The 55,916-nt window shown below is 72.2% G+C and carries 54 protein-coding genes (1 of these 54 only partly in view); 18 read left to right on the top strand and 36 right to left on the bottom strand.

Translation table 11 applies throughout. The features are described from left to right. The 4 genes from ACN9MM_RS22030 to ACN9MM_RS22015 form a co-directional block, all read right to left on the bottom strand. On the bottom strand, positions 1–275 hold the 5' end (the start) of the coding sequence (locus ACN9MM_RS22030; RefSeq protein WP_426365252.1) for a glycosyl hydrolase family 18 protein. It extends 1,249 nt beyond the left edge of the window; 275 of the gene's 1,524 nt are visible here — the first part of the coding sequence; the start codon lies at positions 273–275; the stop codon falls past the left edge of the window. Between the two features lie 248 nt (positions 276–523). Continuing rightward, complete coding sequence (locus tag ACN9MM_RS22025) at positions 524–1,468, bottom strand: oxidoreductase (protein WP_426365251.1); 945 nt, start codon at positions 1,466–1,468, stop codon at positions 524–526. Further along, positions 1,465–2,094: a TetR/AcrR family transcriptional regulator gene (locus ACN9MM_RS22020; protein WP_426365249.1), complete on the bottom strand. Its 630-nt coding sequence runs from the start codon at positions 2,092–2,094 to the stop codon at positions 1,465–1,467. Before ACN9MM_RS22020 ends, ACN9MM_RS22025 begins: the two co-directional genes overlap by 4 nt. Beyond that, a complete protein-coding gene (locus ACN9MM_RS22015; RefSeq protein WP_426365248.1) occupies positions 2,091–2,534 on the bottom strand; it encodes an ester cyclase in 444 nt (147 codons plus the stop codon). Before ACN9MM_RS22015 ends, ACN9MM_RS22020 begins: the two co-directional genes overlap by 4 nt. A 153-nt stretch (positions 2,535–2,687) precedes the next feature. On the opposite strand from ACN9MM_RS22015, the gene ACN9MM_RS22010 reads away from it, so the two are divergent. Both ACN9MM_RS22010 and ACN9MM_RS22005 read left to right on the top strand, forming a co-directional pair. Next, complete coding sequence (locus ACN9MM_RS22010; RefSeq protein WP_426365247.1) at positions 2,688–3,260, top strand: dihydrofolate reductase family protein; 573 nt, start codon at positions 2,688–2,690, stop codon at positions 3,258–3,260. Positions 3,261–3,330: 70 nt separating this feature from the next. Next, positions 3,331–3,621 carry a hypothetical protein gene (locus ACN9MM_RS22005; RefSeq protein WP_426365245.1) on the top strand — a complete coding sequence of 97 codons (291 nt, stop codon included), beginning with the start codon at positions 3,331–3,333 and terminating at the stop codon, positions 3,619–3,621. A gap of 9 nt (positions 3,622–3,630) precedes the next feature. Here ACN9MM_RS22005 and ACN9MM_RS22000 read toward each other — a convergent pair whose 3' ends face one another. Then, entirely contained in the window at positions 3,631–4,395 is a 765-nt protein-coding gene (locus tag ACN9MM_RS22000; RefSeq protein ID WP_426365243.1) for an MBL fold metallo-hydrolase, read from the bottom strand. After that, positions 4,392–4,973, bottom strand: coding sequence for an NADPH-dependent FMN reductase (locus tag ACN9MM_RS21995; protein WP_426365241.1), 582 nt, complete (start codon positions 4,971–4,973; stop codon positions 4,392–4,394). The genes ACN9MM_RS22000 and ACN9MM_RS21995 overlap by 4 nt, the downstream gene beginning before the upstream one ends. Before the next feature lie 133 nt (positions 4,974–5,106). Between ACN9MM_RS21995 and ACN9MM_RS21990 the strand changes: the two genes are divergently transcribed. The 3 genes from ACN9MM_RS21990 to ACN9MM_RS21980 are packed head-to-tail and all read left to right on the top strand — an operon-like array spanning position 5,107 to position 7,872. Beyond that, the gene (locus ACN9MM_RS21990; protein WP_426365240.1) at positions 5,107–5,985 is read left to right on the top strand and encodes a pirin family protein; all 879 of its coding nucleotides are present in this window, start codon (positions 5,107–5,109) and stop codon (positions 5,983–5,985) included. Then, positions 5,982–7,139, top strand: a complete 1,158-nt coding sequence (locus ACN9MM_RS21985) for an MFS transporter (protein ID WP_426365238.1) — start codon at positions 5,982–5,984, stop codon at positions 7,137–7,139. Before ACN9MM_RS21990 ends, ACN9MM_RS21985 begins: the two co-directional genes overlap by 4 nt. Positions 7,140–7,188: 49 nt before the next feature. Continuing rightward, positions 7,189–7,872, top strand: a complete 684-nt coding sequence (locus tag ACN9MM_RS21980) for a TetR/AcrR family transcriptional regulator (RefSeq protein ID WP_383669284.1) — start codon at positions 7,189–7,191, stop codon at positions 7,870–7,872. On the opposite strand, the gene ACN9MM_RS21975 is transcribed toward ACN9MM_RS21980, so the two are convergent. After that, positions 7,826–9,112: an amino acid permease gene (locus ACN9MM_RS21975; protein ID WP_426368796.1), complete on the bottom strand. Its 1,287-nt coding sequence runs from the start codon at positions 9,110–9,112 to the stop codon at positions 7,826–7,828. The two genes, ACN9MM_RS21980 and ACN9MM_RS21975, sit on opposite strands and share 47 nt — an antisense overlap. A 247-nt stretch (positions 9,113–9,359) precedes the next feature. Between ACN9MM_RS21975 and ACN9MM_RS21970 the strand changes: the two genes are divergently transcribed. Together ACN9MM_RS21970 and ACN9MM_RS21965 are read left to right on the top strand one after the other, a co-directional pair. Next, positions 9,360–9,578, top strand: a complete 219-nt coding sequence (locus ACN9MM_RS21970) for a type II toxin-antitoxin system VapB family antitoxin (protein WP_426365236.1) — start codon at positions 9,360–9,362, stop codon at positions 9,576–9,578. After that, a complete protein-coding gene (locus ACN9MM_RS21965) occupies positions 9,575–9,982 on the top strand; it encodes a PIN domain nuclease (protein WP_426365234.1) in 408 nt (135 codons plus the stop codon). Before ACN9MM_RS21970 ends, ACN9MM_RS21965 begins: the two co-directional genes overlap by 4 nt. A gap of 55 nt (positions 9,983–10,037) precedes the next feature. On the opposite strand, the gene ACN9MM_RS21960 is transcribed toward ACN9MM_RS21965, so the two are convergent. From ACN9MM_RS21960 to ACN9MM_RS21935, 6 genes are all read right to left on the bottom strand, one after another. After that, positions 10,038–10,667 (bottom strand): LysE/ArgO family amino acid transporter, encoded by a 630-nt coding sequence (locus tag ACN9MM_RS21960; RefSeq protein ID WP_426365233.1) that lies wholly within the window; start codon positions 10,665–10,667, stop codon positions 10,038–10,040. Continuing rightward, positions 10,664–10,990, bottom strand: coding sequence for a DUF2087 domain-containing protein (locus ACN9MM_RS21955; RefSeq protein WP_426365231.1), 327 nt, complete (start codon positions 10,988–10,990; stop codon positions 10,664–10,666). Before ACN9MM_RS21955 ends, ACN9MM_RS21960 begins: the two co-directional genes overlap by 4 nt. A 43-nt stretch (positions 10,991–11,033) precedes the next feature. Next, positions 11,034–11,330 carry a hypothetical protein gene (locus tag ACN9MM_RS21950; protein WP_426365230.1) on the bottom strand — a complete coding sequence of 99 codons (297 nt, stop codon included), beginning with the start codon at positions 11,328–11,330 and terminating at the stop codon, positions 11,034–11,036. 187 nt (positions 11,331–11,517) lie between these two features. Then, positions 11,518–12,303 (bottom strand): ABC transporter permease, encoded by a 786-nt coding sequence (locus ACN9MM_RS21945; protein WP_426365228.1) that lies wholly within the window; start codon positions 12,301–12,303, stop codon positions 11,518–11,520. Further along, positions 12,300–13,262, bottom strand: coding sequence for an ATP-binding cassette domain-containing protein (locus tag ACN9MM_RS21940; protein WP_426365226.1), 963 nt, complete (start codon positions 13,260–13,262; stop codon positions 12,300–12,302). Before ACN9MM_RS21940 ends, ACN9MM_RS21945 begins: the two co-directional genes overlap by 4 nt. 42 nt (positions 13,263–13,304) lie before the next feature. Then, complete coding sequence (locus tag ACN9MM_RS21935) at positions 13,305–13,973, bottom strand: DUF4097 family beta strand repeat-containing protein (protein WP_426365224.1); 669 nt, start codon at positions 13,971–13,973, stop codon at positions 13,305–13,307. Positions 13,974–14,223: 250 nt separating this feature from the next. Between ACN9MM_RS21935 and ACN9MM_RS21930 the strand changes: the two genes are divergently transcribed. Next, positions 14,224–14,985, top strand: a complete 762-nt coding sequence (locus tag ACN9MM_RS21930; protein ID WP_426365222.1) for a helix-turn-helix domain-containing protein — start codon at positions 14,224–14,226, stop codon at positions 14,983–14,985. Here the strand turns inward: ACN9MM_RS21930 and ACN9MM_RS21925 are convergent. The 16 genes from ACN9MM_RS21925 to ACN9MM_RS21850 all read right to left on the bottom strand — a co-directional run bounded on the left by ACN9MM_RS21925 (position 14,954) and on the right by ACN9MM_RS21850 (position 35,465). Further along, entirely contained in the window at positions 14,954–18,619 is a 3,666-nt protein-coding gene (locus ACN9MM_RS21925) for an amino acid adenylation domain-containing protein (RefSeq protein ID WP_426365220.1), read from the bottom strand. The two genes, ACN9MM_RS21930 and ACN9MM_RS21925, sit on opposite strands and share 32 nt — an antisense overlap. A 440-nt stretch (positions 18,620–19,059) precedes the next feature. After that, the gene (locus ACN9MM_RS21920) at positions 19,060–19,725 is read right to left on the bottom strand and encodes a maleylpyruvate isomerase family mycothiol-dependent enzyme (protein WP_426365219.1); all 666 of its coding nucleotides are present in this window, start codon (positions 19,723–19,725) and stop codon (positions 19,060–19,062) included. Position 19,726: 1 nt separating this feature from the next. Next, positions 19,727–21,121 carry an adenosylhomocysteinase gene (gene ahcY, locus ACN9MM_RS21915; protein WP_426365217.1) on the bottom strand — a complete coding sequence of 465 codons (1,395 nt, stop codon included), beginning with the start codon at positions 21,119–21,121 and terminating at the stop codon, positions 19,727–19,729. After that, entirely contained in the window at positions 21,114–21,977 is an 864-nt protein-coding gene (metF, locus tag ACN9MM_RS21910; protein ID WP_426365215.1) for a methylenetetrahydrofolate reductase [NAD(P)H], read from the bottom strand. The genes ahcY and metF overlap by 8 nt, the downstream gene beginning before the upstream one ends. Next, entirely contained in the window at positions 21,974–25,429 is a 3,456-nt protein-coding gene (gene metH / locus ACN9MM_RS21905) for a methionine synthase (protein ID WP_426365214.1), read from the bottom strand. The genes metF and metH overlap by 4 nt, the downstream gene beginning before the upstream one ends. After that, positions 25,426–26,409, bottom strand: coding sequence for a carbohydrate kinase family protein (locus ACN9MM_RS21900; protein ID WP_426365212.1), 984 nt, complete (start codon positions 26,407–26,409; stop codon positions 25,426–25,428). The genes metH and ACN9MM_RS21900 overlap by 4 nt, the downstream gene beginning before the upstream one ends. Positions 26,410–26,412: 3 nt before the next feature. After that, positions 26,413–27,621: a methionine adenosyltransferase gene (gene metK / locus ACN9MM_RS21895; RefSeq protein WP_426365211.1), complete on the bottom strand. Its 1,209-nt coding sequence runs from the start codon at positions 27,619–27,621 to the stop codon at positions 26,413–26,415. Continuing rightward, entirely contained in the window at positions 27,618–27,869 is a 252-nt protein-coding gene (locus tag ACN9MM_RS21890; protein ID WP_116159639.1) for a phosphopantetheine-binding protein, read from the bottom strand. Before ACN9MM_RS21890 ends, metK begins: the two co-directional genes overlap by 4 nt. A 14-nt stretch (positions 27,870–27,883) precedes the next feature. Continuing rightward, positions 27,884–28,330 (bottom strand): holo-ACP synthase, encoded by a 447-nt coding sequence (gene acpS, locus ACN9MM_RS21885; protein ID WP_352021520.1) that lies wholly within the window; start codon positions 28,328–28,330, stop codon positions 27,884–27,886. 1 nt (position 28,331) lies between these two features. After that, entirely contained in the window at positions 28,332–29,219 is an 888-nt protein-coding gene (locus ACN9MM_RS21880) for a hypothetical protein (protein ID WP_426365208.1), read from the bottom strand. Positions 29,220–29,264: 45 nt separating this feature from the next. After that, on the bottom strand, positions 29,265–30,155 hold the full coding sequence (locus ACN9MM_RS21875; RefSeq protein ID WP_426365207.1) for a diiron oxygenase: 891 nt from the start codon (positions 30,153–30,155) through the stop codon (positions 29,265–29,267). 27 nt (positions 30,156–30,182) lie between these two features. After that, positions 30,183–31,226: a class I SAM-dependent methyltransferase gene (locus tag ACN9MM_RS21870; RefSeq protein ID WP_426365205.1), complete on the bottom strand. Its 1,044-nt coding sequence runs from the start codon at positions 31,224–31,226 to the stop codon at positions 30,183–30,185. After that, positions 31,223–32,065 (bottom strand): class I SAM-dependent methyltransferase, encoded by an 843-nt coding sequence (locus ACN9MM_RS21865; RefSeq protein WP_426365203.1) that lies wholly within the window; start codon positions 32,063–32,065, stop codon positions 31,223–31,225. The genes ACN9MM_RS21870 and ACN9MM_RS21865 overlap by 4 nt, the downstream gene beginning before the upstream one ends. 73 nt (positions 32,066–32,138) lie before the next feature. Further along, positions 32,139–32,678, bottom strand: coding sequence for a MaoC family dehydratase (locus ACN9MM_RS21860; protein ID WP_382869619.1), 540 nt, complete (start codon positions 32,676–32,678; stop codon positions 32,139–32,141). 99 nt (positions 32,679–32,777) lie between these two features. Further along, entirely contained in the window at positions 32,778–33,947 is a 1,170-nt protein-coding gene (locus tag ACN9MM_RS21855) for a trans-sulfuration enzyme family protein (RefSeq protein WP_426365202.1), read from the bottom strand. An 81-nt stretch (positions 33,948–34,028) separates the two neighbouring features. Continuing rightward, positions 34,029–35,465: an MFS transporter gene (locus tag ACN9MM_RS21850; RefSeq protein WP_426365200.1), complete on the bottom strand. Its 1,437-nt coding sequence runs from the start codon at positions 35,463–35,465 to the stop codon at positions 34,029–34,031. Between the two features lie 232 nt (positions 35,466–35,697). Between ACN9MM_RS21850 and ACN9MM_RS21845 the strand changes: the two genes are divergently transcribed. The 3 genes from ACN9MM_RS21845 (at position 35,698) to cpt (ending at position 38,473) form a co-directional block, all read left to right on the top strand. After that, positions 35,698–36,363, top strand: a complete 666-nt coding sequence (locus ACN9MM_RS21845) for an HD domain-containing protein (protein ID WP_426365198.1) — start codon at positions 35,698–35,700, stop codon at positions 36,361–36,363. A gap of 137 nt (positions 36,364–36,500) precedes the next feature. Continuing rightward, positions 36,501–37,712 (top strand): Cmx/CmrA family chloramphenicol efflux MFS transporter, encoded by a 1,212-nt coding sequence (locus ACN9MM_RS21840; RefSeq protein ID WP_426365197.1) that lies wholly within the window; start codon positions 36,501–36,503, stop codon positions 37,710–37,712. Positions 37,713–37,951: 239 nt separating this feature from the next. After that, positions 37,952–38,473 carry a chloramphenicol phosphotransferase CPT gene (gene cpt, locus ACN9MM_RS21835; protein WP_426368795.1) on the top strand — a complete coding sequence of 174 codons (522 nt, stop codon included), beginning with the start codon at positions 37,952–37,954 and terminating at the stop codon, positions 38,471–38,473. Between the two features lie 34 nt (positions 38,474–38,507). On the opposite strand, the gene ACN9MM_RS21830 is transcribed toward cpt, so the two are convergent. Both ACN9MM_RS21830 and ACN9MM_RS21825 read right to left on the bottom strand, forming a co-directional pair. Next, positions 38,508–38,777 carry a DUF4031 domain-containing protein gene (locus tag ACN9MM_RS21830; protein ID WP_426365195.1) on the bottom strand — a complete coding sequence of 90 codons (270 nt, stop codon included), beginning with the start codon at positions 38,775–38,777 and terminating at the stop codon, positions 38,508–38,510. A gap of 13 nt (positions 38,778–38,790) precedes the next feature. Then, on the bottom strand, positions 38,791–39,147 hold the full coding sequence (locus ACN9MM_RS21825; RefSeq protein ID WP_041130492.1) for a hypothetical protein: 357 nt from the start codon (positions 39,145–39,147) through the stop codon (positions 38,791–38,793). Positions 39,148–39,283: 136 nt separating this feature from the next. Between ACN9MM_RS21825 and ACN9MM_RS21820 the strand changes: the two genes are divergently transcribed. The 3 genes from ACN9MM_RS21820 to ACN9MM_RS21810 are packed head-to-tail and all read left to right on the top strand — an operon-like array spanning position 39,284 to position 42,685. After that, positions 39,284–40,201, top strand: coding sequence for a MurR/RpiR family transcriptional regulator (locus tag ACN9MM_RS21820; RefSeq protein ID WP_426365194.1), 918 nt, complete (start codon positions 39,284–39,286; stop codon positions 40,199–40,201). A gap of 58 nt (positions 40,202–40,259) precedes the next feature. After that, complete coding sequence (gene murQ, locus ACN9MM_RS21815) at positions 40,260–41,180, top strand: N-acetylmuramic acid 6-phosphate etherase (RefSeq protein WP_426365193.1); 921 nt, start codon at positions 40,260–40,262, stop codon at positions 41,178–41,180. 35 nt (positions 41,181–41,215) lie between these two features. Further along, positions 41,216–42,685 carry a PTS transporter subunit EIIC gene (locus ACN9MM_RS21810; protein WP_426365192.1) on the top strand — a complete coding sequence of 490 codons (1,470 nt, stop codon included), beginning with the start codon at positions 41,216–41,218 and terminating at the stop codon, positions 42,683–42,685. Positions 42,686–42,742: 57 nt separating this feature from the next. Here ACN9MM_RS21810 and ACN9MM_RS21805 read toward each other — a convergent pair whose 3' ends face one another. After that, positions 42,743–44,242, bottom strand: a complete 1,500-nt coding sequence (locus ACN9MM_RS21805) for an alpha/beta hydrolase (protein WP_426365190.1) — start codon at positions 44,240–44,242, stop codon at positions 42,743–42,745. Positions 44,243–44,476: 234 nt separating this feature from the next. Between ACN9MM_RS21805 and ACN9MM_RS21800 the strand changes: the two genes are divergently transcribed. Next, positions 44,477–45,208 (top strand): transporter substrate-binding domain-containing protein, encoded by a 732-nt coding sequence (locus ACN9MM_RS21800; protein WP_426365188.1) that lies wholly within the window; start codon positions 44,477–44,479, stop codon positions 45,206–45,208. 96 nt (positions 45,209–45,304) lie between these two features. Here ACN9MM_RS21800 and ACN9MM_RS21795 read toward each other — a convergent pair whose 3' ends face one another. Beyond that, complete coding sequence (locus tag ACN9MM_RS21795) at positions 45,305–48,394, bottom strand: FG-GAP-like repeat-containing protein (protein ID WP_426365187.1); 3,090 nt, start codon at positions 48,392–48,394, stop codon at positions 45,305–45,307. Between the two features lie 364 nt (positions 48,395–48,758). On the opposite strand from ACN9MM_RS21795, the gene ACN9MM_RS21790 reads away from it, so the two are divergent. Beyond that, positions 48,759–49,514 carry a class I SAM-dependent methyltransferase gene (locus ACN9MM_RS21790; RefSeq protein WP_426365185.1) on the top strand — a complete coding sequence of 252 codons (756 nt, stop codon included), beginning with the start codon at positions 48,759–48,761 and terminating at the stop codon, positions 49,512–49,514. A 4-nt stretch (positions 49,515–49,518) separates the two neighbouring features. Here the strand turns inward: ACN9MM_RS21790 and ACN9MM_RS21785 are convergent, their stop codons facing one another. Continuing rightward, a complete protein-coding gene (locus tag ACN9MM_RS21785; RefSeq protein ID WP_365230226.1) occupies positions 49,519–49,989 on the bottom strand; it encodes an SRPBCC domain-containing protein in 471 nt (156 codons plus the stop codon). Positions 49,990–50,141: 152 nt separating this feature from the next. Here ACN9MM_RS21785 and ACN9MM_RS21780 point away from each other — a divergent pair, with 152 nt between their 5' ends. Further along, positions 50,142–51,812, top strand: a complete 1,671-nt coding sequence (locus ACN9MM_RS21780) for a hypothetical protein (protein WP_426365183.1) — start codon at positions 50,142–50,144, stop codon at positions 51,810–51,812. Beyond that, the gene (locus tag ACN9MM_RS21775; protein WP_426365182.1) at positions 51,802–53,466 is read left to right on the top strand and encodes a hypothetical protein; all 1,665 of its coding nucleotides are present in this window, start codon (positions 51,802–51,804) and stop codon (positions 53,464–53,466) included. Before ACN9MM_RS21780 ends, ACN9MM_RS21775 begins: the two co-directional genes overlap by 11 nt. Positions 53,467–53,571: 105 nt before the next feature. Here ACN9MM_RS21775 and groL read toward each other — a convergent pair whose 3' ends face one another. Both groL and ACN9MM_RS21765 read right to left on the bottom strand, forming a co-directional pair. Beyond that, entirely contained in the window at positions 53,572–55,200 is a 1,629-nt protein-coding gene (gene groL, locus ACN9MM_RS21770) for a chaperonin GroEL (RefSeq protein WP_385566840.1), read from the bottom strand. Between the two features lie 308 nt (positions 55,201–55,508). Beyond that, positions 55,509–55,712, bottom strand: coding sequence for a cold-shock protein (locus tag ACN9MM_RS21765; RefSeq protein WP_015035246.1), 204 nt, complete (start codon positions 55,710–55,712; stop codon positions 55,509–55,511). Positions 55,713–55,916: the final 204 nt, after the last annotated feature.

Raw genomic sequence — 55,916 nt, 5'->3', positions numbered from 1 at the left:
ATGGGCAGCCCGGTGTCGCCGTTCCAGTACACGGTGCAGGAGCCCTTGGTGGCGGTCTGGAGGAACGCCATCGTGAGGTGCTTGGCGCCCGACTGCGCGCTGAGGGCGGCCGGGCTCTCCCCGGTCCAGGACTCGAAGTAGGGGGCGAAGACCCGGGCGGGGAGCGGCGTCGCCGCCTGGGCGGGGGCGGTGGCGACGGTGGCGAGGCCGAGGGCGGCCACGGCGGTCACGGCGGCGGTGAGGGCCGAGCGGAGCGAACGTACGCGTCGTCTCATGGCGATCCAATGACTGTGGGGGGGTCCGGGAGTGCGTCAACGTCCTTGTCGCGCACGACTGTTGCCTTACGGAGTAACCCCGCGGCCATGGGCACGTCAATGGCCTGGGCCAAACTTGGACTAGACCAATTTTGCCTTTCGGTGTGTGGCGCATCGAGCTGGTGCGGGCGGACGCTGGGACGATGCCCGGAGGGCGTCGCATTGGTCCAGAGAGCCAGACCGGGCCGGTTCCCTCCGCCCTCCGGGTGTCACCGCGCCGGCTGAGCGGCGAAGTCGTAGCGCACTCCGGTGAGCCGCTCGGACAGGTCCCACAGGCGGCGGGCGGTCCCGGCGTCCAGGGCGGACTCGGCCGGCTCCACGAGGGTGGGGTGCCCCTTGGACTCGTTGCGCCCGTCGGGCCCGATGAACTGACCCCCCGCCGCGCCCGGGGACGTCGCCGCGTACAGCTGGTTGAGCGCCCCCGTCTCCACGTCCTGGGCGACGAGCCGGTTGGTGACCCTGAGGATCGCCTTGAGCAGCCCGGTCGGCCCGGAGGACTGGAGGTTCGTGGCCGAGTAGCCCGGATGGGCCAGGAGACTGCGGACCGGCACGCCGCTCGCCCGAAGCCGCCGGTCCAGTTCCAGGCCGAACAGCACGTTGGCGAACTTGGACTGGGAATAGAACCCGCGCGGCGTGTAGGAGCGCCGGCCGTCGAGGTCGTCGAAGTGGATGGCGCCGGTCTTGTGCAGGGTCGACGTGACCGTCACCACGCGCGCGTCCCGCCCGGCCCGCAGCCGGTCGAGGAGAAGGCCCGTGAGGGCGTAGTGCCCCAGGTGGTTGGTGCCGAACTGGGACTCGAAGCCCTGCTTGGTGAGGGAGCGGGGCGGCATCATGATCCCCGCGTTGTTCACGAGTACGTCCACGGGCGTGTCGAGGGCGCCGGCGAACGCGTGGACCGAATCCAGGTCGGCCAGGTCCAGGGCGCGCAGCTCCACCGCGGATCCGGGGAGCTCGCCGCGGAGCCGGTCCAGCGCGGCCCTGCCCCTGTCCGCGTTCCGCGCGGTGAGGACGACGTGGGCGCCACGGCGGGCGAGTTCGCGCGCGGTGACGTACCCCAGGCCGCTGTTGGCCCCGGTCACCACGGTCGTGCGGCCGGTCTGGTCCGGGATGCCGGCGGCGGTCCACCGGCCGGGAACGGCGGGAGAGGTGGTCATCGGACGTCTCCTTCGGACGGCCCCGGGGCGCGGAGCAGGTCGTCGACGCTCGCCGCGAGGAGCCGGTGCAGGTGGGCGCGGTCGACGGGAAGCTTGCGGATGGCGTGCAGGGCGGCGAGGCCGTGCGCGGTGGCCCAGATGCGGGCGATGCGGTCGTCGTAGGGGTCCGTGACACCGAGAGCGTCCGCGATCACGAGACCGACCGCGTCCCCCTCGGTGACCGTGTCGGCGGCGGGCACGCGGACGCCGCCGAGGCCGTACATGACCTGGTAGACGTCGGGTTCGTCGAGCGCGAAGTCGAGGTAGGCGGCCGCCGCGGCCCGGACCGACGTGCCACTGGAGCGCATCAGACCGGCGAGCCGGACGAAGCCGTCCCTGACGAAGGCCAGCAGGATGTCGTCGCGGCCCTTGAAGTAGCGGTAGGCGTAGTTGGCCGAGTAGCCGATCCGGTCGGCCAGGCGGCGCATGCTCACGGCGTCCCAGCCCTCGGCGCGGGCCAGCTCACGGGCGGCCCGCAGGATCTCGGCCCGGGTCTCGGCCCGTTCCCGCTCCCGGCGCTGCCGGGACTTGGAGGGCTCGGGCTGCGGCTCGGGTCCGCGCTCCGGGTCCTTCCCGGGGGCCGTCATGCCGCACCGTCCTCGTCGGCGGCGGGCGCGCCGGCCATGGCCATCGACGCCGGCAGGCCCAGCTGGGTGAAGAACTCGGCGCTGTTGAGCTCGTCCCAGTGCTCGACGGCCATGCCGCCCTCCACCCGCCAGATGTCCAGCGAGCGCATCTCCACCGGGCGGCCGGTGGGCTCCTCGCCGAGCAGCGACCCGACGTGGGTGGCGCGGTAGGTGAACCTGCCGACCACGCGGTCGCCGGCGGCCACGACGTCCTCAAGGGTCACGCGAGTGTCGGGGAAGGCGGCGAACCAGCGTCGCCAGAAGGCCCTGTTGGCCTCCCGGCCGCCCTCGACGTAGGGGTTGTGGTTGACGTAGCCCTCGGCCACGAAGCCGTCCACGGCGTCGGGGTCGTGACCGTTCATCAGGGCGGCGAAAGCGTGCGCGACGGTCTGCTGGGACATCGGTTCCTCCGGTCGGTCGCTGATCCGGTTACACCGTACACGCCGTGTACGGTGTAACCAATGGTGAATCGGATCTTCCGTACCGATGAGTTCCCGGACGGACCGCGGTCATAGGGGGTGACAGCAAGAACGAGACCCGTGGGAGAACGTGAGATGCGCACCCTGATCAGCACCGCCTTCGTCTCGCTCGACGGCGTCGTCGAGGCGCCCGGCGGCGAGCCCGGCTACCGCAACTCCGGCTGGACGTTCAAGGACGTCCCGTTCCTGCCGGAGGCGTACGAGATCAAGGACCGCGAGCAGAAGGAAGCCGCCGCGATGCTCATGGGCCGGACCAGCTACGAGGCCTTCAGCCCCGTCTGGCCCGGCATGGAGGACTTCGCCGACTACAAGGTGATGCCGAAGTACGTCGTCTCCACCACGCTCACCGAGGACGACCTCGTCGACGACTGGGGCGACACCACGATCCTCCGCTCCCTCGACGAGGTCGCCGCCCTGAAGGAGACCGAGGGCGGCCCGATCATCGTCCACGGCAGCGCCTCCCTCACCCGGGCCCTCTCCGACGCGGGCCTGATCGACCGCTACCACCTGCTCGTCTTCCCCCTCCTGCTCGGCGCCGGAAAGCGCCTCTTCAGCGCCACGGACAAGGACGCGCAGAAGCTGGAGCTCGTCGAGTACGAGGCCTACGCCAACGGCATCCAGAAGCAGGTCTTCGACGTCGTCCGCTGAGGCGGACGCGCGCGGAGCGATCGAGAACGGCAGGAGGCACCGGTCGGGGGTGTGCGCCTACGATCGGTCCATGGCCGACTCTTCGCGTCTTTCGCTCTGGTCCCGGGACTCGTTCCTGTCCATCGGTTCGGTCGGCTCGACGCTGTCGATCGGGTCGGTCGGGTCCTTCCTGTCGGTCGGGTCGGCCGGATCCGCCGCTTCCGCGCTCTCCGTCGGGTCCTGGGCGAGCGTCGGATCCCTGCTGTCGGCCCAGTCGTGCTGGTCGGTGCTGTCGTACCGCTCCCGCCGGGGCGTCCTCGCGGCGGGCGCGGCGCTCGCGGTCGTGGGGGCCGTCGCGATGGCGGCACGACGGGAGCGCTGACGCCCGGGGTCAGAGGGTCTCGGCCACGCCCGGCCGGAGCCACCGCAGCCGCCCCGCCAGGTCCGGGGCCCCGAAGGCCTCCGTGATGCGGGCCGGGTCCTCGGCGAGGTGGTCCCAGGAGTCGTAGTGGAGGGGGATCACCGTGCGGGCGCCGAGGGTGCGGGCGAGGGCCGCGCCCTCCGTCGCGCTCATCGAGAACGCGCGGTCGCCGGTGGACGGGAAGTGCGCGTCACCGAGGTGGAGGAACGCCGTGTCGATGCGGAAGCGGGCGCCGATCTCCCTCAGGGCGTCGTGGCGGACGGTGTCCCCGGAGAGGTGGAGCGTGCCGCCCTCGTACGCGACGACGAAGCCCGTGACGGGGCCGGTGACCTGCTCCGTGCCTTCCGGGCCGTGCCGGGCGGGGGTGGCCGTGACCGTGACGGTGGTCCCGCGCGCGGTGACCGTCCGGCTCTGCCAGGGGACGAGCCCCTCCGCCCGGCCGCCGAGGCGCTCGGCACCTTCCGGGGTGGTCAGGACGAGCCCGGCGCCGGCGAGGACCTCGCGGCCGGTGACGTCGAGGTTGTCGGCGTGCTGGTCGTGCGAGAGCAGGACCAGGTCGACGGGTGGGAGTTCGGCGGCGATCAGCGCGGGTCCGGCGGTGCGGCGCAGCGGGCGGGCGCCGGGGTAGTCGGCGGGGGCCGGGTCGAGGGCGGGGTCGGTGAGGACGGTGAGGCCGCCGATGCGGAGGAGGACCGTCGCCGTACCGATGTACGTGGCGGTGACGGTGGCGCTCACGACCGGGCCGCCCGTGCGGCGTCGGTCTTGTCCCGAAGGGCCGTCAGGAGGCCCTGGAGGAGCTCGACCGTGGTCTCGTCCGTGAGGTTGCCGTCGGCGTCGAAGCGCTCGTGCGAGCGGAAGACGTGGACCTCGGGCTTCACCACGATGTCGCTGTCGGTCCACACGAAGACCTGGCGGAGGGCGAGCTGCGCCCGCACCGTGCCGAAGTTGGTGGGCGCGGCGCCGAGGATCGCGACGGGCTTGCGGTGCAGCGGGAGGCCCTCGGTCCTGGTCCAGTCGGTGGACAGCCAGTCGAGCGCGTTCTTGAGGACGCCGGGGATCGAGTAGTTGAACTCCGGGGTCGCGATGAGCAGTCCGTCCGCCTCCGCGACCCGCCGCCGCAGCTCTCCGACGACGGCCGGCCGCAGTTCGGGGGTGTCGAGGTCCAGGTCGTACGGCGGGATCTCGCGCAGGTCCTCGTAGATCTCGATCTCCAGGCCGCCGGGGTTGAACTTCTGGGCGGCGCGCAGCAGTCGCGTGTTGTGCGAGGTGGCGCGGAGCGAGCCGGAGATGGCGAGGATCGTGGACGCGGTCATGGGAACCCCCCAGTTCGTCGGGTGAGCCGGCGGGCGCCGGACTCGACGACCCGAAGCTAAACCGATCGGTTCAGTCTGTCAACCAAACGGTTCAGTCTTGACAGTGAACTGAATGGTGTAGTTCATTCGGGGCATGGCCACCCACGCGCTCACCACAGAGCGGGCCGTCGCCCGCGTCGCCCGCCCCTTCCACACCTACGAAGGCGCCGGATTCCCCGTGCGCCGCCCCTTCCCCACCGAGGACCTCCCCTTCGTCGACCCGTTCCTGATGATCGATCAGGTCGGTCCGATCGAGCTCGCTCCCGGTGAGGCGAAGGGCGCGCCCCCGCACCCGCACCGCGGCTTCGAGACCATCCAGTACGTCCTCGACGGCGACATCGCGAACGCCGACTCGCGCGGCCACCGCGCCGTCGTCCGCGCCGGCGGCGTCCAGTGGCTCACCGCCGGCTCCGGGATCGTCCACGAGGCCCTGCCCACCCCGGAGTTCCTCGCCTCGGGCGGCCGGCAGCACATGCTCCAGATCTGGCTGAACCTCCCCGCCCACCTCAAGGGCGTCCCCCCGGAGAGCCAGAACGCCGAGGCCGCCGACCTGCCGGTCGCCGTCACCCCGGACGGCGCCGCACTGACCGTCCTCGCCGGGACCACCCACGGCGTGACCGGCCCGTTCGAGACCCGCACGCCGGTCCTCGTCGCCCACGGGCGGCTCGCGCCCGGGACCCGCGCCGCGTTCACCGTCCCGGCCGGGCACAACGCGATGGTGTACGTGATGCGGGGCGAGGCCACGGTGTCCGGCGAGCACCTCCCCGACGGCCACCTCGCGGTCCTCGCCCGGGACGGGGAGCGGTTCGCCGTCGACGCCCCGGACACCGCCGCCGAGGTCCTCGTCCTGACCGGCGAGCCGATCGGCGAACCGGTCGCCCGCAGCGGCCCCTTCGTGATGAACACGGCCGCCGAACTCCGCGAGGCGGAGCGCGACTTCAGGCAGGGCCTGATGGGCCGGATGCCGGCATGACCACGCTGCCGGCACCTCCGGAGGCCCGAAGGACCACCGCCCGGTCCGGGCTCCTGCTCGCCGCGCTCGCCGCGCCCGCCGCCATGGGGGTGTCGGGGCCGAGCCTCGCGCTGCCGGAGGCCGCGCGCGCCCTGGCCGTCACCCCGGCGGCGGCCGCCTGGCTGATGACGGCGTTCGGACTCGGCATGGCGGTCGGCACCCCGCTCCTCTCCGCGACCGCCGGGCGGCGGAACGGCGCCGCCGGGGTCGTGCGGGCCGCCGCCGTCCTCGTGGCCCTCGGCGCGCTCCTCACGCTCCTCGCGCCCGGCCTCCCCCTGGCGATCGCCGGGCGGGCCCTGGAGGCCGCCGGCGCGGCCGGCCTGAACGTCGCCGCCTTCCAGCTCGCCGGCCGGGACCGCTCCGGCCGCACCCCGGGCCTGGTCGCCATCGGCAGCGCCGCCGGCGGCACCGTGGGCCTGTTCGCGGGCGCGGCCGTCGCCGGGGCGCTCGGCTGGCGCGCGGCCCTGGTCCTCCCGCTCCTGAGCCTGCTCACCCTGCGCCCGGTGCTCCACCTGGCGGGCGGGGAGGAGGAAGGGGGCGGTGCGCCGACGCGGGGCGACGACACCCCCCGTACCCCCGCCGTCTCCCTCCCCCTCGACACCCCCCGTACGAGCACACCCCTCCCCCTCGACATCCTTCGCGACCGCCGCTTCCTCGCCGCCGCCGCGCTCATGCTGGCGCTCTCCACCGTCAACTTCGGCCTGATGTACGCCGCTCCGCGCCGCGTCGCCGCGCTCACCGGCTGGGGCCCGGTGCAGACCGGGGCCTTCGCGTCCGTCGCCGCGCTCGCCGGAGCGCTGCTGTCCTGGCAGCTGGTCCGCGCCGCCCCGTCACTGGGCCCCGCCCGCCTCCGGGCCGTCCTCGCGCTCGGCTCGGCCGTGGCCCTCGTGCTCGCGGTCTCCGCGCCCTGGCCCGTGGCCGTCCTGGCCGGCTCGGGGACCAGCGCGCTCGTCACGGCCGGCGGCCAGGGACTGCTCACGGGCGCCGCCACCGGGAGCCTGCCGGCGGCCCGGCAGGGTCTCGCGATCGGCCTGTTCAACCTGGCCTTCCTGATCGGCGTCGCGGCCGGTCCCGCCCTGGCGGCCTTTGCAGACCAAACCGTTCAGTTCATATAGTGCGGTTCCTATAGTGAGAGCCGCAGCCACCACCACCGAAGGACCACCCATGGGAGCCGGAGCCGACGCACAGGACGCCGACGCGATCGACGAGTACGGCATCCCGATCATCCCGGACCCCGCCGACGCCGCCTCGCGCAAGCGCCAGGCGATCATCGACGCGGCCCTCGCGGAGTTCCTCGCAGAGGGGTACTCGGCGGCGTCCATGGACGCGATCACCCGGGGATCCGGCGTCTCGAAGGCGACGATCTACAAGCACTTCGGCAGCAAGGAGCGCCTGTTCCTCGCCGTCATCGGCGGCGTCCTGCCGAAGACGTACGCCGATCTGGAGCCCGCCAACTCCACCATCGCCGACGCCCCCGACCTGCGGGCCGCGCTCGTACGGCTCACCACCGACTGGGCCCGGATCCTGCTGCGCCCCGACATCATGTCGCTGCGCCGCCTGGTCATCGGCGAGATCGACCGGTTCCCGCAGCTCGGACAGCTCTGGTACCGGGTCAGCTACGACATGAACAACGGCCCGCTGATCGAGGCCTTCACCGAGCTGAACGCGCGCGGGACCCTCGACGCGCCCGACCCGGCGCTCGCCGTGCAGCAGCTGGTGGCGGCCACGGTGGGAGTGCCCCAGCTCGTCCGTACCTTCTCCCCCGACGCGGAGATCGCCGACGCGGAGCTGACGCGGGTGATCAGCTCGGGAGTGGATCTGTTCCTGGCCCGGTACGCGCGCTCCTGACGCTCCGGACCCGTGCGACGACCAGCAGGACGAGGGCCCATGCCCCGGTCGTGAGCAGCTGCGTACGGCTGGCCGCGTCCCCCAGCATGAACACCAGCACCCCGCCGATCCCGGCGAGCGCCACGACGGCCCGTCCGGAGGGTCCGCGCAACCGCAGGTGGGAGGCGGCGATCAGCGCCCAGACGATCAGGATCGCGGCGCCGATCGAATTGAGCAGGAACGGGAAGACCGTGCGCGGCCAGACCAGGCTGAGGACGACGGAGACGAACCCGAACGCGGCGGAGGCGAGGACGGCGGCGCCCGGGACGCCCGACCGCCCGAGCCGGCCGAGGGCGCGGGGCGCGTCGCCCCGCCCGACGAGGGCGTACAGCATGCGGGAGGAGCCGTAGATGTTGGCGTTCATCGCGGACAGGAGGGCCACGAGGACGACGGCTTTCATCAGGTCGGCGGCACCGGGCACGCCGATGCGGTCCATGACGGCGGCGTAGGGGCCGTCGGCGACGCCGGGGGCGTTCCACGGGACGAGGGTGACGATGACGGCCATCGAGCCGAGGTAGCAGACCGCGACCCGCCACATCACGGCCCGGACGCCGGCCCGGACGGCGCGGACCGGGTCCGCGCACTCGGCGGCGGCGATCGTCACGGTCTCCAGACCGCCGAAGGCGAAGACGGCGGCGACGACACCGACGGCGACGCCGTGCCAGCCGTGCGGGAGGAAACCGCCGTCGTGCAGGAGGTGCCCGGCCCCGGGCGAGGGCGAGCCGGGCAGCAGCCCGGCGACGACGGCCGCCCCGAGCAGCAGGAACCCGCCGATCGCGGCGATCTTCAGGCCGGCGAACCAGAACTCCAGCTCGCCGAAGTTCCGTACGCCGGCGAGGTTGCTCGCGGTGAACACGGTCATGAAGACCGCGACCCACGCCCAGCCGGGCACGGCGGGCAGCCAGCCGCCGGCGATGTGCGCCGCCGCGACGGCCTCGGCGGCGACGCTCACGACGAGCAGCGCCCAGTACATCCACCCGGCGAGCAGCCCGGCCCACGGCCCGAACGCGGTCCGCGCGTGCTCGGCGAAGGACCCGCTCACCGGCCGCGCGGCCGACATCTCGCCGAGCATCCGCATCACGAGCACCGTGAGGACCCCGGCCAGCGCGTACGCCACGAGGATCCCGGGCCCGGCGGCCGCGATCCCGACCCCCGACCCGACGAACAGCCCGGCCCCGATGGCCCCGCCCAACGCGATCATGGCCAGATGCCGCTGCCGCAGCCCCGCCCCCAGCACCCGCTCCGCCACGATTCCCCCCGAGATTCAGACGACCAGCGCAGGAGCCTGACGCCTGATCACGGACGACGGCAACCCGATCCCGGCGGCTGAGACGTCCCGGGACGCGGAGGAAGGGTGCGGGACGGGGGACGGCGCACCCGAGCCGTGCCGCACCCGCGCGATATATACTCACCCCGTCGACATATACGACCGGCTGCCGGAGGCTCTCGTGTCCAAGACCCTCGTAGACATCGACGACGACATGCTTGCCTTCGCGCAGCAGCAGCTCGGCACCAAGACCAAGCGGGACACCATCAACCGCGCGCTGACCATAGCGGCGTCGATCAGCGCGGACGACCGCGCCCGGGCACTGCGGTGGCTCCAGGAGAACGCGGCGGACTTCCTCGACTTCGACTACCTGGAAGAGCAGGAGCGGTCCGGCCGGTGAACTACCTCGCCGACACGTCGGCCGTGTGGCGACTCCTACGCCGGCAGATCGGCGAACCCTGGCCGACCCGAGTGGCCCACGGCCAGGTGTCCGTCTGTCCGCCCGTCGAAGCGGAACTGATGCGGGCGTTGCGCTCCGACCGCGACAACGAACCGTTCACCACCATGCTGAGCCAGACGTTCACCTGGGTCCCGGCACCCGAAGACCCGTGGCCCAAGGTCATCGCCGTACAGCGCGACCTGCTCGGCATCGGCCACCACCGGGGTCCGTCCCCGATGGACATCCTGATCGCGCTCACGGCCGAGCAGCACCGGATGACCTTGCTGCACGTGGACGACGACTTCGCGGCCATCGCGAAGGTGCGCCCGGGCATCGAGATGCTCCAGCTGCTGCCCGAGATCTGACGGCGGGGCCGGCGGGCGGGTGGGCGGCTCCGGCGTACCGCCTGACGGCCCGCCCTCAACCCCCCACGACGAGCCGCACCGCGAGGACGACGATCAGGGTGCTCGACACCAGCGCCGTACCCAGTCTTCCCCGCGCACCCGTCAGGGTCCGGCCCAGGAGGGTGCCGCCGAGGGCGAGGAGCAGCTGCCAACTGGCCGAGGCCAGCAGGGCCGCGAGGACGAAGGCCGTGCGGTCGGCGGGCGTCGCGGGCGCGGAGGGGCCCGTGGCGAGGACGAGCGCGGCGAAGTAGATCACCGTCATCGGGTTGAGGATCGTGATGCCCAGGAAGGTGAGGTACGCCCGGGCGGGAGTGAGCGCGCCCCCGTCGTCCCGGGAGGCGAGCCCGCCCGTACGGTACGCGGCGAGCGCCGCCCGGCCGGCCCGGACGCCGAGCACCACGAGCACGACGGCGGAGACCCACCGCAGCGGGGTCATCACCGGGGCGAGGACGGGGACGAGCGCGGAACCGCCCGCCACGGCGACCAGGGCGTAGACGCCGTCGGCCGTGGCCACGCCGAGCGCCGCACCGGCACCCGTACGCCATCCGGCCCGGGCCGTGACCGCCACGAGGTAGGCGCCGACCGCGCCGACCGGGATCGCGATGCCGTAGCCGGCCAGCAGGCCGGCCACCACCGCGGCCGTCACGCGACGGCGGGGATCGCGCCTCCGGGGGAGCCGGGCCGCTGCTGTCGGCGGTAGGCCGAGCCGTCCTTCGTACGGGAGAGGAAGCCGCCGATCACGAGGTGGCGGCGCAGCGCCGGAAAGTCCTCGTGCACGGCGCGCAGGGCGTCGTTGACCTCGGACTCCCGGTAGGTCCGGTCCGCGTCGAAGAGGGTCGCGGCGAGGTGCGCGAGGAGCGCCTCGCGGCGGGCGGGCCGGCGCGGGATCACCTTGAGGCGCCCGTCGGCGGAGAACAGGTCCGCGACGGGGCGGGGCTCCGCGGCGGCGCGGGCGGGATGACTGGTCATGCCGAGAGACTGGCGCCCCGCGCGCCCGCCCCGCAAAGGGATTTCACTTGGGCTCGGGCCGCACCATGACGTTCACGGCCTTCTGTACGCGCGGCACGAACTGAAGGGTCCCGGTCCGCTCGAAGTACGGCCGGGCCTTCTCCACGAACGCGAGGAAGTTCTCCTCGGTGTCGAAGAAGTCCGTGATCCGCCACCCACCGGTCCCGTCCGGCCCGGACGCGTGCGCGATGAACCCCTCCGGCGGGAACCAGTCGGCGTCCTGGATCAGCCGCGTGGTCTCCTCGTACTGCTCCTGGGTCCCGCCGGGAATCTCGACGGTGACGACGACGCCCTCGCGCATGGCCCTGCTCCTGTCACGTCCGGGGAGGATTCCCCACCAGCAGACCAGCCCACCCCCTCCCCCGCACGACGACAGGACCCGTTCGGGCGAGGGTGAGGGTGTCCGTGCACGACGAAGGCCCGTCGCGGTCGCGACGGGCCTTTCGTGCGGCCTCTCGTGTGCCGTTCCTCGTGCCGGTCGCTCCGGGTCACTTCGGGTCGCGGTTGAACACCGCCTTGGACCAGAAGTAGCCGAGGGTGGCGAGGGCGAGGCACCAGGCGAGGGCGAGCCAGCCGTTGTGGCCGATCTCGGTGCCCAGGAGCAGGCCGCGGAGGGTTTCGATGGCGGGGGTGAAGGGCTGGTACTGGGCGATGGGCTGGAACCAGCCGGGCATCTGGTCGACGGGGACGAAGGTGCTGGAGATCAGCGGGAGGAAGATCAGCGGCATGGCGTTGTTGCTGGCGGCCTCCGCGTTGGGGCTGACCATGCCCATGCCGACGGCGATCCAGGTCAGGGCGAGGGCGAAGAGGACCAGGAGGCCGAAGGCGGCCAGCCACTCGATCGCGGTGGCGTCGGTGGAGCGGAAGCCGATGGCGACGCCGACCGCGCCGACGAGGACGACGCTGATCACGGACTGGATGACGCTGCCGATGACGTGGCCGGTGATGACGGAGCCGCGGTGGATGGCCATGGTGCGGAAGCGGGCGATGATGCCCTCGGTCATGTCGGTGGAGACCGAGACGGCCGTGCCGATCGTGGTCGAGCCGATGGTCATGAGGAGCAGGCCGGGGACGAGGTAGGCGATGTAGTCGGAGCGGTCGCCGCCGCCGATGCCCGCGCTCATGGTGTCGCCGAAGATGTAGACGAACAGCAGCAGGAGCATGATCGGGGTGAGCAGCAGGTTCAGGGTGAGGGAGGGGTAGCGCCGGGCGTGCAGGAGGTTGCGGCGCAGCATCGTGGACGTGTCACGGGCGGCGAGGGCGAGGGTGCTCATCGGACGGTCTCCTTGGACGGGGCGGGGACGGTGGCGGTGGCGGTGGCGGTCAGGGCGAAGAAGACGTCGTCCAGGTCCGGGGTGTGGACGGTGAGTTCGTCGGCTTCGATGCCGGCCGTGTCCAGCCGGTCGAGGAGGGTGCGCAGTTCGCGCTGGCTGCCGTCGCTGGGGAGTTGGAGGGCGAGGGCCTCGTCGTCCCTGGTGGCCCCGGTGAGTGCGGTGGCGGCGGCGCGGTAGGCGGTGGGGTCGGTGAACCGGAGGCGGATGTGCCCGCCGGGGATCAGGCGCTTGAGTTCCTCCGCCGTTCCTTCCGCGGCGATCCTGCCGTCGTTGAGGACGGCGATGCGGTCGGCGAGCTGGTCGGCTTCCTCCAGGTACTGGGTGGTGAGGAAGACGGTGACGCCGCCGGTGACGAGTTCGCGGATGATCTGCCACATGTTGTGCCGGGAGCGGGGGTCCAGGCCGGTGGTCGGCTCGTCGAGGAAGATGATCCGCGGGCTGCCGACCAGGGTCATGGCGATGTCCAGGCGGCGCTTCATGCCGCCGGAGTAGGTCGAGGCCGGCTTCTTCGCCGCCTCGGTCAGGTCGAAGCGCTCCAGGAGTTCGGCGGTGACCCGGCGGCCCTCCTTCTTCGGCAGGTGGTTCAGGTCCGCCATCAGGAGCATGTTCTCCTCACCCGTGATCAGACCGTCGACGGCCGAGAACTGGCCGGTCACACCGATCGCGGCACGCACGGCCTGCGGGGCGGTGGCCAGTGCGTGGCCCGCCACCGTCACCTGGCCGGCGTCGGCGGTGACGAGGGTGGAGAGGATCTTCACGGCGGTGGTCTTGCCCGCGCCGTTCGGGCCGAGGAGGGCGAAGACCGAGCCTTCGGGGACGGTCAGGTCGATGCCGTCCAGGACGGTCTTGTCGCCGTAGGACTTGCGCAGCCCGTTCGCTGCGATGGCCTGGGTGGTCATGTGAGGTGCTCCTTGAGGGGGCTGCGCGTCGGACGGGGTGGGTTACAGGCTGCGGGCGGTGATGTCGCCGTAGGAGGTGGTGGCGCGGATGCTCAGGGCGGGAGTGCCGTCGTTCTTCAGGGAGTTGGCGACGCGGCCGTAGGCGGTGCCGGCGTCGAGGGTGGCGGAGACGCCGGTGGCGGCGGCGATGGTGATGTCGCCCTTCTGGGTGGTCAGGGCGAGCGTGCCGCGAGTGGCCTCGGCGATGCGGATGTCGCCGCGGGCGGCGGTGATGTCGGCGGAGCCGGTCAGGCGGCCGACCTGGACGTCGCCGTCGGTGGCGGTCAGGGTCAGGTTCGCGGCCTCGTCGATGACGATCTCCCCGTAGGCGCCCTGGAAGGTGACGTCGCCGAGGCGTCCGGCGGTGCGGATCTCGGTGGCGGCGGCCTGGGCCTCGACGCGGGAGCCGGCGGGCAGCTGAACGGTGACCTCGATGGAGCCCAGGTTGTCGCCGAGGAGGTTGTTCTTCGCCTTGGGGACCTCGATGCGCAGGACGCCGTCGGTGTAGGTGACGTCGGTGCGCTGGGCGGTGTTGACGTCGCGGCTCTTGGAGGAGTCGGCGGGCTGGATGTCGACGGTGGTGTCGGTGCGGTCGGTGGCGACGATCCGGATGCGTCCGGCGGGGACGGCGAGGGTGGTGACGATGGCGGCGGCGGTGTCGAACTTCTGCACGGTGCTTCTCCTTGGTGGTGGCGGGCGGTTGTCCGCCGCGCTCTTTCCGATGAGGGAAAAGCTACGTTGCGTTCGAGCTTCCGGCAAGCATGTCATTGCGTGAAATCAGCATCTCCGCAGGTCACTTACGGGATTTCATTGCAATGGTTCTGAATCTAACGCAACAACACCCCTCCGTTGCGTTGCAATGGATTGCCGGTGAACGCTATGCTGAGGGCTCCACGGAGCACGGACCACGAAGGAGACCGCGATGCCGGGAGGCAGACTCACCCAGCCCGAACGCCAGCAGATCGCCACCGGGTTGGCCGACGGCCTCGCGTACGCGGAGATCGCCCGACGCCTCGACCGCCCGACCTCGACCGTCACACGGGAGGTCATGCGCAACGGCGGCCCCACCGGCTACCGCGCCGACCTCGCCCACCGCGCCACCGAGCACCGCGCGCACCGCCGCAAGCCCGCCGCACCCCGGGGAACGGCGGGCGCCCCCCAGGCCCACGGGCGCGACCCCGAGGCCGTGCAGGCCTTCGAGGAGACGTTCACGACCGTCATGATGGCCTCGGGCATGCCCAAGATGATGGCCCGCGTGATGGCCGCCCTCACCCTTGCGGACGCGGGCAGCCTCACCGCGTCCGAACTCGCCGACCGCCTCCAGGTCAGCCCGGCGTCCATCTCCAAGGCGGTCGCGTTCCTCGACAGCCAGGACCTCATCCGCCGGGAACGCGACGACCGCCGCCGCGAGCGCTACACCGTCGACGACGACGTCTGGTACCAGTCGATGATGGCCTCCGCCCGGGCCATCGCGCAGATCGTCGAGACCGCGCGCCAGGGCGTCACCGTCCTCGGCTCCGACACTCCGGCCGGCAACCGCCTGGAGAACGTCGCCCGCTTCCTCGACTTCGTCTCCGAGACGACGTCCCGGGCCGCCGAACAGGCCCGGGACATCCTCCACTCGAAGCCCCCGGCCGCACCGGAGGAGACCCCTACAGACCCAGGCGGTAGCGGATCTTCTTGACGAGCTCCGTCAGGTCCGGCTGCCGGAGGAGGCTGTAGTGGTCCGCGTCGAGCTCCACGACCGTCGGCGGACGGGTGGACCAGCCCGTGGCGTTCTCCAGGAACGAGTAGTCGTCGCCCTCGGCCTTGAAGAGCGTCACCGGGCAGTTCACCTGCCGCCCCGTCAACTCCCGGAAGGTGTACGTGAACTCGAAGGTCTCCTCGACGATTGCGACGATCCGGCCGATCAGGTCCGGGTCCAGAGCCGGGAAGTCCTCCGCGACCCGGGCCACGAAATCCGCCCGGTCCGCGGCCCGCACGCCCGCGTCGATCGCGCCCGCGAACACCGAGTACAGGATCGTCACGAACGCCGGGTTGTCGTACGCCGCCCCGCCGGTCTCCGAGGAGCGGACCCTCGGGGAGCCCGGGGCGATCAGGAAGAGGTTCTCCACCTGCTCCCCCGCCGCCTCCAGGAGGTGCGCCGCCTCGAAGGCGACGCGGGCGCCGAAGGAGTAGCCCCACAGGGTGTACGGGCCGGTGGGCTGGCGGCGACGGATCGCGGCCACGTCGGCGGCGGCCATCTCCCGGATCGTCGCGTACGGCTCCTCGCCCCGGTTGATGCCGTGGGCCTGCACCCCGTAGAAGGGCCGGTCGATGCCGGCCTCCTCGGCCAGGTGACGCAGGTTCATCGTGTACCCGCCGAGCCCCGGCCAGCAGTACACCGGCGACCGCGCGCCGGCCGCGTGGAGCCGTACGAGACGCGAGGAGGGCGTGGCGGCCGCGCCGTCGAGGCGGTGCGCGAGCTTCTCGATCGTCGGACGCTCGAAGAGGATCTGGAGCGGCAGCCCCGCGCCGAACTCCCGGTTGATCCGCGTGACCAGCGCGACCGCGATCAGCGAGTTGCCGCCGGACTCGAAGAAGTCGTCCAGGACGGAGACCGCGCCGGCGTCCTCGTACCTGAGCGCCGCCGCCCAGATCTCCGCGAGCCTGCTCTCCGTACGGGTGCGGGGCATCACGTGCGGTCGGCCGTGCAGGCCCGCGTTGACCACGGCGAGGTCGGCGAGCGCCTTCGTGTCCACCTTGCCGTTCGCCGACAGCGGCAGCCGGTCCAGGACCACCACCCGGTTCGGGATCATGTAGTCCGGCAGATGGTGCACGAGGTCGTCGCGGATCATCTCCGCCGGGCCCTTCATGTGGACCGTGTCCTCGTACATCCCCTCGCTGAGCCGCTGCTCCTCGCTGATCCGGCCGCCGACGAAGAAGTACGAGGGTCCGGTCTCCCGTCCCGCCGCCGTCAGGATCTCGTCCACGCGGCGGGCCGCGGGCAGCGGATGACCCGACTTCGAGCTGTAGCCCGAGGACATGAACCCGAGTCCGTGTCCGCCGAGCTGGAGGCGCTGGAGGACGCGGCCGAGGTCGACGTACGCGCGGTCCGGGTCCGTCGTCCGGCTGACCGCCGTGATGCCGAGCGCGGCCCGCTCGTACACCGCCTGGTTGATCGCGATGACGTGCTTCTTCTCGACGAGCGAGGACGAGACCTCGGTCAGGGTGCCGTCCGCGTAGGCGTACTGGGCCGGGGGGAGGCCCCGGACACGGTCCCCGTGGGCCTGGACGTACACGTCCGCCTCGGGCTCCGTCCGTGACGCGCCGTCGTACGGGACGACCTCCCACGCCCCGTCCCCGCACGCCCTGATGTCCAGGCCGTACCCCGGCAGGACCTCTTCGAAGAGGCCCACCATGTGGCCCGTCTCGATCTCCAGGACCTCCTGGATGTTGTTCCTGTAGACCGGCTCGATCGCGGCCCGCCGGCCGTGGAAGCGGAACCGGAGGGAGGGGGCGCCGGGCTCCGCCGACGGCTCCGTCAGGTACAGCCGGTGGCGGACCGGGTGGTAGTAGTACGTGCCCGGGTCGAGGCCGGCGATCCCGCGCGCCTCCACGTGGAGCTGCGTCGCGTACAGCGCGCCCGGCGAGGCGTAGCCGTACTTCGGGAGGAGCCGCTCCTCGCTCGTGAACTGCCCGAACCAGCGCAGGATCTCCCCGAGATCGGCCGCGGTGAGACTCCCCGCCGTCCGGGAGCCGATGCCCTCGGGGCGGCGGGCCAGGACGGCGAGGACGTCGGCGCGGGTGACCCCGCCGCCCTCGTAGAAGCGGTACGTCTTGCGGGCGAAGACCGCACGGCGCATCCGCGCGGTCGGCGTCGCGCCCGGCAGCTCGACCACCGGGCAGCCCGCGAGCTCGGCGTCGCCGCGGGTGCCGGCGTTCGACAGCTGGGCCTTGACCTGGAGTTTCGACTCCTTCGACTGGTGGTGGGCACCGTGGTTGCCCTGGTCCATCAGGGCCGCCTCCTTCGGCGACAGCTCCACGCAGGCGACGAGGTTCTGGAAGCCGGTGCGGGGCTCGTCCTTGACGATGACCGCCGCGTTCTTCACCCAGTCGTGGTCCTCGATCGCGAGCGCGATCTCGTCCAGCTCGACGCGGAAGCCGCGCAGCTTGATCTGGTTGTCCGCCCGGCCGGCGAACTGGACGGTGCCGTCGTCGTCGACGTGCGCCAGGTCCCCGGTGCGGTACAGCCGCTCGCCGGTCTCGCTCGTGACGAACCGCTCGGCCGTGAGCCCGGGACGGTCCAGGTACCCCCGCGCCACCTGGACCCCGCCGACGCACAGCTCGCCGTCGCGTATGCGGAAGGTCGTGTCGTATGCCGGTCTGCCGATCGGTATCGCCGCCGGGCCGTCGGCGACCGTCGCACGGTCCACCGTGTACGAGGAGGCGTTGATCGTGCACTCCGTGGGGCCGTAGAGATTGATCAGCTCGACGGCCGGGAGCTCGGCGAGCAGCTGCACCGCGAGGTTCCTGGAGAGGATCTCGCCGCCCGAGTACACGCGCCGGAGACTGGCGCAGGTGCCGAGGCGCTCGGTGTCGACGAGGGCCTGGAGGAGGGTCGGCACGCCCTGCAGCATGGTCGCGCCGTGCGCGCGGACGGCGTCGACGAGGCCTTCGGGGTCCCGGTAGACCCCGGGCGGACCGACGGCGACGCGGGCGCCGACGGCCGGGGCGAGGATCTCCCACTGGGCCGCGTCGAAGCTCATGGGGGTCTTCTGGAGGACGACGGCGTCCGGGCCGAGGTGATGCTCCGCCTCCATCCACCGCATCTGGGACACGATCGAACGGTGCTCGACCATGACGCCCTTGGGCCGGCCGGTGGAGCCGGAGGTGTAGATGACGTAGGCGAGGTCGTGGGGGGCGGGGGCCACGGTCGCCTTCCCCGGCCGTACGTCCCCGGGGGTGACGACCCTGGTGCCGGGCGGGGCGAGGTCCGTGACCCGGTCCCGGAAGCGGTCCTGGGTCACGACGATCCGGGCCCCGCTGTCCTCGATCATGTAGCGAAGGCGTTCCTCGGGGTACTCCGGGGAGAGCGGCACGTACGCGCCGCCGGAGAGGACGACGCCCCAGATGCCGGTCATCAGGTCGAGCGACGGCTCGACGTGGACGCCGACGCGGTCGTCGGGACGGACACCGAGGGCCTGGAGGTGGGCGGCGAGCGACGCCGCCGCGTCGTGCAGCTCCCGGAAGGTGAGCGTCTCCCGCCCGAAGGCGACGGCGGGGTCGTCGGGCCGGACGACGACGTGCTCCTGGAGGAGCCGGTCGAGCGTGGTCATGCGGGTCCCTTCGATCGGGGGCCCACCCGCCCCCGTTGTGGGCATGCGTTCCGCCGGGGCGATGGGGGTCCCCCCTGCTCGAGCGAAGCCGAGAGCTGGGGGGAGGGTGGGCACAACGGAACGGCGCCCCTGCCGGCGCCAGAGGCTTACACGCCCGGACCCGCACCTCTGGTGACGGCACCTGGTGGTGCGGGTCCAGGCCCAGGGAGCGGAGGCGCCGCGAGAGGGCGCCGTCCCGTGTGCCCACCCGTCCCGCCCCAGCGGGACGATTGCCCACACGGGGGTGGGCGGCGGGCCCACACGGGCGCGAGCCCAAGCGGGCGCGGGTGCCGGTCCAGACGGGCGCGAGCCCAAGCGGGCGCGGGTGCCGGCCCAGGCGGGCTCGCAGGCCCGCGTGGTGGGCGCCCGTCCCGCGCGGGGGGGGCGGGCGCGGGGGCGGATCAGCGGTAGATCAGGAGTTCGTGTTCCGTCGCGCCCGTCAGTTCGTACCGCGTCCGCACCAGCGGCCGCCCCGCGTAGATCCGGATCAGCGTCGCCGCGTCCCCGTGGAAGCGCGCCGCCGGCCTGCCGTCGATCGCGTTGCCGAGGGACACCGGGCCGTCCCGGCCGTCCAGTTCGCCGATCAGGCGCGGGGTCTCCCGGCGGCGGCTGGTCACGGAGAGGAGCGGGAGGGCCAGGTCGAGCGCCACCCCGCAGTAGGCGCCGGGCTCCCCGAAGGCCTCCCGGACGTCTCCGGCGTGGACCCACTCGCCCAGCGCCACGGCGTCGAGGCGGCCGTCCTCGCGGTCCGCGATGACCGGGCCCGCCTCCGTCAGGCCGCGTTCGAGTTCGTCGAGGATGCGGCCGATGGGCCAGTGCTCGCGTTCGGCCACGTCGCAGGCGTTGGCCTCCGGCAGGAAGACGCCTTCCTCCAGGCGGTCCTCGACGATCCGGACGAGCGCCGCGCCGCAGTGGGCGAGGACCTGGCGGGCGGTCCAGCCGGGGCAGGCGGTGCGGAGCTCGTACGCCTCTTGGGGTGTGCGCCGGAGGAGCGGCATCAGCAGGTCCCGCTCCGTGCGGAGGAGACGGTCGGGGAGCCACGGGTCACGTGTGTCGTCCGTACACATCTCAGTAGCGGTAGTGGTCCGGCTTGTACGGGCCCTCCACGGGGACCCCGATGTACGACGCCTGCTCGGGGCGGAGCGTCGTCAGGCGGACGCCGAGCGCGTCGAGGTGGAGCCGGGCGACCTTCTCGTCCAGGTGCTTCGGGAGCGTGTACACACCCACCGGGTAGTCGGACGTCTTCGTGAAGAGCTCGATCTGGGCCAGGGTCTGGTCCGCGAAGGAGTTCGACATCACGAAGGACGGGTGGCCGGTCGCGTTGCCGAGGTTCAGCAGCCGGCCCTCCGACAGGACGATGACGACCTTGCCGTCCTCGAACGTCCACGTGTGGACCTGCGGCTTCACCTCGTCCTTCACGATCCCGGGGATCCGCGCGAGACCCGCCATGTCGATCTCGTTGTCGAAGTGCCCGATGTTCCCGACGATCGCCTGGTGCTTCATGCGGGCGATGTCGGACGCCATGATGATGTCCTTGTTGCCCGTCGTCGTGATGAAGATGTCCGCCGTCTCCACCACGTCCTCCAGGGTGGCGACCTGGTAGCCGTCCATCGCCGCCTGGAGCGCGCAGATCGGGTCGATCTCCGTGACGATCACCCGGGCGCCCTGGCCGCGCAGCGACTCCGCCGAACCCTTGCCGACATCGCCGTAACCGCAGACGACGGCCGTCTTGCCGCCGATGAGGACGTCGGTGGCGCGGTTGATGCCGTCGATGAGGGAGTGCCGGCAGCCGTACTTGTTGTCGAACTTCGACTTCGTCACCGCGTCGTTCACGTTGATCGCCGGGAACAGCAGCTCGCCCTCGCGGTGCATCTCGTACAGACGGTGGACACCCGTCGTGGTCTCCTCCGTCACGCCCCGGATCGACGCCGCGATCGCCGTCCAGTCCAGGTCCGTGCCCTCCAGGAGCGTCCGGACGACGGCCATCTCCTCGTTGGACGCCTCCGGCAGCGCGCCGGTCTTCCGGTGCTCCACACCCTTGTGGACGAGCAGGGTCGCGTCGCCGCCGTCGTCCAGGATCATGTTCGGCCCGTCCGCGCCCGGCCAGGTCAGCGCCTGCTCCGTGCACCACCAGTACTCCTCCAGCGTCTCGCCCTTCCAGGCGAAGACCGGGATGCCGGCGGCGGCGATCGCGGCCGCCGCGTGATCCTGGGTGGAGTAGATGTTGCACGACACCCAGCGCACCTCGGCCCCGAGCGCCACCAGCGTCTCGATCAGGACGGCCGTCTGCACCGTCATGTGCAGCGAGCCGGTGATCCGGGCGCCCGCCAGCGGCTGCCGCTCGGCGTACTCGCGGCGGATCGCCATCAGACCCGGCATCTCGTGCTCGGCCAGCGTGATCTCCTTGCGGCCGAAGTCCGCGAGGCCGATGTCGGCGACCTTGAAGTCGGTGAAGTCAGACATGCGCTGCAACTCTCCTTGCACTCATGATGGTTCGGTGGATTTCCAGGGCCGCCGTCGACTTGTTGAGCGTGATGTAGTGCAGGCCCGGCGCGCCCTCGTCGAGCAGCCGCAGGCCCATCGCGGTCGCGTGCTCGACCCCGGCCCGGTAGGCCGCCGCCGGGTCGTCCTTCGCCGCCTCCAGGCGGTGCGCCAGGTCCTCGGGGAAGGCCGCGTCCGACAGCTCGGCGAAGCGCCGGATCTGGCGGACGTCGGTGGCCGGCATGATCTCCGGGATGATCGGGGTGTCGCAGCCGGCGGCGGCGACCCGGTCCCGCAGCCGCAGGTAGTCCTCGGGGTCGAAGAACATCTGCGTGATCGCGTAGTCGGCGCCCGCCCGGCACTTGAGGACGAAGTGCGCGAGGTCGCTCGCGGCGTCGCGGGAGCGCGGGTGTCCCTCCGGGAAGGCCGCCACGCCGATCCGGAAGTCGCCCAGCGAGCGCACCAGCTCGACGAGCTCGTACGCGTACGTGAAGCCCTTCGGGTGCGGGGTCCACGCGCCGCGCGGATCGCCCGGCGGGTCACCGCGCAGGACGAGGACGTCCCGGACGCCGGCGTCCGCGTAGGCGCCGATGATGGCCCGCAGTTCGGCGACCGAGTGCCCGACGGCCGTCAGGTGGGCGACGGGCCGCAGGGTCGTCTCCGTCACGATCCGCTGGGTGACGTCGATCGTCCGGTCGCGGGACGAGCCGCCCGCGCCGTACGTCACGGAGACGAAGTCGGGCCCGAGGGCCTCCACGCGCCGGATCGCGTCCCACAGGGTCTGTTCGCCCCTGTCGGTCTTCGGCGGGAAGAACTCGAAGGAGTACGTGGGGCTCACCTGCGGCCTCCCGCGTTGAAGTAGCTCGCCTCGGGGTGGTGGACGACGATCGCGTCCGTCGACTGCTCGGGGTGCAGCTGGTACTCCTCCGACAGCTCGACCCCGATGCGCTCCGGGCGGAGCAGGTCCGCGATCTTCGCGCGGTCCTCCAGGTCGGGGCAGGCGGGGTAGCCGAGGGAGTAGCGGCAGCCCTGGTACTCGGTGCGGAGCATGCCCGCCAGGCCGGCGGGGTCCCCGGCTCCGATGCCCCACTCCTCGCGGACCCGGGCGTGCCAGTACTCGGCGAGGGCCTCCGCCAACTGCACGGAGAGGCCGTGGAGTTCGAGGTAGTCCCGGTAGGCGTCGGCGGCGAAGAGCCGGGCCGTCTCCTCCCCGATCCTCGATCCGACGGTGACGACCTGGAGGGCGACCGCGTCCACCTCGCCGGAGTCCTCGGCGCGGTGGAAGTCGGCCAGGCAGAGGCGGCGGCCCCGCTGCTGGCGGGGGAAGGAGAAGCGGGTCCGCTCGCCTCCGTCCTCGTCCAGGACGATCAGGTCGTCGCCCTTGGACACACAGGGGAACCAGCCGTGGACGACGGCTGCTTCGACCAGGCCCTCGCGTTCGATCCGGTCGAGCAGGGCCCGCAGCCGCGGCCTGCCCTCCGTCTCGATGGTCGCGGCGTCCTTCAGTCCCCACTGGCCCTTGAAGAGGGCCGTCTCGTCGAGCCAGGGGGCGTACGCGGCGAGGGGGATGCCGGTGGTGACCTTCGTCCCGAGGAAGGGGGGCTCGGGTACGGGGTTGTCGGCGGCGACGTCGGAGCGGCCGGCCGGCTCGGGCTCCCGGACCTCGACCGGCGGCTCGGCGCGCTTCGGCACCCTGCGCGGTTTCAATTCCGGCAGTACGGCTCCGGGGACGCCGCGCTTGACGCCCATGAGCGCGTCCATCAGGCGCAGGCCCTCGAAGGCGTCGCGGGCGTACCGGACCTCTCCCTCGTACAGCTCGTGAAGGTCCTGTTCGACGTATGCCCTGGTCAGGGCGGCGCCGCCGAGGATCACGGGGAACTTCGCGGCGAGGCCCCGGCCGTTCAGCTCCTGGAGGTTCTCCTTCATGATCACGGTCGACTTCACGAGGAGGCCGGACATGCCGATGACGTCGGCGTTGTGCTCCTCTGCGGCTTCCAGGATCGCGGAGACCGGCTGCTTGATGCCGATGTTGACGACGTTGTAGCCGTTGTTGGACAGGATGATGTCGACGAGGTTCTTGCCGATGTCGTGGACGTCGCCGCGCACGGTCGCCAGGACGATCGTGCCCTTGCCCTCCGCGTCCGACTTCTCCATGTGCGGCTCCAGATGGGCCACCGCCGTCTTCATGACCTCGGCGGACTGGAGCACGAACGGCAGCTGCATCTGCCCCGAGCCGAACAGCTCACCGACCGTCTTCATCCCGTCGAGCAGGACCTCGTTGACGATCTCCAGGGCCGGGCGTCCGGACAGTGCCTCGTCGAGGTCGGCCTCCAGGCCGTTCTTCTCGCCGTCGACGATCCGCCGCTTGAGCCGCTCGTCGAGCGGCAGTGCGAGGAGCTCCTCGGTCTTGCCGGCCTTGAGGGACTTCGCCGTCGCGCCCTCGAACATCTCCAGGAAGCGCTGGAGCGGGTCGTAGCCCTCCCGCCGCCGGTCGTGGATCAGGTCGAGCGCGACCTCGACCTGCTCCGGCTCCAGGCGGGCGATGGGCAGGATCTTCGACGCGTGCACGATCGCCGAGTCCAGGCCCGCCTTCACGCACTCGTCGAGGAAGACCGAGTTGAGGACGATCCGGGCGGCCGGGTTGAGGCCGAAGGAGATGTTGGACAGGCCGAGCGTGGTCTGGACGTCCGGGTGGCGGCGCTTGAGCTCACGGATCGCCTCGATCGTGGCGATGCCATCCTTCCGCGACTCCTCCTGACCCGTGCAGATCGTGAAGGTCAGGGTGTCGATGAGGATGTCCGACTCCCTGATCCCCCAGTTGCCCGTGAGGTCCTCGATGAGCCGCTCGGCGATCGCGACCTTCGCCTCGACCGTCCGCGCCTGGCCCTCCTCGTCGATCGTCAGCGCCATGAGCGCCGCGCCGTGCTCCTTGGCCAGCGCGGTGACCTGGGCGAACCGGGACTCCGGGCCGTCGCCGTCCTCGTAGTTCACCGAGTTGACGACCGCCCGGCCGCCCAGCTTCTCCAGCCCGGCCCGCAGCACCCCCACCTCGGTGGAGTCGAGCACGATCGGCAGGGTGGAAGCGGTCGCGAAACGGCCCGCCAGCTCCGCCATGTCGGCGACGCCGTCCCGGCCCACGTAGTCCACGCACAGGTCGAGCAGGTGCGCGCCCTCACGGATCTGGTCCCGCGCCATCTCCACACAGTCGTCCCAGCGCGCCTCCAGCATGGCCTCACGGAACTTCTTCGAGCCGTTGGCGTTCGTCCGCTCGCCGATCGCCAGGTACGAGGTGTCCTGCCGGAACGGCACATGGCTGTACAGGGAGGACGCGCCCGGCTCCGTGACCGGATGCCGTTCCAGGACGGCCGCCCCCCGCACCCGCTCCACGATCTCCCGCAGGTGCTCCGGCGTCGTCCCGCAGCAGCCGCCCACGAGCGCCGGCCCGTACTCCCGTACGAACTGCTCCTGCGCGTCGGCGAGTTCGGACGGCGACAACGGATAGTGGGCGCCCTCCGAGGTCAGCACCGGCAGGCCCGCGTTCGGCATGACCGAGATCGGGATCCGCGCGTGCCGCGACAGGTGCCGCAGGTGCTCGGCCATCTCCACCGGGCCCGTCGCACAGTTCAGCCCGATCATGTCGACGCCCAGCGGCTCCAGGGCCGTCAGCGCCGCCCCGATCTCCGAACCGAGAAGCATCGTCCCGGTCGTCTCCACGGTGACCTGCACGATCACCGGGAGGTCCACGCCGACCCAGTCCAGGGCCCGGCGGGCGCCGATGACGGCCGCCTTCGTCTGGAGCAGGTCCTGCGAGGTCTCGATGAGCAGGGCGTCGGCGCCGCCGCGGATCAGGCCTTCCGCGTTCTGCTGGAAGGCGTCCCTGAGGGGCTCGTACGTGACGTGCCCGAGGGTCGGCAGTTTCGTGCCGGGCCCCATGGATCCGAGGACCCAGCGGGGGCGCCCGTCGCCGGCCGTGTGGGCGTCGGCGGAGGCGCGGGCGATCCGGGCGCCGGCCTCGGACAGCTCGTACACCTGGTGCTCGATGCCGTACTCGGCGAGCGCGGCCAGGTTCGCCCCGAAGGTGTTGGTCTCGACGCAGTCCACGCCGACGGAGAAGTAGGCGTCGTGGACGGAGGCGACGATGTCGGGGCGCGTGAGGTTGAGGATCTCGTTGCAGCCCTCCAGGTTCCGGAAGTCGTCCATCGACGGGTCGGCGGCCTGGAGCATCGTCCCCATCGCCCCGTCGGCGACGACGACCCGCGTGGCGAACTCCTCCCGCAGGGAGCGCCTCATGTGAGCCCCCTCAGATGGGTGACCAGGGTGGCCGTGCAGCTCACCCCGTACGTCGTCCTGATCCGGTCCAGGAGGGAGTCCCGGTGCAGCCGGTACTCCTGCGTCCCCACGTAGTCGAGGACGGTCGCCGCGACCGCGCAGCCCAGCTGCGCCGCGCACTTCTCGGGCACGCCCCACAGCGTCGCGGCGAGGAACCCGGACCGGAAGGCGTCCCCGACGCCGGTCGGGTCGACGACCGCGGGGACCTCCACCGCCGGCACGGCCAGCGGGTCGCGGCCCTCGCCCCGGATACGGACGCCGGCCTCACCGTGGGTGGTGACCCAGGTGGTGACCCGACGCAGCACCTCGGCCTCGGTCCAGCCGGACTTCTCCAGGAGGAGCGCCGTCTCGTACTCGTTGGTGAACAGGAACCGGGCCCCGTCCACCAGCTCCCGCACCTGCGCCCCGTCGAGCCGCGCCAGCTGCTGCGACGGATCGGCGGCGAAGGGGATTCCCAGGTCACGGCAGGTGCGGGTGTGCCGGAGCATGGCCTCGGGGTCGTCCGGGGAGACCAGGACCAGCTCCAGGCGGCCGGTGCGCGCCACGACCTCGCGGAGGTCGATCTCGCGCGCCTCGGCCATCGCCCCGGCGTAGAAGGTGGCGATCTGGTTCTGGGCCCGGTCGGTGGTACAGACGAAGCGGGCGGTGTGGAGCGACGCGCTGACGCGCACCGAGTCGGTGTCCACACCGTGGTCCTTGAGCCAGACCCGGTACGGCTCGAAGTCGGCGCCGACCGCGCCCACGAGGGCGGGCCGCAGGCCGAGGACGCCGAGTCCGAAGGCGATGTTCGCTGCCACTCCGCCGCGCCTGACCTCCAGGTTGTCGGCGAGGAACGACAGGGAGACCCGGTCGAGCCGGTCGGCGAGCAGCTGCTCGCTGAACCAGCCGGGGAAGGTCATCAGATGGTCGGTCGCGATGGATCCCGTGACAGCGATGCGCATGCCCTAAGCCCCCGCTGCCGTCTTCAGGGCCTCCACGCGGTCCGTGCGCTCCCAGGTGAACTCGGGGAGCTCACGGCCGAAGTGGCCGTACGCCGCGGTCGCCGCGTAGACCGGCCGCTTGAGGTCCAGGTCGCGGATGATCGCCGCCGGCCGCAGGTCGAAGACGGCCGACACGGCCTCCTGGATCCTCTCGTCGGGCAGGGTGCCGGTGCCGAAGGTCTCGACGAAGAGGCCGACCGGCTCCGCCTTGCCGATCGCGTAGGCGACCTGCACCTCGCAGCGGCGGGCGAGACCGGCCGCGACGACGTTCTTCGCGACCCAGCGCATCGCGTACGCCGCCGAGCGGTCCACCTTCGACGGGTCCTTGCCGGAGAAGGCGCCGCCGCCGTGGCGTGCCATCCCGCCGTACGTGTCGATGATGATCTTCCGGCCGGTGAGTCCGGCGTCGCCCATCGGGCCGCCGACCTCGAAGCGCCCGGTCGGGTTGACCAGGAGCCGGTAGCCGTCGGACTCCAGGCTGACGCCCTCCTCGACGAGCTGCTTCAGGACGTGCTCGACGACGTACTCGCGGACGTCCGGGGTGAGCAGGCCCTCGACGGAGATGTCGGCCGCGTGCTGCGAGGAGACGACGACCGTGTCGAGGCGGACCGGGCGGTCCCCGTCGTACTCGATGGTGACCTGCGTCTTGCCGTCCGGGCGCAGGTACGGCACGGTGCCGTCCTTGCGGACCTCGGTGAGCCGCCGGGACAGGCGGTGGGCGAGCGCGATCGGCAGCGGCATCAGCTCGGCCGTGTCGTCGCAGGCGTAGCCGAACATCAGGCCCTGGTCGCCGGCGCCCTGGGCCGCCAGCTCGTCGTCCACGCCGTCCACGCGGGCCTCGTGCGCGGTGTCGACGCCCTGCGCGATGTCCGGGGACTGCGCGCCGATGGACACCGACACGCCGCAGGAGGCGCCGTCGAAGCCCTTCGCGGAGGAGTCGTAGCCGATGTCGAGGACGGCCTCGCGCACGAGCTGGGCTATCGGCGCGTACGCGGAGGTGGTGACCTCGCCGGCGATGTGGACCTGGCCGGTGGTGATCAGCGTTTCGACGGCGACCCGTGAGTGGGGGTCCTCGGCGAGGAGCGCGTCGAGGATGGTGTCGCTGATCCGGTCGGCGATCTTGTCGGGGTGTCCCTCGGTCACGGACTCCGAGGTGAAGAGGCGGCGGCTCATGCCTGGACCTCCGCCGGGGTCTTGAAGAAGTGCTGCTCGATGGCGCCGAGGGTGCGGATGGAGTCGACCTCCAGGGTCTCCATCTGGATGGCGGTGCCGCTCTCCTGCTCCAGGAGGAAGACGAACTCGACGAAGGACAGCGAGTCGATGAGCCGGTTCTCGATCAGGTCCAGGTCGGACGCGATGTCGTCGCGCTCGGGGTGACGCTCGAGGATCCAGTTCTTCACCGTCTGCAGGCCGTCGGCCATGGTTGCTCTCCTTGTTAGCTACTGCTGGATACGTAAGGGGTGGGGGCGATGATCGGCGCGGCGACCGCGACCGCGTAGTCCACGTCGTGGCTGATGGACACGGTGATCTCGGTGATGCCGGACTCCGCCGCCATCTCGGCGGCCGTCCGGTGCAGCTCCACGAGCGGCCAGCCGCCCTCGGAGCGGCGCACCACGATGTCCGGCCACGGAAGGAACCGGCCGCGGACCCGTAAGGTCTTGAACGCCGCTTCCTTCGCCGCGATCCGCCCGCACAGGCTCAGGACGTCGAGCCCCGAGGAGGTACGGCAGTCGGCGAGCTCGCCGGGAGTGAGCATCCGCTCGAAGAACCGCTCCCCGTACTGGGCGAGGAGCCTGCGGACACGGTTGACGGACACGATGTCCATGCCGAGGTTCGCCCACCCCAGGCCGCCCGCCGGCGGGGCGGCGGGACGGGCCGGCACGTCAGATCACCGGCCCGTCCGCGACGCTCGCACCGGCCGACGCCCCGCGGGTGGCGGCGAGCACCGCCCGGGTGGCGGACTCCCAGCCGCCGTGCCGGCGGGTGAGCGCCGACAGCCAGCGCTCCAGGCCGAAGGCGACGCAGCTGGTGAAGGCGGGGCCGCCGGTCGGCTCCAGGGTGATGTCGCAGCGCTCGCCGAAGAAGTTCCGGTGCGTGTTGACCGAGGCGATCGCCAGGTCCTCGTACAGGAACTCGTGCTTCACCGGGGTGAGGCGCTGGAGGACCGCCTTGGAGCTGCCCTTGTCGAAGAAGGGATCGCAGGCGGCCTCCCTGCGCAGCGGCAGGTCGAGGGCCCTGGCGAAGGCCTGGATCCTCTCCGTGAACGCGGCGAGGTGGTTCTCGGCGTGCTCACGGCCGCCGAGGGCGACGATCTCCCGCATGCGGAAGCCGAGCTGGCGCCGCATGCCCTCGTAGTGCGTCTCCTTGCGGAAGCACCAGGAGCAGATCGTGACGAGGGTGTCGTCGGCGACCCGGGTGCCCTGGTGGGTGAGGTAGACGGCGTAGCAGGACGCCGAGGGCAGTCCGAGCGCGGCGGGTTCGAGTGCGTCGCTCGGGAAGCAGCCGGTGTCGGTGGAGAAGGGCGTGGTCGCGCGGCGCTCCAGGTCGAGCGGGGCGGCGACGACGGCCTGGTGGGGGAAGTTGTCGTAGTAGTCGAGCCTGGCCAGGTCGGCGGCCGGGAGGAGCGGGGGCATGGTCATGGGGCGGGCGCCCGCGGCCACCCCCCAGCCCTCGAAGGTGTCGTCGAGGAGCCGCAGCAGGCGGGTCGCCTCCGGGCCGAGGGTGGGCAGGCCCCTGGTCTCCCCGACGGTCTCGGGGGTCGTCAAGGTCATGGTCGGTGCACCTCTCAGGTGAGGGCTCTCGGGTGAGGGTGTCGTTCAGAGGACGGGCAGGGTGTCTTCGGAGAAGATCCCGGTCTTCAGGAAGAAGGCGAGCGGCTTGCGGATCGCCTTGCGCTCGTGGGCGCGACGGGACGGGTCGGCGATCAGCGCGTTGCGCAGGCCGAGCGGGTCGGCGATCCCGGCGTCCTTGTACACGTGGGGGTTGTAGAGGGAGTTGATGCTGTAGACGACGTACCGTTTGAGGTACGCCTCGACCTCGCGGACCCGCTCGGCGCTCACGGCCTGGCACATCCGCTGGTACAGCAGGGAGACGAGCTCGCGGCCGAAGGCGATGTGGCGGGACTCGTCCTGGTGGTGGATGCGGTTGACCTCGCGGATGGTGTGGCAGAGGGAGGTGTCCTTCGCCATCCGGGAGTTGTAGTGGTCGACGAGCTCCTCGAAGAAGAGGATGCGGGTGAAGACGAGGAAGTTCTCGACCTCGGGCTCCCAGGCGGCGTCGGCGCGCATGGCGGTGGAGCCGTAGATCTTGTGGCCGTAGCGCCGGCAGAACTCGGAGAAGAACCACATGTGTTCGTTCTCCTCGCCGATGAAGTGGTGGAAGAAGTCCGAGGGGACCTCGAAGCCCGGCATGTGGATGCGGCCGACGACCTCGATGAGGAGTTCGCGGATGCCGTGCACGTTGAGGCTGTAGAAGTTGATGGACTCCCACTTCGACAGGCGCTGAAGCGTTTCCTCACCGAGGGTGTCGTAGTGCTCGGTGCCGAAGACGGTGAGCAGCTCCGGCGTCATCCAGAAGCGGTTCTCCTCCAGCGTCTCGGGCCACCGGAAGGTCTGGTACGGGTTGTAGTAGTCCTCGACGGAACGCTCACTGAGGCGCTCCAGGACTTCCATGAAGCGGTCGGTGACGGGCAGGGCGGCAACGCCCATGACGGTTCTCCTCGCTGGCTTCGGGGGTTACGGCCGGACTTCGTAGACCGCGTTGACCGGGGTCTCGGTGGCGCGCCGCCAGCGGGTGAAGCCGGCCTCCTCGGCGATGCCGCGGAAGGCCTTCTCGCCGGAGTGGTTGCCGAGGGCGTGCGGGCCGCGCTGCGCGACCGCGACCGGCAGGCACATCACGGCGGACAGGGCCATGAACATGCGGGCGGCGGGGGTCTGGGTGTCGATGTCCTGCGGGGAGACGTTGGACTCGACGAGCATCCAGGTGCCGTCCGCGTCGAGGGACTTGTGGACGTGCTGGGCGGCGGCGACCGGGTCGCCCATGTCGTGCAGGGCGTTGAAGAAGCACACGAGGTCGTAGCCGGAGCCGGGGTAGTCGTCGGCGGAGGCGACCTCGAAGACGACGCGGTCGGAGAGACCGGCCTCCTCGGCGAGCTCCCGCGCGATCGAGATGGCCTCCTCCGAGTAGTCGAAGCCGTGGACGGTGGCGTTCGGGAAGGCCTTCGCGATGAGGAGGGTGGTGTGGCCGACGCCGCAGCCGACGTCGGCGACGGTGCCGCCGGCGTCGAGCTTGCCGGTGACCTCGTGCAGGGCGGGCAGCCAGTCGGGGACCAGCTTGTGCTCGTACGTGGGCTGGAAGAAGGACCCCATGCCGGTGTCGAGGGCCGCGTCGTGCTCGGCCCAGCCGACGCCGTCGCCGGTGCGGTACGCGTCGACGAGCAGGTCCTCCGTGGCGTAGAGCGCCTTGAGGGCGGTGAAGAACCCGGCGGCGTAGGTGACGGCCTTCGGGTCGGCGAGGACCTCGACGTGGTCGGCGGGGAGCGTGTACGTGAGGGAGCTGGGGTGCCGCTCGACGTACCCGGCGGAGAGCTGGGCGTGCAGCCACTCCTCGATGTACCGCTCGTCCGTGCCGGTCGCCGCCGCGAGCGCGGCGGCGGTGAGCGGGCCCTTCTCCGCCAGCGCCCGGTAGAGGCCGAGGCGCTCGCCGAGGGCGACGGTCAGGCCGCGGACGGCCGCGCCGGCGTCGGTGATGACCCTCTGGTGGAAGTCGTGCGCGCTCATGCGGCCTTCTCCTCCTCGTACGTCGGCAGGTCACACGTGAACAGGAAGGAGCGGGGGATCCGCGGCACGGTGCGGGCCGGGACCGGGTAGGGCCAGCGGTCGAAGGCGGCGCCGTCCTCACCGGGCTGCCTGACCTCCCGCACGGCCCAGCCGCAGTCGGCGAGCAGCGCCTCGGGCTCCTCGGTGCCGAAGAGCCACGGGTTGCCGTCCTCGTCCAGGGCCTTCATGAAGCCGCGGGCGAGCGGGTTCTCCAGGGCGGACCGGGAGATGACGTCGCCGAGCAGCACGGAGCCGGGCGCGGCGTGCGCGGAGAGGGTCGATATGAGGGTCCGTACGGCCTGCTCCGGCAGGAAGAACAGCAGGCCCTCGACCACCCACAGGACGGGCTCCTCGCTCTTCCAGCCGGCCTCCTTCAGGGGGCCGGTCCAGTCCTGGGTGAGGTCGACGGGGACGGTGATCCGGGTGCGTCCCGCGGGCTGCGGCTCGTCCTTGAGCATCTCGGCCTTGGCCTCCAGGAGGGCCGGGCGGTCGAGCTCGTAGACGGTGACGCCGTCGGGCCAGGGCAGCCGGAAGAAGCGGGTGTCCATACCGGCGGCGAGGAACACGACCTGGCGGATGCCGCGCTCTTCCACGGCCTTCACGACGGCCCGGTCGAGGTAGGTGGTGCGGATGGCGAGGAACGGCACGATGCCGCCCCCGTCGTAGCGCGCGAGCAGCTCGAAGCCGATCTCGTCGGCGACGGTGCGCGCGTAGGGATCGGCGAACAGCCGGTCCTCGCGCTCGGTCTCCAGGGCGCGCGCGGCGGCGGTCCACTGGGCGGTGCGGGATACGGCCTCCACAGGAGGTCCCCCCTTCGGTTGGGTTGCGGGAAGTACGGACGGCCGTGTTCAGGGCCCGACGAAGGACGGTTCGTCAGGCGCTCATGGCCGGGACACAGCTCTTGGCGGGTCGCACGCAGGCGACGGGGTCCTCGGCCGCGGGCATCGACGACAGATGGCCGGCCTCGGAGTCGGCGGGGCGCCGGCGGAAGATGCTGTGCAGGATCATGCTGAACACGGCCGTCCCGTCGGGGGCCACGAGCGTGCACCGCGGTTTGACGGTGCCGGTGGCGGGGTTGAACGGCGACGGGGTGGAGCCGAGGATCTCGACGCGCGCGGTGAGGACGTCGCCCGGGCGGACGGGGCGCAGGTAGCGGACCTCGTCGATGCCGGGCGAGCCCGTACAGGCGCTGTAGGCGAGCAGTCCGTCGACGTAGCGGCGCATGAACATCGCCTGGGTGTGGAACCCGCTCGCGATCAGGCCGCCGAACGGGGAGTCCTTCGCGAGCTCGGGGTCCGTGTGGAAGGGCTGCGGGTCGAAGCGCCTGCCGAACTCCAGCACCTCCTCCGCCGTGACGGTGACGGTGCCCAGCTCGTGGACGTCGCCGGGCCGGAAGTCCTCGAAGTAGCGCATCGCGCGCCCCCCTTGACCTAGGAGTGGGCTTTTCCTGGCACCTCCAAATCTACGAATCGGCCCATTATTTTGTCAACCCAAAAGAAGCCTCGACCTCCCTCAGTCGAGGGCCTGTTCGATGTCGCTCCACAGGTCCCCGACGTCCTCGATGCCGACGGACATCCGCACGAGCCCGGGAGCGATCCCCGCGGCCGCCAGCGCACCCTCGTCCAGCTCGCGGTGGGACGTGGACGCCGGATGCGCGACGAGCGTCTCCACGCCGCCGAGGGAGAGCGCGAGCCTCGCGAGCCGGACCCGCTCGATGAAGGCCCGGCCCGCCTCCCGGCCCCCCGCCAGCTGGAAGGAGAGCAGCCCGCCACCGCCGGCCAGGACCTTCCGGGCGGTGTCGTACGAGGGATGGTCCGGGCGCCACGGATAGAACACGGCCCCGACGTCGGCGCGGGCCGCGAACAGCTCGGCGAGGGCGGCGGCGTTGGCGCAGTGCTCGCGCATCCGCAGGGGCAGCGTCGGGATCCCGCGCAGGGTGAGCCAGGCCGCGAACGGGTCGGCGCAGGCGCCGAGTTCGACCGTGCGGGGCCACACCCTGCGGCGCAGCGACTCGTCGGCGAAGACGGCGGCGCCGCCGAGGACGTCCGAGTGCCCGGAGAGGTACTTGGTGGTCGAGTGGACGACGATGTCGGCGCCGAGCTCCAGGGGGCGGCACAGCACGGGTGAGGCGAGCGAGTTGTCGACCAGGCTCGTCACCCCGAGCGCCCGCGCCGCGGCGAGCAGTCCGGGCAGGTCGGGGACCTGGCCGGTGGGGTTGGCGATCGTCTCCAGGACGAGGAGCCGGGTGGCGGGGTGCACCGCGGCGGCCTCCAGTTCGGCCGGGTCGTCGCCGGATATCCGTACGACCTCGATCCCGTACCGCTCCGCCAGGTCCGACAGGACCGCGTGCGTCCCGCCGTACAGACAGCGCTGGGCGACCACCCGGTCGCCGGGCCGCAGCAGGGCGAGGAGCACGCCGCTGATCGCGCCCATGCCGGAGGCGAAGGCGATGGCCCCCTCCCCCGCCTCCAGGCCCGCGAGCGTCCGCTCCAGGGCCCGCACGGTCGGGTTGCCGCGGCGGCTGTAGACGTACCGCCCGTCGGGGCCGGCCATCGCGTCGGCGAGGTCGGCGGCGGAGTCGAAGGCGAAGGCGGAGGACTGCACGAGGGGGACGGACAGCGGCCAACTGCCTTCGGGGAGCCGCTCGTTGGAGACATGCACGGCACGGGTGTTCAGTTCCACGGCGTTCCTTCCTTTCCGGATACGGGAAAGGGGCCGCCCCACGTCCGGGCTCGGACGTCGGGCGGCCCCTCGGCGCGGGGGTCAGGCGGAGACCTTCTCGGCCTGCGGGGCGGGGGCGGCGGCCTCGGCCGCGACGGCCTTGTCGCTCTTCATGACGAGGAGGGTGATGACACCGCCGAGGGCGGCGACGATCGCGGCGCCGACGAAGGCGGCCGAGAAGCCGTCGGTCAGCTTCGGGAGGTTGCCGAGCTGGTCGGCGCCCTGGGACATGGCGACGGCGGTCAGCGCGGCGAGACCGAGCGCGGAGCCGACGTTGTAGGTGGTGTTGACGATGCCGGAGGCGAGACCGGCCTGCTCCTGCGGGGCGCCGGACATGGCCGCGATCATCGCCGGGATGTAGGCGAGGGACATGCCGAGGGCGGCCACGAGCGAGGCCGGCAGGACGTCGACCAGGAAGGAGCCGGTGGGCGGGACGGCGGCGAGCCAGACCAGGCCCGCGGCGAGGACGAGCAGACCGCCGGCGATGAGCGGCTTGGCGCCGACCTTCATCATGAGCCGGGCCGTGATCGCCGTCATGAAGATCATGAGGAGCACGGTCATCGGGAGCAGCGCGGCGCCGGACTCGAAGGCGCCGAAGCCCAGGACCTGCTGGAGGTACAGGTTGAGGAAGTACCACATCGGGATCCACGCGGCGCCGAGCAGCGTCATGGCCAGGTTGGCCGAGCCGAGGCGCGGGACCCGCCAGACGCTGAGCGGCATGAGGGGCTCGCGGATGCTCTTCTGGATCACGAAGAACAGGATCAGGAGGACGGCGGCGCCGGCCAGCTCCAGGATGGTGGCGGTGGCGCCCCAGCCGACCTCCGGGGCACGGACGACGGCGAAGACCGCGAGCGCGAGACCGGCGGTGACGGCGGCGGCGCCGAGGACGTCGACGGAGCCGCGGCGGGACCCGACGTTCGGGAGGAGCCTGGTCGCGGCGAGGGTCGCGAGGCCGATCGGGATGTAGATGATGAAGACCCACTGCCAGCTCATCCACTCGGTGAAGACACCGCCGAGGAAGACGCCCGCGGTGCCGCCGGCGGGTGCCGCGGCGCCGTAGAGCGCCATCGCCTTGCCGAGCTCCTTCGGGTCGTGCATGAAGAGCATCATGAGCAGGGTCATGGCGGAGGGCGCGATGAGCGCGCCGCCGACGCCCTGGACGGCACGGCCGGCGATCTCGACCCAGGCGGTCTGCGCGGCGGCCGCCACGACCGAGCCGGCGATCATGACCGCCCAGCCGGTGACGAAGATCCTGCGGGCGCCGACGAGGTCGGAGAGGCGTCCGCCCAGGAGCAGCAGGCCGCCGAAGACGATCACGTAGGCGTTGAAGATCCACTGGAGCTCGCTCTGCGAGAAGCCCAGGTCCTTCTGCATCTCGGGGAGCGCGACCCCGATGATCGAGGTGTCCATGATGACCATGAACTGAGCGGCGGCGAGCACGACAAGTGCCCACCAGCGCCGGGGATTGACGGTTGACATTGCCCTGACCCTTCACTCGCTGCTGCATACCCCTAGGGGGTACCTGTGCGGAGCACCGTAACATACCCATGGGGGGTATGTAAGAGTGGGATGAGGGCCCGGACGAGGACACGGGGAAGCACCCCCTCCGCACTTCCTCCGCGCGCGGGAAGCGCCCCTCCGCACTCCCTCCCCGCTTCCTCCGCGCGCGGGAAGCACGCCCTCCGCACCCCCGGCCCGGCAGAATGCCCCCATGACCGCAGACCAGGACCCCGCGCTGCTCCGACGCTGGAACGCCACCCTGCTCGCCGCGCGCGCCGGCCGCGAGGGCCCCGACCCCACCCCGTACGGCCGGAACCTGCTGTCCCGCTGGGCCGAACCCCAGCGCCACTACCACACGGTCGACCACCTCAGGGCGGTCCTCGACCGCATCGACGAGCTCGCCGACCAGGGCGGGGAGGGCGGCGAGCTGGAACTCGTACGGCTCGCCGCCTGGTTCCACGACGCCGTCTACCGCCCGGACCGCTCGGAGAACGAGGAGCGCTCGGCGCTCCTGGCGGAGAAGGCCCTGGCCGAGGCGGGCCTCACCCCGCACGAGGTGACCGAGGTGGCCCGCCTGGTCCGCCTCACGACCACCCACGACCCGGCCCCGGGCGACCTCAACGGCGAGACCCTCTGCGATGCCGACCTGGCGATCCTGGCCACCGCCCCGGACACCTACCAGGGGTATGCGGCCGCGGTCCGCGAGGAGTACGCCTTCGTCCCGGAACCGGACTTCCGCGCGGGCCGCGCCGCCGTCCTCCGCCAGCTCCTCGCCCTCCCCCGCCTCTTCCGCACCCCGTACGGAGCGGCGGCCTGGGAGGAGAGGGCGCGGGAGAACCTGGAGCGTGAACTCGTGGAGCTGACCACCGGCGGCTGACCGTCCCACATCCCGAGAAGTCCGCCCGCCGTGGAATGACAGGCACAAAGCACAGGTTGACGCATGTCATGCCGCCTTCCTCAGCCGAGCACGCGACCACCACCTCCTCCCCGCCCGAACACATACCCCCCACCCGTATGCCCTTGGCCGTGTACATCCTCGGCCTGTCCGTCTTCGCGCTCGGCACCAGCGAGTTCATGCTCTCCGGACTCCTGCCGCCCATCGCGGAGGACATGAACGTCTCCATCCCCCGCGCCGGGCTCCTCATCTCCGCCTTCGCGATCGGCATGGTCGTCGGCGCACCACTGCTCGCCGTGGCGACGCTCCGACTGCCCCGCAAGACGACCCTCGTCGCGCTCATCACCGTCTTCGGCCTCGGACAGATCGCCGGCGCCCTCGCCCCGAACTACGCCGTCCTCTTCGCCTCACGCGTCGTCAGCGCCCTCGCCTGCGCCGGATTCTGGGCCGTCGGCGCGGCCGTCGCCATCGCGATGGTCCCGGTCGGCTCCCGCGCCAAGGCCATGGCCGTCATGATCGGCGGACTCTCCATCGCCAACGTCCTCGGCGTCCCGGCCGGCGCCTTCCTCGGCGAACACCTCGGCTGGCGCTCGGCGTTCTGGGCGGTCGGCGCGGCCTCCGCGGTCGCCCTCGTCGGCGTGGTCACCCGCATCCCGCACATCCCGCTCCCCGCGACCAGGCCCGGCCTCCGGCGGGAAATCGCCATCTACCGCGACCGCCAGGTCCTCCTCGCCGTCACGATGACCGCGCTCGCCGCCGGCGGCGTCTTCTGCGCCTTCTCCTACCTCGCCCCGCTCCTCACCGACGTCTCCGGACTCGACGCCGGCTGGGTCTCGGCCGTCCTCGGCCTCTTCGGCATCGGCGCCCTGGTCGGCACGGCGATCGGCGGACGCGTCGCCGACGCCCACCTCTTCGGCGTCCTGCTCACCGGCATCGCCGCCTCGACCGTCTTCCTGGTCGCCCTCGCGCTCCTCGCCCCCAGCCCGGTCGCCACGATCCTGCTGACCTTCCTCCTCGGCGTCTCGGCCTTCTTCACCGCCCCGGCCCTCAACGCCCGCATGTTCAACGTCGCCGGCGCCGCCCCCACCCTCGCCGGCGCCACCACCACCGCCGCCTTCAACCTCGGCAACACCGGCGGCCCCTGGCTCGGCGGCACCGTCATCGACGCGGACCTCGGCTACGCCTCCACGGCCTGGGCGGGCGCCGCCATGACGGCCCTGGGCCTGGCCACCGCGGCGGTCGCCCTCCGGCTCCACAGGTCCACGTCCCGCGTGGTGACATCGAGCGCGGCCGGACAGAAGAGGGAGCAGACCGCCGAGGCCTCCTGCTGAGGACCGGCGGAAACCGGCTGCGGGCCGTCACCGCGCGGCCTAGGCCCTGTCGTCACACTCCCGTCGTCGCCCGAAGGGCGGCCCCGCGGCGTCAGGTGCGTGCTCTCGGCGTGCCGGGCGCGAGCCCTCGTACTGGACGTACTCGGGCTTGTGCCCGGTGCGGCGAGAGCGCGTGCATGGCGTCGCGGGGCAGGCGGGAGTGTGACGACAGGGCCTAGGGTGGCGCGGTGACGACGCGGATGATCATCCTCAACGGCGGTTCCAGCTCGGGCAAGACCGGGATCGTACGGTGCCTACAGGCCCTCCTCCCGGAGCCCTGGCTGGCGTTCGGCATCGACTCGTTCGTCGACGCCCTGCCCGCGAAGCTGCGGGACTCCGACGACGGGATCGTCTTCGACGCCGACGGCGGGGTCGGTGTCGGAGCGGACTTCCGGACCCTGGAGGCCGCCTGGACCGGAGGGCTCGTGGCGATGGCCCGGGCCGGCGCCGGGATCGTCGTCGACGACGTCTTCCTCGGCGGGTCCGCCTCCCAGCGACGCTGGCGCGAGGCCCTCGGCGACCTGCCGGTGCTGTGGGTCGGCGTGCGGTGCGACAGCACGGTCGCCGAGGGCCGGGAGACCGCCCGCGGGGACCGGACCACCGGAATGGCCGCGCGGCAGGCCCTGATCGTGCACGAGGGCGTGGAGTACGACCTGGAGGTCGACACGACGCACACCGAGTCCCTGGACTGCGCCCGCGCCATCGCCGCCGCACTCGGATGACACTCAGGCCGAGGTGAGGTCCTGACGCCCCTCCTCAGAGAGCCGGCCGGCCCTTCGGCCGTCGCAGGCCCGCCTTCGTGAGGTGGCGGAGCAGTTCCTTCGAGCCGACCTCGATCGCGCCCGCCGCCACCGCGTCCGCGTACCGGTCGGAGGGGATGTCGTAGTGGTCGCGCTCGAAGGCGCGCGGCGGGGCGCCGATCCCGGCGGCGAAGGCGTGCAGCTCCTCGAAGGAGACGTCGCTGACCAGGTGCGACCACATGCGGCCGTGGCCCGGCCAGGTCGGTGGGTCGATGTAGAGGCTCACGCGTGGGCTCCCGTCATGTCAGGCCGCCCACCGGGGCGACCACCACGCCCTGCTTGCCGCAGACCCAGTGCGGGTCCGGGCCGAGCTCCGGCTCCACGTCGAGGGCGTGCGGGTCGCCCGAGGCGCAGACGGGGCAGAGCGGCCAGCGCCCGTACCGCTCCAGCAGGGCGTCCTGCACGTCCTGGGCGACGAGCCCGGCGACGTACGACACCCCCTCGGGCCACTGCTCGACCCACCAGCGGCGGTGGGTCACCGCGTCCTCCACCATCGACACGACCTCTGCTGCGGCGACCTCCCGGGCCACCAGGTCGGCCAGAACCAGCGCGCGAGCTGCGTGCAGCGCCTGCTCCACGGGGTCGATGTCGTCCATGCACTCATTGTCACCCGTACGACGGAAAGGGCGAAGGTCCCCTCCGGAAGTACCGCCCCGGAGGCCCCGGAAGTCCCGCCGGATCCGGGGCCCGCGGGGTCTTGTCGCCCCCTCACACCGAAAGTATCTTTCAGATGTGACCAATGACGTGAAGGAAAGTTTCACCAGCGACGCGCCGCCCGCCCCCGCCGCCCTCGCCGCCAAGGTGCGCACCCTCGCGCCGTCCATGACCCGCTCCATGCAGCGGGTCGCCGAGGCCGTCGCCGGAGACCCGGCCGGCTGCGCCGCCCTCACGGTCACCGGCCTCGCCGAGCTCACCGGCACCAGCGAGGCGACCGTCGTCCGCACCGCCCGGATCCTCGGCTACCCCGGCTACCGCGACCTGCGCCTCGCCCTCGCCGGACTCGCCGCCCAGCAGCAGTCCGGCCGCGCCCCGGCCGTCACCGCCGACATCGCCGTCGACGACCCGATCGCCGACGTCGTCGCCAAGCTGGCCTACGACGAACAGCAGACCCTCGCCGACACCGCCGCCGGACTCGACACCATCCAGCTCGGCGCCGCCGTCGCCGCCCTCGCCGTCGCCCGCCGCATCGACATCTACGGCGTCGGCGCCTCGGGCCTCGTCGCCCAGGACCTCGGCCAGAAGCTGCTCCGGATCGGCCTGATCGCCCACGCGCACAGCGACCCGCACCTCGCCGTCACCAACGCCGTACAGCTCCGCTCCGGCGACGTCGCCATCGCCATCACCCACTCCGGCTCCACCGGCGACGTCATAGAACCCCTCCGCGTGGCCTTCGACCACGGCGCCACCACGGTCGCCGTCACCGGCCGCCCGGACGGCCCCGTCACCCAGTACGCCGACCACGTCCTGACCACCTCGACCGCCCGCGAGAGTGAACTGCGCCCCGCGGCCATGTCGTCCCGCACCAGCCAGCTCCTGGTCGTGGACTGTCTGTTCACCTGCGTCACCCAGCGCACGTACGAGACGGCGGCCCCCGCCCTCGCCGCCTCGTACGAAGCCCTCGCCCACCGCCACTCGCCCCGCACCCGCTGACCACGACCCGCCAGGAACCGGCGCCGACGACGCCGCCGCAACCGAAAGAGCCCGCCCCGTGCCCACCACGTACTCCGAACTCCGCGCCCAGCTGGCCACCCTCACCACCGAGGCCTTCCGCCCCGAACTCGCCGAGATCGACCAGCTCCCCACCCTGGACATCGCCCGCACCATGAACGGCGAGGACCGGACCGTCCCCGAGGCCGTCGCCCGACAGCTCCCCGCGATCGCCGCCGCCATCGACGCGACCGCCGAGCGGATGGCCCGCGGCGGACGGCTGATCTACCTGGGCGCGGGCACCGCGGGCCGCCTCGGCGTCCTCGACGCCAGCGAGTGCCCGCCCACCTTCAACACCGACCCGGAGCAGGTCGTCGGCCTCATCGCGGGCGGCCCGTCCGCCATGGTCAAGGCCGTCGAGGGCGCCGAGGACTCCAAGGAACTCGCGGTCGCCGACCTCACCGCGCTCGGGCTCACCGCCGACGACACCGTCGTCGGCATCTCCGCCTCCGGCCGCACCCCGTACGCCGTCGGCGCCGTCGAGCACGCCCGCGCCCACGGCGCGCTCACCATCGGCCTCTCCTGCAACGAGGACAGCGCGCTCGCCGCCGCCGCCGAGCACGGCATCGAGGTCGTCCCCGGGCCCGAGCTGCTCACCGGCTCCACCCGCCTCAAGGCCGGCACCGCCCAGAAGCTCGTCCTCAACATGATCTCGACCATCACGATGATCCGCCTCGGCAAGACCTACGGAAACCTGATGGTCGACGTCCGCGCCTCCAACGAGAAGCTCCAGGCCCGCTCGCGGCGCATCGTCGCCCTGGCCACCGGTGCGCCGGACGAGCAGATCGAGACCGCGCTCGCCGCCGCCGACGGCGAGGTGAAGAACGCCATCCTCATGATCCTCGCCGACATCGACGCCACGACCGCCGCGCAGCGGCTGACCGCGTCCGAGGGTCACCTGCGCACGGCTCTGCACGCCTGACGGAAGCCCCCCTCACAGCAAGGCGCCACCGCACCATGAGCACAGACGACAAGAACCGCGCCATCGCCGCCGCGATCCTCCCCCTCGTCGGCGGCGCCGAGAACATCGGCTCCGTGGCCCACTGCATGACCCGCCTCCGGCTCGGTCTGCGGGACCGCTCGCTCGTCCGGGACGAGGCCCTCAAGGCCCTGCCGGCCGTGATGGGGGTCGTCGAGGACGACACGTACCAGATCGTCCTCGGCCCCGGGACCGTCGCCCGCGTGACCCCGGAGTTCGAGGCCCTGGTGGCCGCGTCGGCCCCCCAGCACCCCGCGGAGGACCTCGCCGGCCAGGGCGCGGCGATCAAGGCCGGCCTGAAGGCGAGGAACGCGACCCCGTTCAAGCTCCTCCTCCGCCGGATCGCGAACATCTTCGTCCCGCTGATCCCCGCCCTCATCGGCTGCGGCATCATCGCCGGCCTCAACGGACTGCTGGTCAACCTCGGATGGCTGTCCTCCGTCACCCCCGCCCTCGCGGCCATGGCCAGCGGCTTCATGGCCCTCATCGCGGTCTTCGTCGGCTACAACACCGCCAAGGAGTTCGGCGGCACCCCGATCCTCGGCGGCGCGGTCGCGGCGATCATCGTCTTCCCCGGCGTCGCCAAGATCGACGCCTTCGGCCGGACGCTCTCCCCCGGCCAGGGCGGTGTCCTCGGCGCGCTCGGCGCGGCGGTCCTCGCCGTGTACGTGGAGAAGTGGTGCCGCCGCCGGGTCCCGGAGGCCCTGGACGTCCTGGTCACCCCCACCCTGACCGTCCTGGTCTCGGGCCTGGTCACGATCTTCGGCCTGATGTTCGTGGCCGGTGAGGTCTCGCGGGCCATCGGAGAGGCCGCCGACTGGCTCCTCGCGAACGCGGGCGCCGGAGCCGGCTTCCTCCTCGGCGGCCTGTTCCTGCCGCTCGTCATGCTGGGCCTGCACCAGGCGCTCATCCCGATCCACACCACCCTCATCGAGCAGCAGGGGTACACGGTCCTGCTCCCCATCCTCGCGATGGCGGGCGCCGGGCAGGTCGGCGCGGCCCTGGCCGTCTACGTGAAGCTCCCCCGCAACGGCTCCGTCCGCCGCACCATCAGGTCCGCCCTGCCGGCCGGCTTCCTGGGCGTCGGCGAGCCCCTGATCTACGGCGTCTCGCTGCCCCTGGGCCGCCCGTTCGTCACGGCCTGCGTCGGCGGCGCGTTCGGCGGCGGCTTCGTCGGCCTCTTCAGCATGCTGGGCGACAAGGTCGGCTCGACGGCGATCGGCCCGTCCGGCTGGGCGCTCTTCCCGCTCCTCGACGGCGACAAGGGCCTCGGCACGACGATCGCGATCTACGCCGGCGGCCTGCTGACCGGCTACGCGGCCGGGTTCGTGGCGACGTACTTCTTCGGCTTCAGCAAGGAACTCCTGGAGGAGTTCGACGTGGAGACGGACGAGGAAGGGGTACGGGCGGACTCCCCGGCCCCGGAACCGGAACTCGTGAAGGCCTGAGAGCACATACGGAAGGGCCCGCCGGGAGCGAAACCCGGCGGGCCCTCTCCCGTCCCGTCACGGGCAGAGCACGTCCTGCGCCGGGCGCACGCCCTCCGTCAGGAAGCGGGTCACCGCCCGGTCGCCGCACGCGTTCCCGTTCCCCAGGTAGACCGCGTGGCCGCCCTTGTCCACGGAGACCAGGCGCGCCCGGTCGCCGAAGGCCTCGCGCATCTTCAGACCGGCGGAGTGCGGGGTCGACGGGTCGCGCAGGTTCTGGATCATGAGCACGTTCGACGGGCCCCGGTCGGTGATCCGGGTCGGCTTCTCCACCGCGCCGCCCTTCCAGAACGAGCACGGCGTGATGTTCGCCGGCAGGCCCGCCGTCAGCGGGTACCGCACCCGGTCCGCCGCGACGGCCCGCTCGTACGCCGGTACGGAACGGGGCCAGTCGACGTCGTTGCAGATCACCCCGACGCTCACCGTGGCCGCGTCGTCGGGCATCGGACCGGCCAGCTCCGGCGGCAGCACCGGCACGCCCGCGGGGTCGAGGGCCTGGGACATCAGACGGGCGAAGGCCGGGAAGGCGGCGTCGGAGTAGAGCGCCTGCTGGAGCGCCTGCCGCAGCTCCGTGCCCGTCAGCGGCGTCCCGGGGGTCGTCGACGGGCGCGGCTCGCGGTCGAGCCTGTCGGCCAGATCCAGGAACAACGGCCGTACGTCCTCCGCGCGTTCGGCGAGGCGCAGGCCCTCCGCCGCCCGGTCCGGGTGGGCGGCCCAGGCCGCGAAGTCGGGGAAGCGGTCCTCGACGCCGCGCGCCATGCCCGCGAGCCAGCCCCGGGCGACGCGCTTCGGGTCCGGGTCGGCGCTGCTGTCGAGGACCCAGCGGTCGGTGCGCTCCGGGAACTTCTGGGCGTACACGGCGGCCACGTACGTCCCGTACGACACGCTCCACGCCGACAGCTTCCGCTCGCCGAGCGCCTGCCGCAGCCGGTCCAGGTCCCGGGCCTGGTTGGCCGTCGTGAGACCGCGGACCATCGCACCCCCGTTCCGCGCGCAGGCCTCGGCCATCCGCCGCGAGCGGGCCACGTTCTCGCCGATGCCGCCGTCGGAGGCGGGCCAGGACCGCAGGGTCACCAGGCGCCGGTCGGCCTCGTCGAAGCCGCACCGGGCCTTCGCCGAGCCGCCGACCCCGCGCGGGTCGAAGGCGACCAGGTCGTACGCGCCGTTCATCTCCTTCGCGAGGGCGGCCCCCTTCTGCCCGAGCCGCTGCACGCCGGAGCTCCCGGGGCCGCCCGGGATCACCATGAGCGTCCCGCGCCGGGCCTCGGGCCGGGTGCTGGGCAGCCGGGCGACGGCGAGCCCGATCTGCGCGCCCTCCGGGTCGGCGTAGTCGAGGGGGACGGAGAGCGTGGCGCACTGCTGGCCCGGCAGCGGCTTCACGGCGGGGTCGCAGTCGCCCCACTGCAGTCCGGCGGCAGCGGCGGCGGGCGTGACCCCGCCACCGGCGAGGGCGATGCCGGCCACGGCCGCGGCGGAGAGGGTGAGCATCAGGGCCTTGCGTCCACGGTTCGTTGTCATGCGCACAGCCTCGCGGACCGGGCCCACGGGCCCCATCCGGCAGACAGGCGGGTCGGGGGTGGGGCCAACCCCCGCCCGGTCGGGGGGTGTTCGCCGAGGCGGACGGGGGACGGCAACCACCCCGCCCGACGGCACCCACCGCCCCCTGCCCGGACACCCCGCCCGGCGGCACCCACCGCCCCCCGCCCGGACACCCCGCCCGGCGGCGCCCATGCCCCTGCCTAGACTCCGCCCATGACGACCACCACCACACCGAACCCCGCCGTCGCCGCCGACCTCGCCCCCACCGGGGTCCTCCGGGCCTCCGTCAACCTCGGGAACCCGGTGCTCGCGCAGGGCACCCCCGAGGCGCCGGGCGGGATCACCGTGGATCTGGCGCGGGAGATCGGGGCGCGGCTCGGCCTCCCCGTCGAGCTGCTCTGCTTCGACGCGGCGCGGAAGTCCTTCGACGCGATGGCGGACGGCCGGGCGGACCTCTGCTTCCTCGCCGTGGACCCGGCGCGTGAGACGGAGGTCGCGTTCACCGCCCCGTACGCCGTGATCGAGGGGGTGTACGCCGTGCCGCGCGGCTCGGCGCTCACCACCGTCGAGGAGGTGGACGCGCCGGGCGTCCGGATCGGGGTCAAGAAGGGTTCCGCCTATGACCTGTTCCTGTCGCGGAGCCTCGCCCACGCGACCGTGGTGCGCGGCGAGGAGGGCGTCGACACGTTCCGGGCGGAGGGCCTGGAGGCCGGCGCGGGGATCCGGCAGCCGCTCACCGCGTACGCCGCCGCCCACCCCGACGTGCGGCTGATCGAGGGCCGGTTCATGGAGATCCGGCAGGCCGTCGGGACGACGGTGGACCGGCGCCCCGAGACGGTCGCGTTCCTCCGCGACACGGTGGAGGAGCTGAAGGCGAACGGCTTCGTCGCGGCCGCGCTGCGCCGCTCGGGACAGGACGAGGACCTGCTGGCCCCGCCGGCCTGACCACCCGGAGACGCCCGGGGCCCCACCGGCCTGATCACCCGGAGGCGCCCGAGGGCCCGGCCGCGAACGGCCGGGCCCTCGGAGTCCTGGAAAGGCTCAGAACAGTGCCTTGAACCCGCTCCAGCCGCTGCCGATGGCCGCCCGGGCCCCGTACGCCCCGGTCCCGGTGCCGCTGTAGCGCCAGAGCTTCCCGGCGGTGTCGCGGGCCACGAGATCGGCGCGCCCGTCCCCGGACAGGTCGCCGACGGCGAGGAGCGAGGAGTAGCCGCCCCAGCCGGGGCCGACCTTCACGCGCGGGGTGACGCCGCCGGTCGCGGTGGAGTAGTAGCGCCACAGGACGCCGGAGGCGTCCACGCCCAGCAGGTCGCCGCGTCCGTCACCGTTGAGGTCGCCGGCGCCGAGCAGCTTCTTGTACAGCTTCCAGTTCGTGCCGGTCCGGACCCGGGCCTTGAGCCGGTGGTCGGCCGTGCCGCCGACGAAGTACACGTCACCGGTGGACGCCTGACGCGAGACCAGGTCCGCGTACCCGTCGCCGTTGACGTCACCGGGCGAGGTCAGCACGTCGTACTGCGCCCAGCCCGAGCCGACCACGGTGTACGGGGAGGCCGCCGAGACGACCTTGCCGCACCCGGGGTGGTAGGCCCGCAGCTGGTCGCCGACCCTCGCGTAGACGTCGGCGCACCGGTCTCCGTTCAGGTCGCCCACCGGCACGAGGACGGCGGTCGTCGGGAACGTGGTTCCCGTACCGGCGATCCGCGCCGAGAGCGCGCCCGTACCGGTCCCCCGGTACATCGACACGCGCCCGGCGGTGTCCGTCACGAGCAGGTCCCCGAACCCGTCGTCCCCGGCGAGGTCGCGCCACACGGCGGCGCCGCCGGTCACGGAGACGGCACCGGACACGGACAGGTCGGCGCCGTGGCCGTCGGCGGCCTTCACGCTCAGCGCCCACGTGTAGGCGCCGTTGGCGACGAACCGCCCGGCCGCGTCCTTCCCGTCCCAGGAGGGCGCGACGATGCCGCGGGCCTCACCGCCGGTGAGCGTACGGACGGTCCTGCCGGTCGCCTTGTGCCTGAGCGTCAGCGTCCAGGACGCGGCGGGCTTGGAGAGCCACCAGCGGGGCTTCCAGGGCGCCGACTTCAGGTTCGCGGCGGGGACGTCGGAGTCGAGGGCGGTCAGCCGGCTCGTGGCGCCGCCGAGGCCGACGACGTGGACGGCCCGCCAGGAGTCGATGTACGCGAAGCCGCCGCCGAAGCGGTCGACCGTCCAGGTGGGGGGCGTGGGGACGTCCGCGGAGGCGAGGGGGTCGTACGAGCGGTCCACGCGCGCACCGGACCGGAGGTCGGTCACCCACAGCGCATGGCCCGCGGCGCCGTAGGAGCTGTGGACGATGAAGCCGTCGCCCAGTCGCGCCAGGTCGGTGCTGCCGACCGTGAACGTGGTCGACGCCTTCTTCTCCCGGTCGTACATCGTCACGGACTGCGAGCCCCCGCAGCGCGCGGAGAGCCACCTGCCGGCGGCCTCCAGGGTGCTGATGACGCACTTCGTCCCGAGGTCGTGCGTCTCCACGGTCGCGCCCGTCCGCAGGTCGACGGCGGACACGGTGCCGTCCGTCGTGGACGCCGTCCAGAGGCGGCCGCCCTGCAGCGCCTGCCCGACGACGGCGGTGTCGCGGAGGATCTTCCCCGTCTCGATGTCCGCGACGAGGGAGCGGCGCCCGGCGGCCGTGGTGCCGCGGAAGCGTACGTACCGGCCGGAGACCTCGTACACGGTGTTCACCTGGAGCGTGCCCGGCTGGGCGAGCGTGACCTTGCGCGTGGTGCCCGCGGATCCGGGGGTGGTCACCCGGGCCGTGACGGCGCAGTCGCTGCAGGCCGGCTGCCCGCCGGAGGCCGGACGGCCGCCGTTCTCCAGGGAGACGAGCCGGCCGTCCCCGGTGTCGCGCCACCACGTTCCTTCGGACGTGCCGTCCGACGCGAGGACCGACGGGCAGTTCGGGCCGAGGGCCTTCAGCGCGTCACAGGTCCACCGCTGCGCGGCCCCGCCCGTGCCGGAGAGGGACACGTCGAAGCCCCGGAGCGTGTGGGTGTCCGTCAGCGTCTCCGTCACGACCCTGCCGTTGGCCATGGTCAGAGACGTGTACGGGAGGGTCGGGGGGAGGGCCAGGACCTGGGAGGTCACCGGGGTCCCGTCGGGGCCCGGCGCGATCCGGCGCACGCCCCAGTGCGCGGGGTCGGTGCCGCCCACCGTGTAGAGGGCGCCGTCCGCGCCGGTCTCCACCCCTCCGTTCGCCGGGACGCCGAGGTCGCGCGTCTCGCCGCCGTCGATCGGCGTGGCGAGGGTCGGCGGGGTCTCGGAGGAGTACGGATCGGAGTACTGCCCGACGATCCAGTCGCCGGCGACGCCGATGCGCCCCTGGGCGTCGTCGGCGGCGGGCAGCTTCACCGTCCGGCCCGGGTCGCCGGGGTCGGTGCGGGAGACGACGAACGCCCGGCCGGCGCCCGACTCTTCGTACCGCACGATCCAGTCGGCGCTGAGCACCGCTTCGGGGTACGGCGCGACGAACGGCAGGGCGGGCACGGGGGTGAGAGTGCCCGTGGCGAAGTCGACCAGCGCGGTCCGGTCGCCGTAGGCGATGAGCGCGCCCGTGTCGTCGTGGCCGAGGACCGAGGGCAGCTGGTCGCCCGGGAGGGGCACGTCCGGGTCGGCGGGGGCGTCCGGGCCATAACCCAGCAGGTGGAGGACGACCCCGTCCGCGCCGGAGTCGGCGGCGAGCAGCCGGTCCGCGCCGACGACGGGGTACCACTTCTCGAATCCGAGGGGCCGGGTGAAGTCGGCACCGCTCGCGAAGTCGTGGACGGTGGCCTCGTCCCCCAGGGACGACACGCAGACGACCCGGTCGCCGTGGAAGAACCAGTCGCCCGACGCGCAGCCCGGGCCGTGGGCGACCCGCCCGTCCTTCAGGCTCTGCCAGACGGGGTACGCGATCTCTCCGACGCGCATCATCTGGACGCCGGTTCCCGCGGCGGTGAGGACCATCCCGGATGTTCCGGCGGGGTCGGCCGGCGCGGGGATCGTGACGTCGTACGGCGCGTCGGACGCCGCCGTGGCGGAGGGTGCGGCGGCCGTCAGGCCGGTGAGGCCCAGGGTCGCGCTCAGGGCGAGCGCGACGGCTCTTCGGACGGACAAGTACGTGTCCCCTCGTACGGGTGTGAAGACGGGTACGACGAGGGAGGGCAGGGCGCGAAGGGCAGAACGGCAGGGCGGAGCGGACCGCGCGGCCGGGGGCCGGCGGGACCCCCCCTGTCGGCAGCCGGATCGTACATTCAAGCGAATCGAAGGCGCCAGAAACCCGGCTCGGCGAAGCCCTGGAAGGGTCCTTCCGGGGCTTCGGGGCGGCCTTCCGGGGGTCCGTACGCCGATTCCACCCCAGGGGGTCCTGGCCCCCGCCACGGCCCGCCCAGCGCCCGCACAGGCCATTCGCACACCACCTCTGACCTGGGCTTTTTCCTCAACTCCCCTTATTCTTGAGGGACTCGGAGGGGAGATCCACATGGACGCCACGCACCGCGACATCCGCACGATCGACGACGTACTGACCCTGCTCGACGGCCTGTTCTCGCCCGGCGCCGACCGGTGGACGGAGGGCGGCGCCGACTGGTGGGACGGGTTCTACGCGGACCGGGACAAGCCGGTGCCGTTCTTCGTCGCGAAGCCCGACGAGAACCTCCTCTCGTACGTCGAGCAGGGCCTGCTCCCGGCCGGCGGCAAGGTCCTCGACCTCGGCTGCGGACCCGGCCGGAACGCCCTGTACCTCGCGTCGGCCGGCTTCGACGTGACCGGCGTCGACCTCTCCCCCACGGCCGTCGCCTGGGCGGAGGAACGGGCCGACGCGGCCGACGCCGAGAACGTCCGGTTCGTGTGCGGGGACGCCTTCACGGCCGCCCTCGACGGGCCGTACGACCTGATCTACGACTCCGGCTGCTTCCACCACCTCCCCCCGCACCGCCGCATCAGCTACCTCGCCCTCCTCGACCGCGCCCTCGCCCCCGGCGGCCACCTCGCGCTCACCGCGTTCGCGGCCGGCGAGGGCGGCATGGGCTCCGAACTCCCCGACGCCGACTTCTACCGGCAGGGCAGGCTGCACGGCGGACTCGCCTACACCGACGCCTCGCTGCGCGCGGTCTTCGCCGACCCGGCGGGGGCCGGCCTGACGGAGATCGAGCTCCGCCGCATGCGCGCCGAGACCCCGGACTCCCCGGCCTTCGGCGAATCGTTCCTCTGGACGGGGCTCTTCCGCCGCCCCTGAGCGGCTACATCCCCGCCAGGTGCTCCGCCAGCCGGTCGTACTGCTCCCGCACCCCCGCCTCCATGCCCGCCGCCAGCGCCTGGTCCCTCGTCTCGTTCGAGGGCCAGAAGGACGTGCTGGTCAGGGCCGTGCCGCCGTCGGGCGTCGCGTCGAAGGTGAGGATCACGCGCACCGGCTCGGCGTCCGGCATCTGCTCGAAGACCTCCGTGTAGTCGAGCCTCTCCACCGGGACGACGTCCTCGTACGTGCCGGAGAAGACGATCTCCTGGCCGTCCGGCCCCGTCTGGCCCCAGCGCCAGGCACCGCCCGCCCTCAGGTCGATGTCGACGACGGACGTGGTCAGCCCCGCCGCCCCGTACCACTCCCGCACGTGCTCGGGCCGCGTCCACGCCTCCCAGACGCGGGCCGGCGGGGCGCCGAAGGTGCGCGTGATGACCAGTTCGCGGTCGGCCGGCGTCGTGAGCAGGGTGACCATGGCTCCGTTCCCTTCACGAAGGGGCCATTCCAGGATCACCCCGGCACTCCCGTAAAGCGAATGAACATGTTCAACAGGTGAGCGCTAAAGTTCTGCCACGCGGCCGTCCGCATGAGGACGGGACCGCGATCTCAGACCTGTGGGGGGTCCCTTTGCCGCGCTCGACGCGCAGGCTTCCGCACGCATTCGTCCGTGCGGCAGCCGTCTTCGCTCTCTCCGCGGGCGTCCTCACGCCCGCCGTCATCCACGCCCCGGCCGCGCACGCGGACGTGGTGAACACCGCCGACACCACGCTCGACGACGGGCGCTACCGCGTCGGGCTGCTCAGCGACGCGCTCTGGGTCAAGGTCAGCGTGCTGGCCTCCACCGCCCCGGACGCCCCGGTGCTCGCCTCCACGGAGGAGCTGACCCGGCTCAACGGGTACTGGACCACCGACGCGCGCGTCACCCTCCCCGAGGGCACCGCCCTCGGCGACTACCCGGTCCGGATCGACTACCGGCGGCCCGGCGGCACCACCACCTCCCGGACGGGCACGGCCTACAGCCACAAGCCGCACGTCGGTGTCGGCAGGATCACCGCCGACCGCGCGACCACCAGCTACGACCATCCTCAGGTCGTCCTCTCCGGCACCACGACCAGCTGGAACCCGGCCACCGGCGAGCGCTCCACCGCGCCCGAGGGCACCCGGGTGCAGTTCTGGTTCCAGACGTACGGCATCAGCGGATACGTCGACCGCACGGGCACCGCGACCGTCCGCGCCGACGGCACCTTCTCGGTGACGGTCACGCCCCAGGGCCGGCTCACCGGCGGCACGGCGACCGTCGTCCCGAGCGCCGGCATCGACCCGGACGACCCGAACAACCGCCTGCCGGACGTGCAGATCGAGCAGACGCGGTACCGGATCACCGCCGAGGGCGACAGGTACCGCGTCCGCGCCGGCACGGACCTCCGCGTCACCGGACTCGTCGAACGGCTCACGGACACCGGCTGGAAGCCCTTCGCCGGCGCGCCCGTCGTCGCCACCGGAACCCAGCCCTCCTGGTACGAGAGCAGCGCGGTCAACGTGCTCGGCTCGACCGCCTCCTCGGCGACCGGCACCTTCTCGTTCCCCGCGCGGGCCCAGTACGCGACCGACTTCGTCTACGCCTCGCTGCGGCCCTCCCCGTACTTCACGGGGGACCCCCGGCCCTTCGACAAGATCGACATCGTCGTCCCGCAGCAGTTCACCTTCGCGCCGTACACCGCCACCCTCGACGAGCACGGCAGGCTCGACGTCTCGGGCAGCATCAGCAGCAGCTACACCTGCTACGAGACCCAGCCCGTGACGCTCCAGGCCTCCCTGGACGGCGGACGGACCTGGCGCACCCTGCGCTCCGGCCGGACCGACACGAACTGCATGTACAAGTTCACGCTCCAGGGCTACGAGTCCGCGCTCTACCGGGTGCAGCACCCGGAGACGAACCAGTTCGTCGCCAAGACCAGCCCGAGCCTGAAGCGGGGCCGCACGCCCACCCGCTTCTCCGCCTTCACCATCAGCCCCACCCGGCCCACGGTGAACGGCAAGATGACCGTCTCCGGCACCGTCCAGCGCAAGGTGAACGGCGTCTGGAAGCCGCTCGCCGGCACCAAGCTGACCCTGGTCTACAAGCCCAAGGGCGAGAACCAGTGGTACTGGGTGACCAAGAGCATCACCACCGACAGCAGCGGCAGGTTCAACTACCGCGCCACCGCCTACGGCGACGGCTCCTGGGCGCTCTTCCTCAACACCACGGGAAGCTACTTCTACAGCGAGACGAATGCGAAGTACATCGATGCGCGCTGACCTCCGCCTCTCCCTGACGGCCGCCGTCGCGGCCGTGGCCCTGGCCGCGACGACCGCCCCCGCCCTCGCCGACACCACCCCCGCGGCGACCCCGACGGTCGGCATCGGCCGCGCCGTCACCGACGACACCCAGCGCGGCACCTTCGCTGTGACCGCCTGGACCGACGCCCCGCAGGCCAAGGTCACCGCCGTCTCGGCCCGGATCCGGCAGGGCGACACCGTCCTCGCCGACATCCCGTCGCTCACCCCCGGACCCACCTGGGACCCGACACAGGCCGCCACCTACCGGCTGCCCGCCGAGGCCACCCTGAAGCTCGTCGAGGACGGCGGCACCCTCCCGTCCCTCGGGACGTACGCCATCGACGTCACCGCCACCGACTCGCTCGGCAACAAGCTCACCCGCACGGACGCCGGCCGGCTCGACTTCCGGCTGCGGCCGGACCTCGTCTCCTTCGGCGTGGGCGTCCCCGCCTGGGACGACCGCAACGCCCGCCCCCAGGGCAACCTGAGCGCCGTCCAGCCCGGCTCCGGGGACATCGTGCCGCTCCCGGACCGCACGGTCACCGTCCGGCGCGACGACGCGGCCGACGAGACCCCCCGGACCCTCGTCACCTCCGCCGCCGGCGACTTCGCCGGCGCGCCGTACGCCGTCACCGGCACCGGTGACTCCTTCACCGCCTCGTTCGCCGAGGACAGCGCCGAGGTGCACGGCAGCGTCAGCGCCTCGCGGCAGGTCTGGGAGTACAAGCCGCTCCGCGCGACGGCCACCGCCGCCGCCGACCGGAAGCGGGCGCTCACCGGCGAGACCGTCACCGTGACCGGACGCCTCACCGACCCGGCCGCCGCGGGCGCGCCGCTCGCCGACCAGCCCGTCCGCGTGGCCTTCGGTCCGCAGATCAGAACCCTGCGCACGGGCGCGGACGGCCGGTTCACCGCGAAGCTCCTCGCCACGGCCGGCTCCGGCCAGTACGAGTGGGAGGTCACCTCGGGCGACCCGTTCCTGAGCTTCGACCGGCTCTCGGGCCCGCTCGCCGTCCCCCTGGAGTCCCGCCTCGACCTCCGCGGCGCGTCGCTGTCCGCCGACGGCACGCTCTCGGTGTCCCTCGAACTCCGCGCGCGGTACGCGCCGGACATCTCCATGTCCCAGCAGAACGTGCAGCTGGAGCAGTCCGTCGACGGCGGCTGGAAGCGCGTCCCGCTCCGGGAGACGTCGCTGTCCTGGGAGCGGATCTCGCTCCTTGCGAAGGGCAGCCGGGGCGGCTGGTTCCGGGTCCGTCACCTGACGACCGACGAGCTCGCCGGGGTCACCTCGCCCTCCTTCCGGCTCGTCCGCAACGACACCCGGATCGTCTCGCTGAACGCGGGTCCCGAGCCCGTCGCCAAGAACGGGTACGTGACCGTCACCGGCGGGCTCCAGCACTACTGGGACGGCGCCTGGCGTGCGTACGGGAACGCGCCGGTGGTGCTGCAGTTCCAGCCGAAGGGCTCGCGGACCTGGAACACCGTGGCCTCCGGCCGCTCCGGCTCCACCGGCAAGGTCTCCCTCAGGGCGAAGGCGGGCGCCGACGGCTCCTGGCGGATCCACTGCTTCGGTGACTACCGGCACTTCAACTCCCCGGCCTCGGCCGGCGGGGACTACGTCGACGTGCGCTGAGCCCGTCCCGTGAAACGCCCGAGGGCGGCACCCCCTGGTGGGGGTGCCGCCCTCGTTCGCGTGCGCGAGCTGCGCGTTCAGCGATGAACCACCGATCCGTCAGGATCAGAAGTCCATGTCACCGCCCGGCATGCCGCCGCCGGCCGGCGCGGCGGCCTTCTCCGGCTTGTCGGCGATGACGGCCTCGGTGGTGAGGAACAGCGCGGCGATCGACGCGGCGTTCTGCAGCGCGGAGCGCGTGACCTTCGCCGGGTCGATGATGCCCTCGGCGATGAGGTCGACGTACTCGTTGGTCGCGGCGTTCAGGCCGTGGCCGACGGGCAGGTTGCGGACCTTCTCCGCCACGACGCCGCCCTCGAGGCCGGCGTTGACGGCGATCTGCTTCAGCGGGGCCTCGAGGGCCAGCTTGACGATGTTGGCACCGGTGGCCTCGTCGCCCGCCAGGTCGGCCTCGAGCTTCTCGAAGACGCTCGACGCCTGGAGCAGGGCCACGCCACCGCCGGCGACGATGCCCTCCTCGACGGCCGCCTTCGCGTTGCGAACGGCGTCCTCGATGCGGTGCTTGCGCTCCTTGAGCTCGACCTCGGTCGCGGCACCGGCCTTGATGACGGCCACGCCGCCGGCCAGCTTCGCGAGGCGCTCCTGGAGCTTCTCGCGGTCGTAGTCCGAGTCGGAGTTCTCGATCTCGGCGCGGATCTGGTTCACGCGACCGGCGACCTGCTCGCTGTCACCGGCACCGTCGACGATGGTGGTCTCGTCCTTGGTGATGACGACCTTGCGGGCGCGGCCGAGCAGGTCCAGGCCCGCGTTCTCGAGCTTGAGGCCGACCTCCTCGGAGATGACCGTGCCGCCCGTGAGGATGGCGATGTCGTTCAGCATGGCCTTGCGGCGGTCGCCGAAGCCCGGGGCCTTGACCGCGACGGACTTGAAGGTGCCGCGGATCTTGTTGACGACCAGGGTCGACAGGGCCTCGCCCTCGACGTCCTCGGCGATGATCAGCAGCGGCTTGCCCGACTGCATGACCTTCTCCAGGAGCGGAAGGAGGTCCTTCACGGAGGAGATCTTGGAGTTGACGATCAGGAGGTACGGGTCGTCGAGCGACGACTCCATGCGCTCCATGTCGGTGGCGAAGTACGCCGAGATGTAGCCCTTGTCGAAGCGCATGCCCTCGGTGAGCTCCAGCTCCAGACCGAAGGTCTGGGACTCCTCGACGGTGATGACGCCTTCCTTGCCGACCTTGTCCATCGCCTCGGCGATGAGCTCGCCGATCTGGGTGTCGGCGGCGGAGATGGAGGCCGTGGAAGCGATCTGCTCCTTGGTCTCGACATCCTTCGCCTGCTCGAGCAGGGCGCCGGAGACGGCCTCGACGGCCTTCTCGATACCGCGCTTGAGGGCCATCGGGTTGGCACCGGCGGCGACGTTGCGGAGGCCCTCGCGGACGAGCGCCTGGGCGAGAACGGTGGCGGTGGTCGTACCGTCGCCGGCGACGTCGTCCGTCTTCTTGGCGACTTCCTTGACCAGCTCGGCGCCGATCTTCTCGTACGGGTCCTCGAGCTCGATCTCCTTGGCGATGGAGACACCATCGTTGGTGATCGTGGGGGCGCCCCACTTCTTCTCGAGGACGACGTTGCGGCCCTTCGGGCCGAGGGTGACCTTGACGGCGTCAGCGAGCTGGTTCATGCCGCGCTCGAGACCGCGCCGGGCCTCCTCGTCGAACGCGATGATCTTGGCCATGTGAAGTGGTCCTCCCGGACATGGGGTGGATAACGCTCCAGGACCGCGCCGACGCCCGCGACGGACGGCCTGCGTGCCCGGCGGTTCCTTGCCCCACCTGGCCGCGGGCCTCGTCTGCCCGATCCTCGTAAGCACTCTCACCTTCCGAGTGCTAACGCCAATGATTAGCACTCGACCCATGCGAGTGCAAGCGACTCTCGTGGATCGGGCACCTCGCGGACGAGGTTCGGGAACGCACGAGGGGTCCGCATCCCCTCAGGGATGCGGACCCCTCGACGGCGTTGCGTCGGTGGCCGATCGCGCCGCGCTCAGACGGCGAGCTTGACCATGTCCGCCTGCGGACCCTTCTGGCCCTGCGAGATCTCGAACTCGACCCGCTGGCCCTCTTCGAGGCTGCGGTAGCCATCCATCTGGATCGCGCTGTAGTGGACGAAAACATCCGCACCACCGTCTACCGCGATGAAGCCGTAGCCCTTCTCCGCGTTGAACCACTTGACGGTGCCCTGAGCCATGCCTAACTCCCCTATTACTGGCCCTTGCGCGGGACCCGCACCTCGCGGACCCGGGTCAGACCCTGCGCCGGAACGCGTCGACCGCCGCTGAATGTATCTGCCCAACTGCCCTCTGCAACAGGTCATTCGACCGAGAATTCTGGGCGTCCCGGAAAGGGGAATTGGGGATAATCCCCGGAATTACGGGGCAAGTCGGGCCCGGCA

This window comes from Streptomyces sp. E-08, from assembly GCF_049913095.1.
GTDB lineage: Bacteria > Actinomycetota > Actinomycetes > Streptomycetales > Streptomycetaceae > Streptomyces.
The sequence above is the reverse complement of the archived record's forward strand: the minus strand, read 5'-3'. Positions and strand labels throughout refer to the sequence as shown.

Coding starts and splice junctions, on each gene's coding strand:
- ACN9MM_RS22025 (WP_426365251.1), bottom strand. CDS start 1,468: ATGACCACCTCTCCCGCCGTTCCCGGCCGGTGGACCGCCGCCGGCATC.
- ACN9MM_RS22020 (WP_426365249.1), bottom strand. CDS start 2,094: ATGACGGCCCCCGGGAAGGACCCGGAGCGCGGACCCGAGCCGCAGCCC.
- ACN9MM_RS22015 (WP_426365248.1), bottom strand. CDS start 2,534: ATGTCCCAGCAGACCGTCGCGCACGCTTTCGCCGCCCTGATGAACGGT.
- ACN9MM_RS22010 (WP_426365247.1), top strand. CDS start 2,688: ATGCGCACCCTGATCAGCACCGCCTTCGTCTCGCTCGACGGCGTCGTC.
- ACN9MM_RS22005 (WP_426365245.1), top strand. CDS start 3,331: ATGGCCGACTCTTCGCGTCTTTCGCTCTGGTCCCGGGACTCGTTCCTG.
- ACN9MM_RS21995 (WP_426365241.1), bottom strand. CDS start 4,973: ATGACCGCGTCCACGATCCTCGCCATCTCCGGCTCGCTCCGCGCCACC.
- ACN9MM_RS21990 (WP_426365240.1), top strand. CDS start 5,107: ATGGCCACCCACGCGCTCACCACAGAGCGGGCCGTCGCCCGCGTCGCC.
- ACN9MM_RS21985 (WP_426365238.1), top strand. CDS start 5,982: ATGACCACGCTGCCGGCACCTCCGGAGGCCCGAAGGACCACCGCCCGG.
- ACN9MM_RS21980 (WP_383669284.1), top strand. CDS start 7,189: ATGGGAGCCGGAGCCGACGCACAGGACGCCGACGCGATCGACGAGTAC.
- ACN9MM_RS21975 (WP_426368796.1), bottom strand. CDS start 9,112: ATGATCGCGTTGGGCGGGGCCATCGGGGCCGGGCTGTTCGTCGGGTCG.
- ACN9MM_RS21955 (WP_426365231.1), bottom strand. CDS start 10,990: ATGACCAGTCATCCCGCCCGCGCCGCCGCGGAGCCCCGCCCCGTCGCG.
- ACN9MM_RS21950 (WP_426365230.1), bottom strand. CDS start 11,330: ATGCGCGAGGGCGTCGTCGTCACCGTCGAGATTCCCGGCGGGACCCAG.
- ACN9MM_RS21945 (WP_426365228.1), bottom strand. CDS start 12,303: ATGAGCACCCTCGCCCTCGCCGCCCGTGACACGTCCACGATGCTGCGC.
- ACN9MM_RS21940 (WP_426365226.1), bottom strand. CDS start 13,262: ATGACCACCCAGGCCATCGCAGCGAACGGGCTGCGCAAGTCCTACGGC.
- ACN9MM_RS21930 (WP_426365222.1), top strand. CDS start 14,224: ATGCCGGGAGGCAGACTCACCCAGCCCGAACGCCAGCAGATCGCCACC.
- ACN9MM_RS21925 (WP_426365220.1), bottom strand. CDS start 18,619: ATGACCACGCTCGACCGGCTCCTCCAGGAGCACGTCGTCGTCCGGCCC.
- ACN9MM_RS21920 (WP_426365219.1), bottom strand. CDS start 19,725: ATGTGTACGGACGACACACGTGACCCGTGGCTCCCCGACCGTCTCCTC.
- ahcY (WP_426365217.1), bottom strand. CDS start 21,121: ATGTCTGACTTCACCGACTTCAAGGTCGCCGACATCGGCCTCGCGGAC.
- metH (WP_426365214.1), bottom strand. CDS start 25,429: ATGAGGCGCTCCCTGCGGGAGGAGTTCGCCACGCGGGTCGTCGTCGCC.
- ACN9MM_RS21900 (WP_426365212.1), bottom strand. CDS start 26,409: ATGCGCATCGCTGTCACGGGATCCATCGCGACCGACCATCTGATGACC.
- metK (WP_426365211.1), bottom strand. CDS start 27,621: ATGAGCCGCCGCCTCTTCACCTCGGAGTCCGTGACCGAGGGACACCCC.
- ACN9MM_RS21890 (WP_116159639.1), bottom strand. CDS start 27,869: ATGGCCGACGGCCTGCAGACGGTGAAGAACTGGATCCTCGAGCGTCAC.
- ACN9MM_RS21880 (WP_426365208.1), bottom strand. CDS start 29,219: ATGACCTTGACGACCCCCGAGACCGTCGGGGAGACCAGGGGCCTGCCC.
- ACN9MM_RS21875 (WP_426365207.1), bottom strand. CDS start 30,155: ATGGGCGTTGCCGCCCTGCCCGTCACCGACCGCTTCATGGAAGTCCTG.
- ACN9MM_RS21870 (WP_426365205.1), bottom strand. CDS start 31,226: ATGAGCGCGCACGACTTCCACCAGAGGGTCATCACCGACGCCGGCGCG.
- ACN9MM_RS21860 (WP_382869619.1), bottom strand. CDS start 32,678: ATGCGCTACTTCGAGGACTTCCGGCCCGGCGACGTCCACGAGCTGGGC.
- ACN9MM_RS21850 (WP_426365200.1), bottom strand. CDS start 35,465: ATGTCAACCGTCAATCCCCGGCGCTGGTGGGCACTTGTCGTGCTCGCC.
- ACN9MM_RS21845 (WP_426365198.1), top strand. CDS start 35,698: ATGACCGCAGACCAGGACCCCGCGCTGCTCCGACGCTGGAACGCCACC.
- ACN9MM_RS21840 (WP_426365197.1), top strand. CDS start 36,501: ATGCCCTTGGCCGTGTACATCCTCGGCCTGTCCGTCTTCGCGCTCGGC.
- cpt (WP_426368795.1), top strand. CDS start 37,952: ATGATCATCCTCAACGGCGGTTCCAGCTCGGGCAAGACCGGGATCGTA.
- ACN9MM_RS21825 (WP_041130492.1), bottom strand. CDS start 39,147: ATGGACGACATCGACCCCGTGGAGCAGGCGCTGCACGCAGCTCGCGCG.
- ACN9MM_RS21810 (WP_426365192.1), top strand. CDS start 41,216: ATGAGCACAGACGACAAGAACCGCGCCATCGCCGCCGCGATCCTCCCC.
- ACN9MM_RS21805 (WP_426365190.1), bottom strand. CDS start 44,242: ATGACAACGAACCGTGGACGCAAGGCCCTGATGCTCACCCTCTCCGCC.
- ACN9MM_RS21800 (WP_426365188.1), top strand. CDS start 44,477: ATGACGACCACCACCACACCGAACCCCGCCGTCGCCGCCGACCTCGCC.
- ACN9MM_RS21790 (WP_426365185.1), top strand. CDS start 48,759: ATGGACGCCACGCACCGCGACATCCGCACGATCGACGACGTACTGACC.
- ACN9MM_RS21785 (WP_365230226.1), bottom strand. CDS start 49,989: ATGGTCACCCTGCTCACGACGCCGGCCGACCGCGAACTGGTCATCACG.
- ACN9MM_RS21775 (WP_426365182.1), top strand. CDS start 51,802: ATGCGCGCTGACCTCCGCCTCTCCCTGACGGCCGCCGTCGCGGCCGTG.
- groL (WP_385566840.1), bottom strand. CDS start 55,200: ATGGCCAAGATCATCGCGTTCGACGAGGAGGCCCGGCGCGGTCTCGAG.
- ACN9MM_RS21765 (WP_015035246.1), bottom strand. CDS start 55,712: ATGGCTCAGGGCACCGTCAAGTGGTTCAACGCGGAGAAGGGCTACGGC.